Origin of the sequence: Blautia schinkii, assembly GCF_013304825.1 — a bacterium.
Lineage (GTDB): Bacteria > Bacillota > Clostridia > Lachnospirales > Lachnospiraceae > Blautia_A > Blautia_A schinkii_B.
This window is the reverse complement of record NZ_JAAWUO010000014.1, coordinates 1-57,671: the sequence shown is the minus strand read 5'-3', so window position 1 is coordinate 57,671 and position 57,671 is coordinate 1. Positions and strand designations below refer to the sequence as shown.

51 protein-coding genes and 1 pseudogene (1 of these 52 running past the window's edge) are annotated in these 57,671 nt (G+C 44.6%); 45 read left to right on the top strand and 7 right to left on the bottom strand.

From position 1 onward, the window contains the following. From HFM85_RS11600 to HFM85_RS11580, 5 genes are all read left to right on the top strand, one after another. Positions 1-570 carry the end of a sugar ABC transporter ATP-binding protein gene (locus HFM85_RS11600; RefSeq protein ID WP_173738275.1) on the top strand. It extends 936 nt beyond the left edge of the window, so the window shows 570 of its 1,506 coding nt (coding positions 937-1,506); its start codon lies beyond the left edge, outside the window; the stop codon is at positions 568-570. Continuing rightward, positions 570-1,562, top strand: a complete 993-nt coding sequence (locus HFM85_RS11595) for an ABC transporter permease (protein WP_173738274.1) — start codon at positions 570-572, stop codon at positions 1,560-1,562. Before HFM85_RS11600 ends, HFM85_RS11595 begins: the two co-directional genes overlap by 1 nt. Positions 1,563-1,565: 3 nt before the next feature. Next, a complete protein-coding gene (locus HFM85_RS11590; RefSeq protein WP_173738273.1) occupies positions 1,566-2,573 on the top strand; it encodes an ABC transporter permease in 1,008 nt (335 codons plus the stop codon). A gap of 100 nt (positions 2,574-2,673) precedes the next feature. Continuing rightward, complete coding sequence (locus HFM85_RS11585) at positions 2,674-3,738, top strand: substrate-binding domain-containing protein (protein WP_119238746.1); 1,065 nt, start codon at positions 2,674-2,676, stop codon at positions 3,736-3,738. Between the two features lie 213 nt (positions 3,739-3,951). Next, positions 3,952-4,935, top strand: a complete 984-nt coding sequence (locus tag HFM85_RS11580) for an AraC family transcriptional regulator (RefSeq protein ID WP_173738272.1) — start codon at positions 3,952-3,954, stop codon at positions 4,933-4,935. A 14-nt stretch (positions 4,936-4,949) separates the two neighbouring features. On the opposite strand, the gene HFM85_RS11575 is transcribed toward HFM85_RS11580, so the two are convergent. Further along, complete coding sequence (locus tag HFM85_RS11575; RefSeq protein WP_119238747.1) at positions 4,950-5,627, bottom strand: GTP pyrophosphokinase; 678 nt, start codon at positions 5,625-5,627, stop codon at positions 4,950-4,952. 511 nt (positions 5,628-6,138) lie between these two features. Between HFM85_RS11575 and trpE the strand changes: the two genes are divergently transcribed. From trpE to HFM85_RS11515, 12 genes are all read left to right on the top strand, one after another. Further along, on the top strand, positions 6,139-7,626 hold the full coding sequence (gene trpE, locus HFM85_RS11570) for an anthranilate synthase component I (RefSeq protein ID WP_173738271.1): 1,488 nt from the start codon (positions 6,139-6,141) through the stop codon (positions 7,624-7,626). Further along, on the top strand, positions 7,623-8,201 hold the full coding sequence (locus tag HFM85_RS11565) for an anthranilate synthase component II (RefSeq protein ID WP_173738270.1): 579 nt from the start codon (positions 7,623-7,625) through the stop codon (positions 8,199-8,201). Before trpE ends, HFM85_RS11565 begins: the two co-directional genes overlap by 4 nt. 57 nt (positions 8,202-8,258) lie before the next feature. Beyond that, entirely contained in the window at positions 8,259-9,272 is a 1,014-nt protein-coding gene (gene trpD / locus HFM85_RS11560; RefSeq protein ID WP_173738269.1) for an anthranilate phosphoribosyltransferase, read from the top strand. Positions 9,273-9,301: 29 nt separating this feature from the next. Beyond that, complete coding sequence (gene trpC, locus HFM85_RS11555) at positions 9,302-10,096, top strand: indole-3-glycerol phosphate synthase TrpC (RefSeq protein WP_173738268.1); 795 nt, start codon at positions 9,302-9,304, stop codon at positions 10,094-10,096. Between the two features lie 107 nt (positions 10,097-10,203). Next, entirely contained in the window at positions 10,204-10,851 is a 648-nt protein-coding gene (locus HFM85_RS11550; RefSeq protein ID WP_173738267.1) for a phosphoribosylanthranilate isomerase, read from the top strand. Position 10,852: 1 nt separating this feature from the next. Next, positions 10,853-12,037 carry a tryptophan synthase subunit beta gene (trpB, locus tag HFM85_RS11545; RefSeq protein WP_173738266.1) on the top strand — a complete coding sequence of 395 codons (1,185 nt, stop codon included), beginning with the start codon at positions 10,853-10,855 and terminating at the stop codon, positions 12,035-12,037. Continuing rightward, the gene (gene trpA, locus HFM85_RS11540; protein ID WP_173738265.1) at positions 12,030-12,812 is read left to right on the top strand and encodes a tryptophan synthase subunit alpha; all 783 of its coding nucleotides are present in this window, start codon (positions 12,030-12,032) and stop codon (positions 12,810-12,812) included. Before trpB ends, trpA begins: the two co-directional genes overlap by 8 nt. A 281-nt stretch (positions 12,813-13,093) precedes the next feature. Then, complete coding sequence (locus tag HFM85_RS11535; protein WP_173738264.1) at positions 13,094-14,530, top strand: ethanolamine ammonia-lyase reactivating factor EutA; 1,437 nt, start codon at positions 13,094-13,096, stop codon at positions 14,528-14,530. 9 nt (positions 14,531-14,539) lie between these two features. Beyond that, entirely contained in the window at positions 14,540-15,913 is a 1,374-nt protein-coding gene (locus HFM85_RS11530; RefSeq protein ID WP_173738263.1) for an ethanolamine ammonia-lyase subunit EutB, read from the top strand. A 21-nt stretch (positions 15,914-15,934) separates the two neighbouring features. After that, positions 15,935-16,717 carry an ethanolamine ammonia-lyase subunit EutC gene (eutC, locus tag HFM85_RS11525; protein WP_173738262.1) on the top strand — a complete coding sequence of 261 codons (783 nt, stop codon included), beginning with the start codon at positions 15,935-15,937 and terminating at the stop codon, positions 16,715-16,717. Between the two features lie 101 nt (positions 16,718-16,818). Further along, positions 16,819-18,297, top strand: coding sequence for an APC family permease (locus HFM85_RS11520; protein WP_173738261.1), 1,479 nt, complete (start codon positions 16,819-16,821; stop codon positions 18,295-18,297). A 418-nt stretch (positions 18,298-18,715) separates the two neighbouring features. Further along, on the top strand, positions 18,716-18,895 hold the full coding sequence (locus tag HFM85_RS11515; RefSeq protein ID WP_173738260.1) for a hypothetical protein: 180 nt from the start codon (positions 18,716-18,718) through the stop codon (positions 18,893-18,895). Positions 18,896-18,960: 65 nt separating this feature from the next. On the opposite strand, the gene HFM85_RS11510 is transcribed toward HFM85_RS11515, so the two are convergent. Continuing rightward, complete coding sequence (locus tag HFM85_RS11510; RefSeq protein WP_173738259.1) at positions 18,961-20,340, bottom strand: aldehyde dehydrogenase; 1,380 nt, start codon at positions 20,338-20,340, stop codon at positions 18,961-18,963. Positions 20,341-20,381: 41 nt separating this feature from the next. Beyond that, positions 20,382-21,596, bottom strand: coding sequence for an iron-containing alcohol dehydrogenase (locus tag HFM85_RS11505; protein ID WP_173738258.1), 1,215 nt, complete (start codon positions 21,594-21,596; stop codon positions 20,382-20,384). Positions 21,597-21,871: 275 nt separating this feature from the next. On the opposite strand from HFM85_RS11505, the gene HFM85_RS11500 reads away from it, so the two are divergent. Then, positions 21,872-22,789 carry an AraC family transcriptional regulator gene (locus tag HFM85_RS11500; protein ID WP_119238753.1) on the top strand — a complete coding sequence of 306 codons (918 nt, stop codon included), beginning with the start codon at positions 21,872-21,874 and terminating at the stop codon, positions 22,787-22,789. A 217-nt stretch (positions 22,790-23,006) separates the two neighbouring features. Next, positions 23,007-25,274 (top strand): glycogen/starch/alpha-glucan family phosphorylase, encoded by a 2,268-nt coding sequence (glgP, locus tag HFM85_RS11495; RefSeq protein ID WP_173738257.1) that lies wholly within the window; start codon positions 23,007-23,009, stop codon positions 25,272-25,274. 114 nt (positions 25,275-25,388) lie between these two features. Here glgP and nudC read toward each other — a convergent pair whose 3' ends face one another. Continuing rightward, complete coding sequence (nudC, locus tag HFM85_RS11490; protein WP_173738256.1) at positions 25,389-26,225, bottom strand: NAD(+) diphosphatase; 837 nt, start codon at positions 26,223-26,225, stop codon at positions 25,389-25,391. A gap of 239 nt (positions 26,226-26,464) precedes the next feature. Between nudC and HFM85_RS11485 the strand changes: the two genes are divergently transcribed. From HFM85_RS11485 to HFM85_RS11470, 4 genes are all read left to right on the top strand, one after another. Further along, positions 26,465-27,190 (top strand): TraX family protein, encoded by a 726-nt coding sequence (locus HFM85_RS11485; RefSeq protein ID WP_243251499.1) that lies wholly within the window; start codon positions 26,465-26,467, stop codon positions 27,188-27,190. A 219-nt stretch (positions 27,191-27,409) separates the two neighbouring features. Continuing rightward, the gene (locus HFM85_RS11480; RefSeq protein WP_173738255.1) at positions 27,410-28,648 is read left to right on the top strand and encodes an ammonium transporter; all 1,239 of its coding nucleotides are present in this window, start codon (positions 27,410-27,412) and stop codon (positions 28,646-28,648) included. Positions 28,649-28,702: 54 nt separating this feature from the next. Further along, a complete protein-coding gene (locus HFM85_RS11475) occupies positions 28,703-29,062 on the top strand; it encodes a P-II family nitrogen regulator (RefSeq protein ID WP_119238757.1) in 360 nt (119 codons plus the stop codon). A 185-nt stretch (positions 29,063-29,247) separates the two neighbouring features. Beyond that, on the top strand, positions 29,248-29,412 hold the full coding sequence (locus HFM85_RS11470; protein WP_173738254.1) for a hypothetical protein: 165 nt from the start codon (positions 29,248-29,250) through the stop codon (positions 29,410-29,412). A gap of 264 nt (positions 29,413-29,676) precedes the next feature. Here HFM85_RS11470 and sdaAA read toward each other — a convergent pair whose 3' ends face one another. Genes sdaAA through HFM85_RS11455 form a run of 3 tightly spaced genes read right to left on the bottom strand, consistent with a single transcriptional unit; the run spans position 29,677 to position 32,461 of the window. Further along, complete coding sequence (sdaAA, locus tag HFM85_RS11465; RefSeq protein ID WP_173738253.1) at positions 29,677-30,546, bottom strand: L-serine ammonia-lyase, iron-sulfur-dependent, subunit alpha; 870 nt, start codon at positions 30,544-30,546, stop codon at positions 29,677-29,679. A 20-nt stretch (positions 30,547-30,566) separates the two neighbouring features. After that, a complete protein-coding gene (gene sdaAB / locus HFM85_RS11460; protein ID WP_173738252.1) occupies positions 30,567-31,235 on the bottom strand; it encodes an L-serine ammonia-lyase, iron-sulfur-dependent subunit beta in 669 nt (222 codons plus the stop codon). A gap of 5 nt (positions 31,236-31,240) precedes the next feature. Beyond that, positions 31,241-32,461, bottom strand: coding sequence for a dicarboxylate/amino acid:cation symporter (locus tag HFM85_RS11455; RefSeq protein ID WP_173738251.1), 1,221 nt, complete (start codon positions 32,459-32,461; stop codon positions 31,241-31,243). Between the two features lie 234 nt (positions 32,462-32,695). Here HFM85_RS11455 and HFM85_RS11450 point away from each other — a divergent pair, with 234 nt between their 5' ends. The 22 genes and pseudogenes from HFM85_RS11450 to HFM85_RS11350 all read left to right on the top strand — a co-directional run. Beyond that, a complete protein-coding gene (locus tag HFM85_RS11450; RefSeq protein WP_119238761.1) occupies positions 32,696-33,568 on the top strand; it encodes a LysR family transcriptional regulator in 873 nt (290 codons plus the stop codon). Positions 33,569-33,763: 195 nt separating this feature from the next. After that, a complete protein-coding gene (locus HFM85_RS11445) occupies positions 33,764-34,231 on the top strand; it encodes a DUF2284 domain-containing protein (protein ID WP_173738250.1) in 468 nt (155 codons plus the stop codon). 172 nt (positions 34,232-34,403) lie between these two features. Further along, entirely contained in the window at positions 34,404-35,519 is a 1,116-nt protein-coding gene (locus tag HFM85_RS11440) for a GGDEF domain-containing protein (RefSeq protein WP_173738249.1), read from the top strand. Between the two features lie 30 nt (positions 35,520-35,549). Then, positions 35,550-37,544, top strand: a complete 1,995-nt coding sequence (locus HFM85_RS11435) for a hybrid sensor histidine kinase/response regulator (RefSeq protein WP_173738248.1) — start codon at positions 35,550-35,552, stop codon at positions 37,542-37,544. A gap of 247 nt (positions 37,545-37,791) precedes the next feature. Continuing rightward, complete coding sequence (locus HFM85_RS11430) at positions 37,792-39,054, top strand: MFS transporter (protein ID WP_173738247.1); 1,263 nt, start codon at positions 37,792-37,794, stop codon at positions 39,052-39,054. A 162-nt stretch (positions 39,055-39,216) separates the two neighbouring features. Then, positions 39,217-40,413, top strand: coding sequence for a PucR family transcriptional regulator (locus tag HFM85_RS11425; protein ID WP_173738246.1), 1,197 nt, complete (start codon positions 39,217-39,219; stop codon positions 40,411-40,413). Positions 40,414-40,641: 228 nt separating this feature from the next. Further along, on the top strand, positions 40,642-41,514 hold the full coding sequence (locus HFM85_RS11420) for a transporter substrate-binding domain-containing protein (protein WP_173738245.1): 873 nt from the start codon (positions 40,642-40,644) through the stop codon (positions 41,512-41,514). Positions 41,515-41,532: 18 nt separating this feature from the next. Beyond that, the gene (locus tag HFM85_RS11415; RefSeq protein ID WP_243121578.1) at positions 41,533-42,297 is read left to right on the top strand and encodes an amino acid ABC transporter permease; all 765 of its coding nucleotides are present in this window, start codon (positions 41,533-41,535) and stop codon (positions 42,295-42,297) included. 10 nt (positions 42,298-42,307) lie between these two features. Beyond that, entirely contained in the window at positions 42,308-43,051 is a 744-nt protein-coding gene (locus HFM85_RS11410) for an amino acid ABC transporter ATP-binding protein (RefSeq protein ID WP_276530704.1), read from the top strand. Between the two features lie 12 nt (positions 43,052-43,063). Further along, a complete protein-coding gene (locus tag HFM85_RS11405) occupies positions 43,064-43,744 on the top strand; it encodes a cytidylate kinase-like family protein (protein WP_173738244.1) in 681 nt (226 codons plus the stop codon). Next, the gene (locus tag HFM85_RS11400; protein WP_173738243.1) at positions 43,741-44,958 is read left to right on the top strand and encodes an aspartate aminotransferase family protein; all 1,218 of its coding nucleotides are present in this window, start codon (positions 43,741-43,743) and stop codon (positions 44,956-44,958) included. The genes HFM85_RS11405 and HFM85_RS11400 overlap by 4 nt, the downstream gene beginning before the upstream one ends. Positions 44,959-44,976: 18 nt before the next feature. Then, positions 44,977-46,125 (top strand): iron-containing alcohol dehydrogenase, encoded by a 1,149-nt coding sequence (locus HFM85_RS11395; protein ID WP_173738242.1) that lies wholly within the window; start codon positions 44,977-44,979, stop codon positions 46,123-46,125. 206 nt (positions 46,126-46,331) lie between these two features. Next, positions 46,332-48,707: an alpha-L-rhamnosidase-related protein gene (locus HFM85_RS11390; protein ID WP_173738241.1), complete on the top strand. Its 2,376-nt coding sequence runs from the start codon at positions 46,332-46,334 to the stop codon at positions 48,705-48,707. Positions 48,708-48,737: 30 nt separating this feature from the next. Next, entirely contained in the window at positions 48,738-50,459 is a 1,722-nt protein-coding gene (locus HFM85_RS11385) for a cache domain-containing sensor histidine kinase (protein WP_173738240.1), read from the top strand. Continuing rightward, the gene (locus HFM85_RS11380; RefSeq protein ID WP_173738239.1) at positions 50,434-51,975 is read left to right on the top strand and encodes a response regulator transcription factor; all 1,542 of its coding nucleotides are present in this window, start codon (positions 50,434-50,436) and stop codon (positions 51,973-51,975) included. The genes HFM85_RS11385 and HFM85_RS11380 overlap by 26 nt, the downstream gene beginning before the upstream one ends. A 123-nt stretch (positions 51,976-52,098) precedes the next feature. Beyond that, positions 52,099-53,400 carry an ABC transporter substrate-binding protein gene (locus tag HFM85_RS11375; protein WP_118512811.1) on the top strand — a complete coding sequence of 434 codons (1,302 nt, stop codon included), beginning with the start codon at positions 52,099-52,101 and terminating at the stop codon, positions 53,398-53,400. A gap of 78 nt (positions 53,401-53,478) precedes the next feature. Next, positions 53,479-54,366, top strand: coding sequence for a carbohydrate ABC transporter permease (locus HFM85_RS11370; RefSeq protein ID WP_118512810.1), 888 nt, complete (start codon positions 53,479-53,481; stop codon positions 54,364-54,366). Between the two features lie 11 nt (positions 54,367-54,377). Beyond that, complete coding sequence (locus HFM85_RS11365) at positions 54,378-55,217, top strand: carbohydrate ABC transporter permease (protein ID WP_243097118.1); 840 nt, start codon at positions 54,378-54,380, stop codon at positions 55,215-55,217. A gap of 179 nt (positions 55,218-55,396) precedes the next feature. Further along, positions 55,397-56,283 (top strand): annotated as a pseudogene (locus HFM85_RS11360) (LysR family transcriptional regulator). Further along, complete coding sequence (locus HFM85_RS16435) at positions 56,267-56,401, top strand: hypothetical protein (RefSeq protein ID WP_274602647.1); 135 nt, start codon at positions 56,267-56,269, stop codon at positions 56,399-56,401. Before HFM85_RS11360 ends, HFM85_RS16435 begins: the two are co-directional and overlap by 17 nt. Then, positions 56,386-57,516: an AAA family ATPase gene (locus HFM85_RS11355; RefSeq protein ID WP_173738237.1), complete on the top strand. Its 1,131-nt coding sequence runs from the start codon at positions 56,386-56,388 to the stop codon at positions 57,514-57,516. The genes HFM85_RS16435 and HFM85_RS11355 overlap by 16 nt, the downstream gene beginning before the upstream one ends. A gap of 68 nt (positions 57,517-57,584) precedes the next feature. Continuing rightward, on the top strand, positions 57,585-57,671 hold an 87-nt coding region (locus tag HFM85_RS11350; protein ID WP_330594888.1), incomplete at its 3' end, for a MerR family DNA-binding transcriptional regulator.

Sequence of the window (57,671 nt, the reverse complement as noted above, 5' to 3'; positions counted from 1 at the left end):
GAGGGAAAAGAGGTTTATATCAAGACTCCTTCCGAAGCAATGGAAAAAGGTATCATCCTTCTTCCTGAGGACAGACAGAAGCAGGGTCTGGTCATGAGCTGGGGACTTGGAAGAAACGTAACACTTCCGATCATCAGCAAATATGCAAAATCCGGATTCAATGATGAGAAGGCAGAAAGAGAGCTTTCCAAGAAGCTTCTTGAGGAAGTAGATACCAAGGCTGTTGATATCTTCCAGCCGGCAAGCTCACTGTCCGGTGGTAACCAGCAGAAGGTTGTTGTTGCCAAGGCGCTTGCTCAGGAAATGAAGGTCGTTATCATGGATGAGCCGACAAAGGGTGTTGATGTTGGTGCGAAAGCCGAGATTTATGCGATCATGGGAGATCTTGCGAAGAAGGGCTATGCTATCATCCTTATCTCTTCCGAGATGCCTGAGATCCTTGGAATGTCTGACCGTATTATCGTTATGTGCAACGGCCGTAAGACAGGTGAACTGAATAGAGGAGAGGCTACACAGGAAGGAATCCTTGAGCTGTCCATGGAAAAGAGCACCGGAAAGGGGACTAAATAATGGAAAAGAAATCTGTCATCAAGAAGATTACAGGCTCCCGAGAGGCTCTGCTGGCAATTATCGTGATCGTGCTGTTTGCAGTTGTCACAGTGATCAGTCCGTCATTCCTTACGCCGAAGTCCCTCATGGAGATGCTGAAAAATAATGCAGTAACAATGGTAATGTCACTTGGTATGTTATGTGTCATGCTGGTAGGCGGAATCGATATTTCCATTATGTCAACCTTGGCACTTTCCGGTATGTCAATCGGTATGCTGCTGAAATACGGACATATCACAAGCACATTACTTGCTTTCATCATTGCAATGGCAATCGGTATTGCCTGCGGACTTGTTGTAGGCCTTGTGATCTCAAGAGCAAACGTACCGCCAATCATTGCAACCATGGGCTTTATGTACATCTACAGAGCAATGGGTTATCTTGTTTCCCACGGTGGTGAGTGGGCAAGTGCCGCAGCTCTTGGTGAGTTTAAAAATTTTGCAACAACCAACTTCCTTGGAATCAACAAGGTTATCTGGGTAATTATCGTATGCTATGTGGTATTCTTCTTCTTTATGAAATGGACAAGAACAGGACGAAGAATCTATGCAGTAGGAAGTAATGCAAGTGCAGCTCAGGTTTCCGGTATCAATGCGAAGAATATCAACCTTCTTGTATATGTGATCATGGGATTCCTCGCAGGTCTTGGCGGAGCACTTCAGGTATCTGTTTATGCTTCTGCAATGCCTGATATGCAGTACGGCGGTGAGATGGATGTTATCGCAGCCTGTGTTATCGGTGGTGTAAGCATGAGTGGTGGACGTGGAACAGTAGTTGGTGCGTTCCTTGGTTCCATTATCCTTGCAACGATCGCAAAAGCTCTTCCGCTTGTAGGTATCAGTTCCCTGTGGCAGAATATGATCAAGGGTGTTATCATCCTGGTAGTAGTTGTGATCAATGTTATCCTGCAGAGAATCGCAGACAAAAACGCATTAAAGGGAAGGGAGATGTAAATCATGGCTGGAAAATCTGGAAGAAGTATTAACAATGTGCCGGAAAATCCGATGAAACACATCATATTCAGTTGGGAAGGCATCCTGGTCGTTCTCTTTATCCTGGTAAATATTTTCTGCGCATCATTTTCTGAGTTTTATAATCTGAAGAGTGTCCTTCGTCAGATGCCGGTTTACCTTGCAGAGGTATTCATGATGTTCCCGATGGCGTACATCCTGGTATTAGGCGAAATTGATATTTCAGTAGGTGCGATCGTGTGTCTCTCCGCAACATTAAGCTGCATGGTCTGCAACACAAACGCTCCGTTTATTGTAGTAGCACTTACAGCACTGGTTGTTGGCGGCCTCTGCGGTGCGGTTAACGGATTTATCCTTACCCGCTTCAAAGAGCTTCCTCCAATGATCGTAACACTGGCAACACAGATCATCTTCCGTGGTATTGCTGAGGTAACACTTGGAGCCGGCGGAAGTATCGCGATCACAAACACAGACGGTTTCCGTGCTATCGGTGGAAAAGTAGGAAATGTTCCATACATTCTTTTCCTGGTACTGATCCTTGGTGTGATCTTCGCAATTTTCCTTGGAAAGAGCACATTCGGACGTCGTACCTACGCGATCGGAACAAACCGTGTGGCAGCTTATTATGCAGGCGTTCATGTAGAGAAGATCCGTTTCATCATCTACACAGTTATGGGACTTATGTCCGGACTTTGTGCACTGTTCCTGGTATCATCTTCTTACGGTGCAAACACAACAACCGGTAACGGATTTGAGATGGATGCCATCGCAATGGCAGTATTCGGAGGTATCTCCTCTACAGGTGGTAAAGGTAATCTGGCCGGCGGTATCATTTCCGCATTCATCATCGTATGTTTACGAGTTGGTCTTGGACAGAAGAACGTAAATGCACAGGTAATCCTTCTCATTATTGGTGTACTTCTGGTAGCAGCAGTAGCTCTCCCGAATATCATCGGCGATGTGAAAAAAGCAGTAGCAATGAAGAAAAACTAAATATTACTTTTGAAACCCAATACGATTGTTAGCTGCCTCCAGTGGTGTAGCGGAGGCAGCAGCATATAAAAAAATTATATTTTTATAGGGAGGAACAACAATGAAAAAAAAGGTAATTAGCGCAATCCTTTGTGGAGCAATGGTTCTTGGTACAGTTTGCCCGGTTCTCGCAGCAGATGACAAATCCGAAGATACTAAGACAGAAGCAGCTGGAAATTCCGCAGAAGGCAAAAAGATCGCTCTGGTTGGTAAAGCAGCCGGCAACGCATTCTTCGAGATCGCAGCTAAATCTTTCCAGGAGACAGTAGAGGCTGAAGGCGGCGAAGTTCAGGTCGTTTATCCTGAGACAGCTACAGCTGATGCACAGATCAAGGTTCTTGACAACCTGATTTCCCAGGACTTTGATGCAATCTGTATTTCCGCTAACGATGTTAACGCTCTTCAGGCTAAGCTTGAGGAAGCTATGGATGAGGGAATCAAAGTATCTTCCTTCGACTCCGCTCCGAACAAAGACAGCCGTGAGATTTTCGTAAACCAGGCTGGTACAAAAGAAGTTGCTCAGGCACTTATGGATGCAGTTCTTGATATTTCCGGTGGTGAGGGACAGTTTGCTATCCTTTCCGCTACATCTCAGTCCGCTAACCAGAATGCATGGATTGATGCAATGAAGACCATCATGGAAGGCGATGACAAATACAGCAAGCTTGAGCTTGTAGATGTTGTATACGGTGATGATGAGCCGCAGAAATCCACAGACCAGACAGCAGCTCTTCTTCAGAACTACAAAGATCTGAAAGTTATCTGCGCACCTACAACAGTTGGTATCGCAGCAGCAGCTAAATATCTTCAGGATAACGGATCTTCCTGCAAGCTGACAGGACTTGGACTTCCATCTGAGATGCAGGAGTACACAGGTGATGATGATTCTCATTCCTGCCCATACTTCTATCTGTGGGATATGCAGGGCCTTGGAAAACTCAGTGCTTACACAACAATCTCTCTGATCAACGGTGACATCACAGGTGCTAAAGATGACAAGTTCACAGCTGGTGACCTTGGGGACTACACAGTAACAGATGCTGATGACGGCGGTACAGAAGTTGTTCTTGGCGCACCTCTGAAATTCGATACAAGCAACATCGAGGAGATGGCTAAACTGTACTAATCAATCCTCAGATTGACTGTATAATCATATGATAAATCCTTTCAGAACAGGCGGAGTCTTCGGACTCCGCCTTGTTTCGTATATTTGGATTTCGTGTATAGAAGGTTTCCGAAAAAATCTCAGCCTTCTGATTCTGGTTGTACTCTTATGGCTGCAGTGTTAAAATGAGGACAGCAGAACAGAAAACCATGAACAGATGAAGGAGCAAAATACATGCAGCAGGCATTACTGGATCAGCTGAGAAAAATTACAGATGAAGAGAGGAGAATCCTGGACGGAGAGGCAGAGGTGGACAAAGATCTCTATACATCCGGCCGGGATTTTACTGTGGACAGTCGCAAGATGCTCAAGGAAGGCAGACTGATTGCAGTGCGTACTCACACCCGGTTCGTATATTTTCCGGCGCACAGGCATAATTTTGTGGAGGTGCTGTATGTGTGCGAGGGCTCCCTCACTAATATCATCGATGGAAAAAGGGTCGTAGTGAATAAAGGTGAGCTGCTTTTTCTCAATCAGTTTACGAAGCATGAGATCCTGAAAGCGGGTCAGAATGATATTGCAATCAATTTTATGGTGCTTCCGGAGTTTTTTGACGTAGCCTATTCCATGACAGGCAATGACAATATGCTGGCAGATTTTCTGGTGAATGTTCTCCGCCAGGATGAGGAGAGAGGAGAGTATCTGCACTTTAAAGTTGCAGAGGTGCTGCAGATTCAGAATCTTCTGGAAAACATCATCTATTCCCTTGTAAATGGTGAGGAGAACCGGGAACGGATCAATCAGACCACAATGGGCCTGATCTTTATGTATCTGGTGGAATCTGTGCAGTATGTAGAGATGAGACTTCCCAATCAGTATGAAAATATGATCTCCATGACAACGCTGGATTACATTGAGCAGAAATACCGGACAGCTACCTTGACTGAGCTGTGCAGCCGTCTTCACCTGCCTATGCATGTTTTAAGCAAAATGATCAAGAAAACGACAGGATTTAATTTCAAGGAGCTGCTTCAGAGAAAGAGACTGAATAAAGCTGTAGAGCTGATGTGTGAAACAGATCTGCCTGTCAGCGATATCATTGCAGCCGTAGGCTATGAAAATAACAGTTATTTTCATCGGGTGTTTAAGGAACATTATCACATGACACCGCGGGCATTCAGGGTAAAAAACAGTGAGAAAGAACAGGTGAGGCTGTAATAGCCTCACCTGTTTTAAATATCATGGAACTGTCCGATCTTGTTTTTGATCCGCTGCATTTCGTTATCCATATCGATCACAGCGCGGGCGCAGTTCAGCAGCTCATTGCTGACCTCTTCATAACCGTCCATTTCTTCAATATTCTGTTTGTAACGCAGCTGATGTTCCAGAGTAGCCCAGAAATCCATTCCATTGGTACGGATCTGAATCTCCGCACGCATGGGAGTTTTTCCCTTGGAGAAGAACACAGGAATCTCCACGATCATGTGATAGCTGCGGTAGCCGTTTGGTTTTGGATTTTTGATATAGTCCTTTACCTGAATGACGGTAATGTCATCCTGTTTGGTGATCAGGTCTGCAATGGTGTAGATATCATCGATAAAGGCACAGACAACACGGATGCCGGCCACATCATTCAGCTGATTTTGAATATTCTCCGCAGTAAACTCATAGCCGAGTTTTTTGAGCTTTTTGTAAATACTTTCCGGCTTTTTGATCCTTGTCTTGATGAAGGAGATCGGGTTACGTTTATATTCCAGTGAGAATTCGTCGTTGAGGACTTCCAGCTTGGTGCGTACCTCACGGACAGTACAGCGGTACATCATCATCAAATCATTGAATCTTGCGGAATTTTTGATAAAAACCTGTGGATCAGGTGTGTCCAGCCAGGTGTTTTTGTTATTTTCAGCCATGGTATTTTTACGATAGGCTCCTTTCTTTTGTGATTTTTATGACAAATTTACTAACATAATTATAGGACAAAATGACATTTTTTTCAACTTTTGTATTGACATATCAGAAAAGCTATGCTATTTTATATAAAAAATTTAATCGAGTAAACCATTAAACCGTTGAAGCGGAGATAAAGATATTCATGCGCGCACAGAGAGTCCGGGAGGGTGAGAGCCGGATCGAGAGGCAGTTTATCAAATGGACCGCTGAGGGCACAGGGAAAGGTGTTGTAGATACCGAGTATTCTGTGACGTGAAGGCATACGTCAGTTGCCGGGAATATGAAGGTATTCCGCCAAGTGCACGGATCGAACCGTGAATCAGGGTGGCACCGCGGGTGATTTTGAATTTGACGCTCGTCCCTGGCAGAACTGGATTCTGCCGGAGACGGGCGATTTTTGTATGTAAATTTTCCGTTATGTTCTGTTTCCTTCCGGCAGGTGAGATGATAAGAACTCAGGAGGGCCTGTATATGTATCCAACATTAGAACAACTTAAAACTATTGCACAGTCAGGCGAATACCGGCGCATCCCCGTATGCAGAGAACTGTATTCCGACCGCTACACACCGGTAGAAGTGATGAGGACCTTACGCACAGCCAGCAGACATTGTTATCTTCTGGAAAGTGCCAGCCAGACAGAGGTATGGGGGCGGTATTCTTTCCTGGGATATGAGCCATCCATGGAGATCACCTGTACAGACGGAAAGCTTCAGATCCGCAGGATCCATGAGAACGGAACTGAAGAGAAAACCGTACAGCAGGTGAAGCATCCGGGAGATGCCATCCGAAAGATCCTGAAAGAATATAAAAGCCCGGTGCTGGAGGATATGCCTACTTTCACCGGCGGTCTGGTAGGATATTTTTCATACGACTACATCAAGTACAGCGAGCCGAAGCTGAATCTTACAGATGAGACAGAACAGGATTTCCGTGATATGGACCTGATGCTTTTTGACCAGGTAATTGCATTTGACCATTACAGACAAAAGGTGCTTCTCATTACAGGAGTGATGACAGATGATCTGGAAAACTCCTACCAGAAAGCGGAAGCGAAATTAAAAGAGATGGCAGATCTGATCCGCAATGGAAAGCAGGATGAATTTCCGTCACTGAAGCTGAAATCTTCCATTGAACCCCAGTTTCCGAAAGCAAAATACTGTGAGATGGTTGAGAAAGCGAAACATTACATCCACGAAGGAGATATTTTCCAGGTGGTGCTCTCCAATCCGATGAGAGCGAAAGCGGAGGGAAGTCTTTTTGATACATACCGTGTTCTCAGGGCTACCAATCCTTCACCGTATATGTTTTATTTTTCCAGTGATGATATTGAGATTGCAGGAGCTTCCCCGGAAACACTTGCCAGGCTTGCAGGAACAGAATTAAGTACCTTCCCGCTGGCAGGAACAAGACCAAGAGGCAAGACAAAAGAAGAAGACCTGGCACTGGAAAAAGGACTCCTGGCTGATGAGAAGGAACGTGCGGAGCACAACATGCTGGTGGATCTTGGTCGAAATGATATCGGAAAGATCAGTAAGATCGGTACCGTGAACGTAGAAAAATATATGTGCATTGAGCGTTTTTCCCATGTTATGCATATCGGTTCCACAGTCACTGGCCAGATCCGGGACGATAAAGACGCTGTAGATGGAGTAGATGCCATTCTTCCGGCAGGAACACTTTCCGGAGCACCGAAATTCCGTGCCTGCCAGATCATCCAGGAACTGGAACAGAGCAAGCGAGGCATTTACGGCGGAGCTATCGGATATCTGGATTTTGCCGGAAACCTGGATACATGTATTGCCATCCGTCTGGTTTATAAAAAGAACGGCGAGATCTGCATCCGGTCAGGAGCCGGAATCGTGGCAGACAGTGTTCCGGAAAGTGAATTTCAGGAATGCTGCAATAAGGCAAGAGCCGTTGTACAGGCAATTGAAACTGCACAGGAGGGACTGGAATGATAGTACTGATCGATAATTATGATAGCTTTTCCTATAATGTTTACCAGCTGATCGGTTCTGTGGAGCTGGATATCAGGGTAGTAAGAAACGATGAAGTGACCATCAAAGAGCTGGAGGCCATGAAGCCGGAAGCACTGATCCTTTCCCCTGGTCCGGGAAGACCGGAGGATGCAGGAATCTGTATTGAATCCATAAAATATTTCAAAGACAAGCTGCCGGTCCTGGGTATCTGCCTTGGACATCAGTCCATCTGTGAAGCCTTTGGAGGGACAGTATCCTATGCAAAAGAGCTGATGCATGGAAAGCAGAAAGAAATACATAAAGTTGGAAAGAGCCGGATGTTTGAAGGACTTCCGGAAACTTTTCCGGCAGCCAGATATCACTCACTGGCAGCAATCCGGGATACCTTACCAGAAGAGCTCATTGTCACGGCAGAGTCTGAGGATGGCGAGGTCATGGCACTGGAACATAAAGAATATCCGATCTTCGGATTACAGTTCCATCCGGAATCAGTTATGACACCAGATGGAAAAACAATGATCGAGAACTTTATAAAAGTTGTCAGAGAAAGATAAGACAGAGAACGGCAATCCATAAAAGACAGAATCGTTACAGAACAGGAGGAAACAAAAATGATCAAAGAAGCAATCATCAAGCTTTCAAAAAAAGAAGATCTTACATATGACGAAGCAGAAGCCGTAATGAATGAGATCATGGACGGTGCGGCAACACCGGTACAGATGGCATCCTACCTTACTGCACTTTCTCTGAAAGGAGAGACTATTGATGAGATCACTGCATCTGCAGCAGGTATGAGAGCACACTGTATCAAGCTTCTCCACGATATGGATGTTCTGGAGATCGTAGGAACCGGTGGTGACGGAGCAAACTCCTTTAACATTTCCACAACCTCTTCTCTTGTGATCGCAGCAGGCGGCGTTCCGGTAGCAAAACACGGAAACCGTGCAGCATCCTCCAAGAGCGGCGCAGCAGATGTTCTGGAAGCACTTGGCGTAAAGATCACCATTCCGCCGGAAAAGAGTGCAGAGCTCCTGAAAAAGATCAATATCTGCTTCCTTTTCGCACAGAATTATCACATTGCAATGAAATATGTGGCACCGATCCGTAAAGAGCTTGGAATCCGTACTGTATTTAACATTCTCGGACCATTAAGCAACCCGGCTGGCGCAAATATGGAGCTGATGGGAGTCTTTGACCAGTCTTTGGTAGAGCCGCTTGCACAGGTTATGATGAAACTTGGCGTTAATCGCGGAATGGTAGTTTTCGGACAGGATAAGCTGGATGAGATTTCCATGAGTGCACCGACTTCTGTGTGTGAGATCAAGGACGGATGGTTCCAGTCCTATGAGATCACACCGGAGCAGTTCGGCTACACACGCTGCAGCAAAGAAGAACTGGCAGGTGGCACACCGGCAGAGAACGCAGAGATCACAAAAGCTATTGTAAACGGAACCGAAAAAGGAGCGAAGCGTCAGGCTGTGTGCATGAACGCAGGCGCAGCACTTTATATCGCAGGAAAAGCGAAGACTATAGAAGATGGCGTGAAGATGGCTGAAAACCTGATCGACAGTGGTGCTGCTGTAGCTAAACTTGAGGAATTCATCAAATTAAGTAACGAGATTTAAAGATAATAGCGTCAGGAGAGAAACAAAGAATGAGCGAAAAAAACATTCTGGAAGAAATCGCAGAAAAAACAAGAGAACGTATCCGGAAGGAAAAACTTCAGTTCCCTCTGGATCAGCTGAAAGCCCTGGCTGAAAAAGCACCGCAGCAGCCATCCTTTCTGGAAGCACTGAAAAAAACGGGTATGTCTTACATCTGCGAAGTAAAAAAAGCTTCCCCGTCCAAAGGACTGATCGCACCGGATTTTCCATATCTGGAAATCGCGAAAGAATACGAGGCAGCAGGTGCATCTGCAATTTCCTGTCTCACGGAGCCATTTTACTTTATGGGAAGTGACGCTTATCTCCGTGAGATCACAGAAACGGTGGATATCCCGGTACTCCGAAAGGATTTTACGGTGGATAAGTATATGATCTATCAGGCAAAAGCATTCGGCGCATCGGCAGTGCTTCTGATTTGCGCCATCTTAAATGATCAGGAACTCCTGGAATACAGGGAGCTGGCAGAAGCTCTGGGAATGGATGCACTGGTGGAAACCCACGACGAGGAAGAAGTAGCAAGAGCATTAAAAGCAGGTGCAAAGATCGTCGGAGTCAATAACCGTGATCTGAAAACCTTTAATGTTGATATGAATAACAGCATCCGTCTGAGAAATCTGGCACCGGATAATGTAGTGTTCGTTTCAGAAAGCGGAATCAAAAACGCAGGAGATATCGCTATTCTGGAAAGAAACCGGGTAGGGGCAGTCCTGATCGGTGAGACCCTGATGCGAAGCGCGGATAAGAAAGCGGCACTGGAAAAGCTGAATGGCGGAGCACTTGTATAAAGGTCAAACGAAAGAATAGAGCAAATAAGTAACAGAGCTGATCAACAGCAAACAGTAACGAAACAGGAAGGTGCAGGGTCAGACAGAAAGGGCAGGATTGGCTGAATATGAGAGAACAACAGTTGAAACATGGGAGCAGAACCAGAATCAAGATCTGCGGTCTCACCCGCCCGGAAGACATCCAGGCAGTGAACCAGGCCAAACCGGACTTCTGTGGATTCATTGTAGAATTCCCGAAAAGCAGGAGAAACGTCACAGTGGACCGGCTGAAGACTCTTCGGAAAGAACTGGATGAGAGTATTTTGCCGGTAGGCGTATTCGTCAATGCACCGGTGGAGCTTCCCGCACAGCTTTTAAACGAAGGAACCATTGCACTGGCACAGCTTCACGGACAGGAAGACGAGAATTATATAAGACAGCTTAAGACCATGACAGACCAGCTTCTGATAAAGGCTTTTTCCATAAAAACAGAAGCAGATATAAAGAAAGCGATCTGTTCGGAAGCAGACTATATTCTTCTGGATCAGGGCGCAGGAGGAACAGGAGAAACTTTCGACTGGAGTCTGGTACCGGCGATCAAACGTCCCTGGTTTCTGGCCGGAGGCCTGGGCTGTGACAATCTGGAAACAGCCATACATCTGTTTCATCCCTGGGCAGTAGATTTAAGCAGTAGCGTGGAAACCGACGGTCACAAAGACCCGAATAAAATATTAAAAGCGGTACAGACCGTGAGGAACATAAAGGAGGAAATATAACATGTCAAAAGGAAGATTCGGCATCCATGGCGGACAGTACATCCCGGAAACACTGATGAACGCCGTTCTGGAGCTTGAGGAAGCATACAACCATTACAAAAACGACCCGGAATTCAACCGTGAGCTCACAGAGCTTCTAAATGAATATGCAGGAAGACCATCCCGTCTTTACTATGCGGCACATATGACCGAGGACCTTGGCGGAGCAAAGATCTATCTGAAAAGAGAAGACTTAAACCACACAGGAGCCCACAAGATCAATAACGTTCTGGGACAGGTACTTCTTGCAAAAAAAATGGGCAAGACGCGTGTCATCGCAGAGACAGGAGCCGGCCAGCATGGTGTTGCAACCGCAACAGCAGCAGCTTTAATGGGTATGGAGTGCGAGGTTTTCATGGGAAAAGAAGACACGGAACGTCAGGCTCTGAACGTATATAAAATGCGTCTCCTCGGAGCAAAAGTCCATGCAGTTACAAGTGGAACAGCAACCTTAAAAGATGCTGTTTCCGAGACAATGCGTGAGTGGACAAACCGTATCTCAGATACCCACTATGTACTGGGATCTGTTATGGGACCACATCCGTTCCCGACCATCGTCCGTGATTTCCAGGCAGTGATCTCCAAGGAGATTAAAGAGCAGATGCTGGAAAAAGAGGGCAGACTTCCGGATGTTGTTCTGGCCTGCGTAGGCGGCGGCTCCAATGCCATCGGAACCTTCTATAATTTCATTGAGGATAAAGATGTTCGTCTTATCGGCTGTGAGGCAGCAGGACGTGGCGTGAATACAGCCGAGACAGCAGCAACCATTGCAACAGGCCACCTTGGAATCTTCCACGGCATGAAATCCTATTTCTGCCAGGATGAATACGGTCAGATCGCACCGGTATACTCTATTTCCGCAGGTCTGGATTACCCGGGAGTAGGACCGGAGCATGCACACCTTTATGATATCGGAAGAGCAGAATACGTGCCTGTAACAGACGACGAGGCAGTAGATGCTTTTGAGTATCTTTCCAGAACAGAAGGAATCATCCCTGCGATCGAAAGTGCTCACGCAGTGGCCTATGCGAAAAAGATCGCACCGACACTTGGAAAAGACAAGATCATGGTAGTTACCATTTCAGGACGTGGAGATAAGGACTGTGCGGCGATCGCCCGCTACAGAGGGGAGGATATTCATGAATAAGAGAATTACAGAAGCATTTGCAAACGGAAAAGCATTTATTCCTTTTTTAACCTGTGGAGATCCGTCTCTGGAGATAACAGAACAGCTGGTTTATGCAATGGAGGAAGCCGGAGCAGATCTGATCGAGCTTGGAATCCCGTTCTCTGATCCCACAGCAGAAGGGCCTGTGATCCAGGAGGCCAATGTCCGCGCACTTGCAGGCGGCGTGACTACAGATAAAGTTTTTGCAATGGTAGAAAAAATCCGTAAAAACACAAAAATCCCAATGGTATTCATGACCTACGCAAACGTAGTATTTTCCTACGGAACAGAGCGTTTCATCAAGCGTGCAGCAGAAGCTGGAATGGACGGACTGATCCTTCCGGATGTTCCTTTTGAGGAAAAAGAAGAGTTCGACGTTGTGTGCAAACAGTACGGTCTTGACCTGATCTCCCTGATCGCACCGACCTCCCATGAGAGAATCGCCATGATCGCCAAAGAAGCAGAAGGCTTTGTTTACTGCGTATCTTCCCTTGGAGTAACAGGAATGCGTACCAACATTACCACAGATATCGGAGCCATGGTGAAGCTGGTAAAAGCCCAGAAAGACATCCCATGTGCAGTAGGATTCGGAATCTCCACCCCGGAGCAGGCAAAAAAGATGGCTGACCAGTCCGACGGAGCCATTGTAGGATCTGCCATTGTAAAGCTTTGCGGAGCTTACGGCAAGGATTGTGTGCCGAAAGTTAAGGATTATGTGAAAGAGATGAAGGATGCAATTCGTGGTCTAGAGTGAGAAAATTCGGAAAATATTTCTGGAATAGTATAATTTAATAAAAAAGTACAATTTGTCATGATATTACAAAAAAATATGAAAAATGTTCTCTGATTTTGTGAAAAAATCAAATTGCAGGTTAGGAAATGCTATGCTATAATGCAGTTACTTTCTTGAAAGACATAAAAATGAATGAACAGTAATCAGAGAATATGCAACGGAGCATCAGCCTAAGGCTGGTGCTCTTTTTACGTATAAGATCAGCGTTAAGGTTTTCTGGGACAGATCAGGGAGGTGAAACTGTGAAAGAAGAGGAAATCCTGAGTGCAGGAATTGATATCGGAACATCCACCACGCAGTTGGTTTTCAGCCGCATGCTCTTGCAGAATACAGGCGGATTCGGCAGAATCCCGCAGATCAAAGTGATATCGAAGGATGTGTTCTACAGAAGCAAGGTATATTTCACACCGCTTCTGTCCAGAGATGAGATCGACGGAGAAAAGGTTCATGATATTATCGACGGAGAATATAAAAAAGCAGGGATCAAGGCTTCAGATCTCAGTACAGGAGCAGTGATTATTACAGGTGAATCCTCCAGAAAGAAAAATGCGGAAGATGTGGTAAAAGCTATCTCAGGAATTGCAGGAGATTTCGTAGTTGCTACGGCTGGTGCAGATCTGGAATCTGTTCTTGCGGGAAAAGGCTCAGGTGCAGCACAGCTTTCAAAGGATACCGGAAGTATTGTGGCGAATCTGGACATCGGAGGCGGAACCAGTAACATCTGTTTTTTTGAAAACGGACATATGCTTGACACCGCATGTCTGGATATCGGCGGAAGGCTGGTACAGATACAGGATGGGTTTCTTACATATGTGGCACCGAAGATCCGGTGGCTGGCAGATAAAATGAAACTTGACATCAGAGAAGGAAAGCGAGCTGAAGAAAGAGGCTTACGAACTCTGACAGATGCCATGGCAGAGATCCTGGCACAGTCAGTAGGCATAAATGGAATATCCGAAACACAGCAGGATCTTCTGGAACATATGAAAGCCAATCATCTGATCAGCTGCCGGAAGAAACCGGAGATCCTTACTTTTTCAGGAGGCGTAGCAGCATGTTTCGGGGAAGAGGAAGATGTTTTCCGATATGGAGATATCGGTATACTCCTGGCTCAGGCCATCAGGAAAAATCCTTCATTTCAGAGTGCGGACGTGAGAAATGCCAGAGAGACCATGCGGGCTACAGTGATCGGAGCCGGAAATTACAGCATGGATATTTCAGGCAGTACCATTGAATATACGGCAGATCTTTTTCCAATGAAAAATATCCCGGTAGTCCGGCCGTTGCTGGAAAGACCGGAGGATATCCCGGATCTGGACAAAAACATTTACAGAGAGATGCAGCTTTACATGGAAAAACAGTCAGAAGACCGCCAGACAGCCATATCCATGAAAGGTCTGAAATGCCCGTCTTTTAAACAGGTACAGGAGATCGCGGAGAAGATCGTTTCCCAGTATGAAAAAGAATGCAGGGAAAAGCAGCCGCTGATCGTAGTGTTTGAAGAAGACATCGGAAAAGCAGTAGGTCAGGCTCTGGGGCACAGGCTGAAGGGAAAGCGGGATATTATCTGTATTGACGGGATCCACTGTGAAAGTGGAGACTTCATTGATCTGGGAGAGCCGGTAGCATCAGGAACTGTAATTCCGGCAGTTGTAAAAACTTTAATATTTAACGGGTAGGTGTTGAGAATGATATTAAAAACAGTAATGCTGGGTCAGACATATGAATTTAAAGATGTAAAAGAACTTCTTGCGAAAGCAAGCGAGAAAAAATCGGGTGATGAACTTGCCGGTGTATGTGCCGGAAGTACGTTGGAGCGAATTGCAGCAAAAGAAGTTCTTGGACAGTTGACAGTGGCAGATATCCGGAATCATCCTTCTGTCCCGTATGAAGAAGATGCAGTAACAAGGATCATCCAGGACGATATTGATGAGCAAGTATATGCGGAAATCAAGGGAAAAACCATCCAGGAAATGAGGGAGTGGATCTTAAGTGACAGCACAACAAGTGAAATGATCCTGCGGGCGTCCAGAGGAATGACAAGTGAAGTGATCGCCGGAATTTCCAAGATCATGGGAAATATGGATATGATCCTTGCAGGAAGCAAGCTTCATATCACAGCTACCTGCAACACAACCATTGGAGGTGAAAATGTTCTGGCAGCAAGACTTCAGCCAAACCACCCGGTAGATGATGCAGAGGGCGTTGCGGCAAGTACTCTGGAAGGTTTAAGCTACGGTTCCGGTGATGCAGTGATCGGTCTGAATCCGGCAATTGATACCGTGGACAGCACACTGGCCATCTGGAAAGTACTTGGAGATATACGTGATAAATATGAGATTCCGACTCAGACATGTGTTCTTTCCCATGTGACAACCCAGATGGAGGCATTACGATCCGGACAGGGAAGTGCAGATCTCTGTTTCCAGTCCATTGCAGGATCAGAAGCAGCATTGTCCGCATTTGGAGTGACGACTTTCATGCTGGAAGAAGCAGACGCACTTTTTAAAGACAGAGGCCATGCAAAAGGACCGAATGTAATGTATTTTGAGACAGGACAGGGTTCAGAGCTTTCCTCTTCCGCAGCTTTCGGAGCAGATCAGCAGACAATGGAATGCAGGTGCTACGGTCTGGCAAGACATTACCATCCATTTCTGATCAATACAGTAGTAGGTTTCATGGGACCGGAATACATCTATGACACCAAGCAGCTGACAAGGGCAGCATTGGAAGATGTGTTCTGCGGACATCTCCACGGGCTTCCCATGGGATGTGATGTCTGCTATACAAACCACATGCCAACAGACCAGAACGATTCGGAGACGATCCTTACGCTTCTTGGAACAGCAGGTGTCCATTATGTAATGGGACTTCCGCAGGCAGATGATATTATGCTGATGTATCAGTCTACCAGTTATCACGACGTGGCAAGTGTACGCCAGCTTCTGAAAAAACAGCCCATTCCGGAATTCAGGGAATGGTTGGAAAAAAGAGGATTCTGGGAAAACGGTCATCTGGGAAAAAATGCCGGAGACCCGTCCATGTTTTTTGATATGAGATAGAATAAACAGGAGGTGCAGGATATGAGCAGTGCAGCAGGATGTTTAAGAGATATTACAGCAACAGATATTATGGATTACATGCAGGTAGATCATCCCCATAATCTCAAGGAAATGTGGAAAATGAAACATGCCACTCCTGCAAGAATTGGAATCGGCCATTGCGGTCCAAGATATACAACAGAAGCACAGCTTCGTTTTCTGGCTTCTCATGCAGCTGCCAATGATGCAGTATTCAATGAAGTACCCGAGGAAGTTGTAAAAGAACTGGGAGTTTTTGAAGTACGTACAAAATGTTCTGACAAGCACGAGATGCTGCTGCGGCCTGACTGGGGAAGGATTTTTCTTCCGGATGCCCGGAAAAAGATCTCCGAAAACTGTGTACATAATCCAAAAGTCCAGATTTATTTTGGTGACGGACTCTGTTCACCATCTATCGCAGCCAATATCCCGGATCTTTTTCCTACCATAAAAATGGGTCTGGAAGACAGAGGTATCACAGTGGGAACACCATTTTTTGTACGGTACTGCAGAGTTAATACCGCAAGGACGATAGGGCCTCTTCTGGGAGCAGAAGTTACCTGTGTTTTAATTGGAGAACGGCCCGGACTTCTCACTTCAGAAAGCATGTCAGCTTACATTGCCTATCATGCAAGGCCGGATATGCTGGAATCGGAATACACAGTTGTTTCCAACATCAGCAGGCACGGAGTGCCGCCGGTAGAGGCGGCAGCACATATCGTTGATCTGATCACACAGATCCTTGAAAAAAAGAAAAGCGGCGTTGAATTTTCAAACGCAGAGTAACGGTTGCAAAGGAGCACGGAATGAAAAAAATCCGGGCTCCTTTTCTTCATATAAAAAGACTTTATTATTGAAGCACGAGGGAACAAAGGAGGAGCAACATTATGGAAAAAAACGAAACACAGTTAGTCCGGGCCCTGGGCCTGAAAGAATCTATCAGCATGACCATCGGAACGGTTGTCGGTGTAGGACTTTTTACATGCGGATCAGCTCAGATCGGACACGTAGGATCATGGATCATCGTGATCACATTTCTGGCACTTCTGATCTCAGTCTGGCCATGCCTGATTTACGGTGAGATGTCAGCTGCACTGCCTTGTGCAGGAGGAACTTACAACTATGCAAAACGTGGCCTGAACCGTGTATGGGCTAACCTTGCAGGTTGGCATTACATCATTTCCGTTGTTGGTATCGGAGCTGGTGAGACACTTGCATTTTCCAACTATTTCAAGATACTGTTCGGACAGTTTGGAATCAACCTGGAAGGCGTGGATTCTCGTATCATTGCCATTATCCTGGTACTGTTTTTTCTGGTACTGAACTTTAAGGGAATTGAGATGTCAGGCAAAGCTCAGACAGGATTTATCTTCTTTTTCTGGGGCTGTGCCATTGCATGGTTCCTGTACATGATTCCGAAGATCCATCTGGAATATTTCGGAGGCATTGCAATGGATTCCCTGCCGCCATTCAAAGAAATGATGTACATTTTCGGTCTTGTATGGTGGTGCTACACAGGTTTTGAAACCTGCGTATCCATGGGAGCCGAGACAAAATATCCGCAGTATACACTGCCGCGAGCATTAAAAATTTCCGTATTTCTTGTATTTGTGTGCAACGCACTGTTCCAGTGGTTTCTTGTAGGTCTTGTACCGCATAACTATTATCATCTGCTTGCAGTTGCTGATGCACCTTATGCAGAAGGCTTGAAAGCAGCCGGACTTGTCGGTTTTCCGATCATTCTTCTTTGCATCGGTATTGCATTTGGCGGCGACCTTTCCACCATTAACCCTGGAATTGCAGCACCGGCCAGATACATTTACACAATGGCTGAAGATAAATCATTGCCGTCATTCCTCTGCAAAGTACATCCAAAATACAAAACACCGTACATGGCAGTTCTTGTTGTAGGTATCATCAACATTATCCTGATTGCAACAGGATCCATCAACTATATTGCATCCGTATCACTGATCTCACTGGCGCTTTGCTACATCATCGGCTGTCTGGCTTATCTGGGACTTAAGAAACACTGCCCGGATATGAAACGTCCATATGTAGCTCCAGGCGGAAAATTTGGCTGTATTTTTACCATTGTGATCTACGCATTTATGCTGATCTTTGCAGACAAAGTAGCTCTTATCACATCAGGAGTCGTAACAGTCGCAGCAATCATTTACTGGGCGATCTTTACAAGAAAACATGAAAATAAGATACCAAGCATTGAAGAAGAAATCGGAACCATCGAAGAGCCATCACCAGAAGAAAAAGCCAAAATGGACAAAGAATATAATATCTGGAAAATTGCTACTGTAATTGCAACTGTTATAGCACTTGGAATCTATATAATACCGATCATTTTCTGATAAGGTTGGGAAATATTATCCTTTTCAGAAAGGGAAAACTATGTTACGCTGTATGTGAATCAGATAGAAAATAGCATCTGATTACATAACAAGATCAAAGGTGACGAAACCTGTGGGTACCGAGGATACAATCACCAAAGATCACACAGAGAAGCCGATCAACGGGCCCCTACTTCCGGAGAATATCTTACCGGATTTTACAGTAATGATCGGCTGATACCAGTCATAACGGTAGTCGTATATTTCGGAACGGACTCTTGGACAGCTCCAAGAAGTCTTCAGGAACAGGCTTTGCTTACCGCACAGTCAATGTTGGAAAATCCAAGATTTTCTACAGAAGATATTTCCAAGTTCTCGGGATTACCGATTGAGGAAGTATTGAAATTACAGAAAAAATAATTTAAAGGACACAAAAAGAATGCTGCCCCGTTATCAAGCAGATGACGGAGCCTGGGATGGATATACCAGACATAGTTATCATTACGATCCGGAAGGCCAGGCGAAGGGCTGGCATACGGGCGTTTATGGAACTTATGGTTATGGGATGGCTCATCAGATACAGAAGAAAGTAAACTTCCGCACAGGAAGCGGTAATTAAAAAAAAGCCAGGGGACAGTATTTTCAGGTACTGTACTCTGGCAGTTTTTATATGAAAGAACATAGTTACCGCATAAACATTCTAACCATTGTTTCATAGATCTTCCGATATTTCTGATACCGCATAGGCAGATCAATCCATGTTTTCTTATCTACAATACTCTTGTAATGGGAGAAAGTCCGGAAACCGTCGATTCCGTGGTAGGAACCCATGCCACTTTCTCCGAAGCCACCGAAGCCCATATTGCTGGTTGCGAGATGAATGAGAACATCATTGATGCAGCCGCCGCCGAAACCGCACCGGGAAGTTACTTCCCGGGCGTTTTTTTCGTCGCTGGTGAAGATGTAGAGAGCCAGGGGATGGGGCATGGAGTTGATCCTGGTGACAGCACTTCCTAGAGAGTCGTAGGTGAGGACAGGGAGTACCGGGCCGAAGATCTCCTGCTGCATGACCGGATCATCGAAGGTTACATTATCCAGGATCGTTGGTTCGATCTGGAGGGTTTTACGGTCGGAGCTGCCGCCGCACACTGTTTTGGACGGGTCAATGAGGCTGTTGATACGGTCGAAATGCTTTTCATTGATGATCTTTCCATAGTCCCGGTTTTTGAGCGGTTCTTTTCCATATTGACGAGTAATCTGTCTGCGGAGTTCTGCAACCAGGGCATCTTTGATCTCCGGATCACAGTAGATATAGTCCGGTGCTACGCAGGTCTGTCCGCAGTTCAGGAACTTGCCGAATACGATACGTTTTGCTGCAAGGCGGAGATTAGCGGTTTTATCCACGATGCAGGGGCTTTTTCCGCCGAGCTCCAGAGTAACTGGGGTAAGGTATTCAGAAGCCTTTCGCATAACATCTTTTCCTACAGCCTGGCTTCCTGTAAAGAAGATGTAATCAAAATGCAGGCTGAGAAGATGGGTGTTTTCCGCGCGTCCGCCTGTGACAGTAGCAACATATTTTTCATCAAAGCATTCGTGGATCAGAAGGCGGATCACTTCGCTTGTAGCCGGTGAGTAAGCACTTGGTTTCAGAATGGCAGTGTTTCCGGCTGCAATGGCATCGACCAGAGGCTCGATTGTGAGAAGGAACGGATAGTTCCATGGACTCATGATAAGGACCACGCCATATGGGGATGGTTTGCGGAAACTGCGGGAGTGGAACTGTGCCAGAGGAGTGGGAACGGTCTGTTCTTTTGCATAGGAGCGGATGTTTTTCAGCATATGTGTGATCTCAGAAAGCACGAGACCGGTTTCGCACATGTAGCTCTCGAAATTGCTTTTTCCAAGATCTTTTTTCAGAGCAGCGTGAATCTGATGCTCGTGTTTTCGGATGGAGGCACGAAGACGTTTCAGGGCGCTGATACGAAAATCAAGATTTAAAGTTGCGCCGGAGTAGAAGTACTGGCGTTGTTTATCTAAAAGCCGGGTGATCTGTTCTTTTTCCATGGATTGAAGCTCCTTTCTGAAAATGTTGTGTGAGTTGATACTCAGGAATTACTGACTGGCGGCATCAGGCGATAATATAATGTCTCAAGTTCACCGGCATCCATCAGCACAGGAACCGGGTACAGCGGATTGGCTTCTTTGTCTGCATAATGAGCAAGTTCCGGGATATCTGTTTCCTGGATCTCAGGGATGTGATCACCGATACCGAAGCGTTTTTTCATATCTTTTACAGCATCAATAAACATCTGTGCAGCAGTTTTATCATCCTCATGTTTGTCGCAGAGACCTGCAGTTACAGCCAGGTTGCGGAGCTTGTGAGTGATGGAATCTCCGTATGTTTCCAGCACCATAGGCAGGATCACTGCATTGGCAAGTCCGTGTGGAACATTATATTTTCCACCAAGGGAATGTGCAATTGCGTGGACATATCCAACGTAAGATTTGGTGAAGGCGCAGCCTGCGAAATAGGAAGCGCGGAGCATATTTCGTCTTGCTTCAATATTATTGCCGTCTGTGTAGGCGGTATCTAGGTTTTCGAAGATCAGTCTGACAGCATCCAGGGCATTTTTTCTTGTGCCTGGCGTGGTGGAGTTGCCGATGTACGCTTCCACTGCATGGGTCAGGGCATCCATTCCGGTTGTAGCTGTGATAAACGGTGGAAGGCTTAAGGTAACCTTTGGATCAAGGACTGCGTAGCGTGGGATCAGCGGAAAATCGTTGATGGCATATTTGTGCCGGGTCTGTGCATCTGTGATCACGGCTGCAAGTGTTGTTTCACTTCCGGTTCCGGCAGTTGTAGGAATAGCGATGAGAAGAGGAAGCTTTTTGTGGATTTTCAGGATTCCCTTCATCTGAGCAAGAGACTGATGCGGTTTGGCAATGCGGGCTGCTGTGGCTTTGGCACAGTCCATACTGGAACCGCCGCCAAAACCAATGATCGCCTGGCAGTCATTATCCAGATACATGTGAAGAGCGTCGTCTACATTGACGGTTGTTGGATTGGCAACGGTTTTGTCGTAGATATGATAAGAGATGCAACTTCGCTTCAGCGTCTGTTCCAGACGCTCCGTAAGGCCAAGGCTTCGGATCCCTGCATCTGTGATGATAAGTACATTATTATAATCTCTTTTTTCCAGAACTTCCGGGATTCCTTTGACACTTCCGATGATCTTCGGATTGCGGTAAGGAAGCAGTGGAAGGGCGAATTTAAAGATGTTCTGAAAAATCCGGCAGTAAGCTTTTTTCAATGGATTCATAGCAGTTTTCATTCCTTTTAAAGTCAAATTATTTTATACTAAATATTATATATAGCAGTTGGAAGGGGAAAAGTCAAGATTGCTGTTTGTGGAAGTGCATTGCGAGGCGTGTTGCTGAGAACGGAGTAACAGTAACGTCATAAAAAAGAAAACGGAAAAATATAATATTGTCATGGCTGCAAATATCCTTTACACTAAGAGAAATAAACGGATTATTATGCCAGTACAGTGGAATGAGAATATCCGCTGGACAGATATTGATCACGGAGGAAATCATGCCAGAAACAGACACATCCGAAAAAAATCCTCTTCACGTATCTGAAGTGGATGATAACCTAAAAGAATTAAGTCCTCACGGTTCCTTTGAACTGCCGGTGGAAACCTATACGGGAAACTGCGAGATCTTTCATGCACTGTATGACCACTGGCACAGTGAGATGGAGATCATGTATATTGAAAAAGGCAGCGGTTTTGCCAGACTGAACAGGGAAAGTATCCGTCTGAAAAAAGGGGACATCCTGATCGTGAACTGTGGAGTTCTCCACAGTATGAGAACCGATCTTAAGAAGCCTCTTTATTATAAGAGCGTAGTTTTCAGCTTGGGATTCCTTGCAGGTCAGCCGGGAGATATCTGCCAGGAATGTGTGGTATCACCATTAATAGAAAACAAGGCAGAATTCTGTCATCATATAGAAGAAGGAGATTCCGGCTATGAGAAGCTTCGGGAAATTTTTCAGGAGATCCATGACTGTCATACGGAGAAAGAGCCATATTTTTATGTGAAGCTGAAAATGTTGTTCTTTGATTTCTTTTATGAGATGCTGACAAAGCATTATATTATCCCGGTAAGTACAGAACAGAATAAAAGTCTTGCAGCAGTAAAGGAAGTGCTGGATCATATCAGCCTTCACTATCAGGAGAATCTTACCGTTTCAGAGCTTTCCGGACTTTCCAATTACAGTGAGTATTATTTTATGAAGCTTTTCCGCCAGTATACGGGAAAAACCCTGGTGGAATACATCAATGACTTCCGTATGGAGAAGGCGAAGTACCTTCTGACACATTCCGATGCACCTGTGACGGAGATAGCCATGCAGGTGGGATTTAATAGTACAAGCTATTTTATCAAGAAATTTCAGCAGTCCAATAAAGTTTCGCCGCATAAGTACAGGAAGAGTATGAGACAGATATGAGAAAGCTCACGCAGCAGTCGCACATGTCCCGGTTACATTTCTATGCAGAGCTGCAGTAAAAAGGGAAAAACAGTCTGACAAATATCTTGCATATCATGACAGGATTGTTATATTTTTGAAAGGAAATGCGTGATATCCTAATATCATCAAAAACAAAGCAAACAACCTTGTAAAAACATATTTCATCCCATCAAGATCCATGAAAGGAGATCAAAAAATGGAAACATTAAGCAAAGTATTTGAAGACAAATATAACAAAAATGTAAAAGATTGTACAAACGAGGAAATCTATCACGGACTTCTCTCCTGGACAAAAGAGCAGCTGAAGGGTCGCGGTTATCAGGACGGAAAAAAGAAAATTTATTATATTTCCGCAGAGTTTCTCATCGGTAAACTGCTCTCCAACAACCTGATCAATCTGGGTGTTTATGATGAAGTTTCAAAATATCTTAAAGAGAACGGTAAAGAGCTTTCCATGATCGAGGAGATCGAGCCGGAGCCATCTCTTGGAAACGGTGGACTTGGCCGACTGGCAGCCTGCTTCCTGGATTCCATCGCAACCTTAGGTCTTCCGGGTGAAGGAATCGGCCTTAATTATCACCTTGGACTTTTTAAACAGGAGTTTAAAGATCATCTTCAGTTTGAGACACCGAACCCGTGGATCGAGCCGGAGAGCTGGCTTACAGATGCAGGAATTTCCTACTATGTACCGTTTAAGGGATTTATGCTGAAATCCACACTGTATGATATTGATGTAGCAGGATATGAGAACAAAGCGATCAAGCTTCGTCTTTTTGATATTGATATTGCAGATGAGAGCATTGTAGGCGAGGGAATCTCCTTTGATAAGAAGGATCTGCTCCACAACCTGACACTGTTCCTGTATCCGGATGACAGTGATGACGCAGGAAGAAAGCTTCGTATTTATCAGCAGTATTTCATGGTAAGCAATGCAGCACAGCTGATCTTGGATGAGGCAACAGCAAAAGGCTGCAATCTTCATGACCTTGCTGATTACGCAGTGATTCAGATCAATGATACACATCCGAGTATGGTAATTCCGGAGCTGATCCGTCTTCTTACAGAGCGCGGAATCGAATTTGAGGAGGCTTGTGAGATTGTATCTCATGTGTGCGCTTATACCAACCATACCATCCTTGCAGAGGCACTTGAGAAATGGCCGATCTCCTATCTTGAGGAGGTTGTTCCGCATCTGATGCCGATCATCCGCAAACTGGACGAGCGTATCAAAGCAAAATATCCGCAGGAGAATCTTGCAATCATTGATAAGAACGACCTGGTTCACATGGCACATATGGACATTCATTACGGATTTTCCATCAACGGTGTTGCATCCCTTCATACAGATATACTGAAGGAAACAGAGCTTCATCAGTTCTATGAGATCTATCCGGATAAATTTAATAATAAGACAAATGGAATCACCTTCCGCAGATGGCTTCTTCACTGCAACCATCCGCTGACAGAGTACATCACATCCATGCTCGGTGACGGCTTCCGCAAAGATTCTTTTGAGCTTGACAAGATGCTTGACTTCAAAGGAAACCAGGATGTTCTTGCAAATATCCTGAAGATCAAACAGGATGCAAAGAAGAGATGTGCAGAGTTTATTAAAGCCAACACAGGCGAGGAAATCAATACTCACAGTGTTTATGATATCCAGATCAAACGTCTTCATGAGTACAAACGTCAGCAGCTGAATGCACTTTACATTATTGACCGTTATCTGAAGATCAAAGCAGGCGAGAAGCCGCAGCGCCCGGTAACTTTCATTTTCGGCGCAAAAGCAGCTCCTGCATACGTTATCGCAAAGGACATTATCCACCTGATCCTCTGCTTACAGGAACTTATCAACAATGATCCGGAAGTTTCTCCATATATGAAGGTTGTTATGGTGGAAAACTACAATGTAAGTGCAGCAGAGAAGCTGATTCCGGCCTGCGATATCTCCGAGCAGATTTCTCTTGCATCCAAAGAAGCCAGCGGAACCGGAAACATGAAATTTATGCTTAACGGTGCTGTGACACTTGGTACTATGGATGGTGCAAATGTGGAGATCAGCCAGCTGGTAGGTAAGGATAATATCTATATCTTCGGTGAGTCCAGTGAGCAGGTTATCAATCACTATGAGAAAGCAGATTACTGTGCAAAAGATTTCTACGACAAAGACGAGCGTATCCGCCACGCAGTAGATTTCATCATTGGAAATGAACTTCTTGCTATCGGAAGTGAGGAGCATTTAAGAAGACTGCATCACGAGATCGTAAGCAAAGACTGGTTCATGACTCTTCTTGACTTCGAGGATTATGCAAAGGTGAAAGATCAGGCACTGTGCGATTATGAGGACAGAACCGCATGGGCAGAGAAGATGCTTGTAAACATCGCAAAAGCAGGATACTTTTCTTCAGACAGAACTATCGAGGAGTACAACAGAGATATCTGGCATCTGACAGCGGAGAAATAATATCATAGCAGTCAGAATAAAAGAAACACCGACGTTCAGTTGAATTTACAGCAGAACGTCGGTGCTTTTTTGTGTCCAGAAATATTACAATGGAGAAGTTTTTATGGAATTATTTCAGGCCCTTCCGTGCTTAAACGCCATCATCATTTCCTTGGTAAGGCTGATATTATCGCCCTCATCCGGGATGTCTTCCCGATTGAACCAGGAGGCCATGGAGAGTTCATTGTGGTCTACAGTGAGGGTGTCATCGCCGTCTAGGTCACAGTAGAAGCCGAACAGGAGAGTGCCGGAAAAAGACCATGGCTGGCTCTTGTAGTAGCGGAGATTTTTGACCTTTATGCCGATCTCTTCCATAACTTCACGGTGAACGGTCTCTTCGATGGTCTCGCCAATCTCGGCAAAACCTGCGATCATGGCGTAGCGGGTGTGATTTCGGCCCTCATATTTGGAGAGGATCAGCTTGTCGCCGTTGGTAACGCCTACGATTACAGCAGGGGAAAGTACCGGATATTCTCCGTTTCCGCAGGAAGGACAGATCATTTTGCGCTCTGTCTTATCGTGTACCATTGGCTGGCCGCAGCAGCCGCAGAAACGACGCTTGCTGTACCACTGAAAGAGCTGATATCCGGTGATTCCTGCGAAAGCCAGATACTGTGGCTCTGCTGTGCGGAGAACTCTTGTGATTTCAAACTGATAACCAGGAAGGAGACTGGTGTCAAGATCCGGGATCAGATAAAAATGCTCTTCGTCAACGGAGAAGAGATAGATATAATTCTCATATAGGTTTTCAACTTTTCCTTCCAGCTCTCCAAAGCTTGGAAGAGTCATAGTCTCGCCATCTTTTTTCATAAGGATCTTTCCTTCTTCATAGGCGAGGATGTGGCTTCCTTTATCCGGGGCCACAGGCTTGTATTCGTTGTGATAGGTATGTGGTGCGATATCCTGGATCATGATCGATAATTCCTTTCCGAATTTATTGTTTTACAACGTTTGCTGAGAAGTTTTGCCATATAAAATACAGCACGCTTTCTACAGTATAAGCTTACCTTAAGAAAAAGGCAACTGTCCTTTTGGTGACCAGTAATAACAAAAAAGTTGTATGAGTCAGAAAATCAGTGTAAGATAAATGTATTATATTGTGCAGAAGATGTTAAAGGTCTGAGAAGTTTTCTGTACAGAAGGAGAAGATCATGACAACAACAGAAAAGCCGGGACTGACCCGGGATGCCATTAAATATCTGGCAATTTTTACTATGCTTTTGAACCATATCGCCAATGTATTGTTACCGGAAAACACGATACTCTGGGAAGTACTGGTTGATATCGGCTACTTCACAGCCATTACCATGTGCTATTTCCTTGTGGAAGGTTTTTACTATACACATTCCCGGAGAAAATATGGCGAGAGACTTCTGATCTTTGCAGGAATCTCCCAGGTTCCCTATATGATGGCATTTGATTTTTCACAGCTGAATATGATATTTACACTGTTTATCTGCTTCATGATCCTGGTGATACAGGATAAGATGATGGCAAGTAAGTGGAGGATTCCGCTTACACTCATTCTGCTGGTTCTGTCCGTTTATTCGGACTGGGCGATCCTGGCACCAGTTTTTACAATCTGGTTTCATGCAGCATGGGGAAACAGAAAGAAAATGGTTCAGGCTTATGGAATCGGAGCAGTGCTTTTTGCTGCGTTTAATTACGCGTCTTATGCCGAAACTTTGCCGGCTGCACAGGCATTGCTTCATGCATTGCTTTCAGCAATTGGAATCATAGTATCAGGAATTATCATTATCTGCTTCTATAATGGAAAAAAATCTGAAAAAGCACCGAAGTTTTCCAAGTGGTTTTTCTATATTTTCTATCCGGCACATCTGCTGATCTTAAGTTTGATCAAAATGTGGATCTTGTAAAAGATGCTGAAAAAATGTATCAGACAGATTGCTGAAAATAAAAAAGTATATCAGTAAAACATAGTAAGTCTGTAAGAAAATAAGAAAATTAAAGAAAAACTCTTGAAATCAAAAAAATTATCTGCTATGATAACTCCCATGACAAAGGCGTCTGGAAATTAAGTTTCCAGGCGCTTTTTGCGTTGCAGAAATAAATGAGGGAATCGAGGAGGAATGATTATGAATGCAGGAGATACTGGTTTTATGCTGATCTGTACGGCCTTTGTGTTCTTTATGACACCGGGGCTGGCATTTTTCTATGGAGGACTTGTCCGGAGAAAAAATGTTGTTAATACTATGATGGCCTGTGCTGCGATCATGGGTCTGTCTGTTGTGATGTGGACATTGTTTGGTTATTCACTTGCCTTTGGTGGAAACCACGGTGGGATTATCGGTGACTTCCGGTGGTTTGCCATGAACGGTGTCGGCTGGGAGCCGGGACCTTATGCAGATACCATTCCGCATCTGGTATTTGCAGCGTTCCAGATGATGTTTGCCATGATCACACCGGCACTGATCACAGGCGCTGTTGTTGGAAGAATGCGTTTTAAAGCACTGTTTCTTTTTGTTGCAATCTGGTCTGTGATCGTGTATTATCCTATGGCACATATGGTCTGGGGAGACGGCGGATTTCTGGCAGCTATCGGTTCAGTGGATTTTGCAGGAGGAAATGTAGTACATATCAGCTCCGGCGTCAGTGCACTTGTACTGGCCATTTATCTTAAACAGAGACGTGGCTACGCAAAAGCAACCTACCGCACCCATAATATTCCATTTGTTTTCCTGGGTGCAGCCATGCTGTGGTTTGGCTGGTTCGGATTTAACGCAGGAAGTGCACTGAAGGCAGACGGACTTGCAGCACATGCCTTTATGACCAGTAGCATTTCTTCTGCCTGCGCATTGCTGACCTGGATGCTGATTGAGGTGATCCGTGAGGGAAAACCGACACTGGTTGGTGCATCCACAGGTCTTGTTATCGGACTGGTAGCCATTACACCGGGAGCTGGATTCGTGCCGGTATGGGCATCCTTTATCATTGGAATTCTGGTAAGCCCGATCTGTTATTTTACAGTGATCCTTCTGAAACAGAAGCTGAAGATCGACGATGCGCTGGATGCTTTTGGCTGTCATGGTATAGGTGGTATCTGGGGTGGAATCGCAACCGGACTTTTCGGAAAATCTTCGATCAATTCCGCTGCAAAATGGGACGGCCTTGTATTTGGAGATTACCGTCTGTTTCTGGCACAGGTTTTAAGTATTGTGATCACCATTGCTGTTGCCATTGTGGGAACACTGATCTGTATTGGAATCGTGCGTATTTTTACACCGCTTCGTGTAGATCCGAAGGAAGAACTGGTTGGTCTGGACGCATCCCAGCATGGAGAGAATGCATATCCGTCATTCAATGGATTTGACTGATAAGAGTCCATTTCCTGTTAATGTGAATGATGGTGTTAAAGAGGAGATTATAGTATGTTGATTAAAATAGAAGCAATCGTAAGAGAAGAAAAAATGGAAGATGTCAAAGCAGCGTTAAATGACATCCAGGTAAACGGATTTACAGTAACCCAGATCATGGGCTGCGGAACACAGCGCGGCTATACAGAATATGTCCGTGGTTCTAAAATCGATGTATTTCTGAAACCGAAGATCAAGTTTGAGATCGTAGTATCATCAGAAGACTGGGAGATTAAAGTTATTGATGCCATTCAGAAAGCAGCATTCACCGGTGATCCGGGCGATGGTAAGATATTCAGCTACGAGATCCGAAATGCTGTCCGAATCCGAACCGGTGAGACCGGATATGATGCACTGCAGTCGGAGTTCCTGTAAAATAATAAAGATGTAAAAAAGATCCTTCTGGAAAAACTGAGATATTCAGATTTTCAGAAGGATTTTTTGCAGATAATTAACAATAGTCTTACTTTGATTTGATGTAAACTTCTGCAGTTACATATAAGATAGAAAGGTACACAATAGATCAGTTAGAAAGTAAAATTAAAACATACGGAAAAACTATGTCAAAAAAGAAATCAAAGAAGATCAGAAAAGAGCAGGCTCAGGAATTCAGTTCAGCAGAACCGGAACATCCTGAACTGGCGGCAGAAAAAACAGCAGCCATTGACAGCTGCATCAAAGATTCGGACTATTGCGATGGATTACTGGTCTGTGTTAGAATATGAGTTGTATTATAAAAAAAGAGACAATGCGGAAATTGAAGCGGAATTAAAAAAATATGCAGAAGAAATTGCAAATCTGGATCATAGAATGCTGGAACTACGAAATAAAATTGAAAAAATCTGAATAAACAGCGAATGTGAGATCAGAATGCCTGTTATAAAAAAGAAAACGGAGAATTCCCTAAAAAAGAAGTTCAGGAATTCTCCGTTTTGTTGTTTGAGTCATTTCAGTCGGGGCCCTGTTTATTATGGGTTATACTCTGCTCATCAGCTGCAAAGATGACATTTCTCACAGGCAGATGGTGTGGCTGCACAGCCGCCAAGAGCAGTCTCACGAAGCTCTGCAGGAAGCTTTTTTCCCACGGCGTACATGGTATCGATCATCTCATCCAGAGGGATAAACTGAGTGATACCTGCCAGTGACATTTCCGCTGCGATCAGGGCATTGGAAATACCGGCTGCGTTACGGTTCTGGCACGGATATTCCACCAGGCCTCCTACGGGATCACATACAAGTCCGAGCATGTTCATAAGAACTGTGGAAGCAGCGTAAGTGCATTGTAAGGGCGTACCGCCAAGAAGCTCTACAGCAGCGGAAGCAGCCATGGCAGAAGCAATTCCAACCTCAGCCTGGCATCCGCCGACAGCACCGGCCACAGTGGCATTGCGCATAGCAAGATAGCCGATGGCACCTGCATTAAAAAGAGCCTGGCGGATTTTTTCATCGGAAAAGCCGTAGACCTCCTGAAGAGCAAGCATCAGTCCTGGAACGATCCCGGCACTGCCGGCAGTAGGAGAGGCAACGATAAGTCCCATGGAAGCGTTAGTCTCCAGAGTTGCCATAGCGTAGGTGATACCTTTTCCAAGGACATTTCCGCACAGACTTTTTCCCTGGTCATGAAATTCGCAGAGCCTTCGGGCTTCACCGCCGATCAGTCCCCCCATAGATATCACCGGATCTTTGATGGGGGAAAAAGCAGCGTCCTTCATGATCTCCAGAACACGGTTCATGCGCTGGTTCACGATTTCAGCAGTGGTTTCACCAAGCAGGATCTCACGCTGGCGCATTACTTCGGAAATCGGAAGATTTTTTTCCCGGCAGAGAGCAAGGAGTTCCTTTGCATTTTTGAAATCCATAAAACACATCCTCCTTTTTCCTACATCTGAACAACCATGACATCATGGATGTTGGCATTCCGGTGAATGCTTTCTACGATATCTTCAGGGAGATGACCATCGGATTCTACGATCGTATACGCTGTAGTTCCCTTGGATTCTCGGAAAAGACGCATGAAAGCAATGTTAATGTTACGTTCACTTAAGCATCTGGTGATGTAGGCCACAACACCGGGGGTATCCTGATGGATCACGATGATCGCGCTGTATTCGCCTGTGAAATCCACTTTTACGTGGTTGATCTCAACAATGCGGACCTTGCCGCCACCCAGCGATTCACCGCGGACAGTCATTTCCTGTCTCTGGTCATTGACCATATGGATATCCACAGTGTTAGGATGTACATCCGTTTCTGATTCATTAGGAGTAAAGGAAAAGTCGATACCTCTGTCTCTTGCAATGTCAAAAGAATTCCGGATGCGCATATCATCAGTAGAAAAGCCCATGATCCCTCCAAGAAGGGCACGGTCAGTGCCGTGTCCCTTGTACGTTCTGGCAAAAGATCCGTAGAGGGTGAACTCCACTTTTTTCAGGGGCGGCATGATCATTTTCTGAGCAAGGAAAGCGATCCGGGCAGCTCCTGCGGTATGAGAACTGGAAGGGCCGATCATGTTCGGACCCATAACGTCAAATACACTGATAAAAGACATTTTACTTAAATCTCCTGTGGTGTTTTTGCAATAAATTTCTTATAAATAGTGTCAACGATCACGCCGATAGCATTGTCACCGGATACATTGCAGGCTGTTCCAAAGGAATCCTGTGTGATATAAAGGGCAACCATGATCGCACAGATTGCACCGTCCGGATCACCGGCTTCAGCTCCGAATACCATGTAAAGGAATGGAAGAGCAGTCATGATGGAACCGCCAGGAGCACCCGGGGAAGCAACCATGGCAACACCAAGAGTCATGATAAATGGAACAACAGTACCAAGACTGATCGGCAGCTGGTTCATAAGACAAACAGCAGTTGCGCAGGCTGTGATGGTGATCATGGAACCTGCCATATGGATGTTTGCACAGAGCGGTACTACGAAGTTGCGGATCTGCTCGCACACGCCGTCATTCTTTGCACATTCTAGGTTGACCGGGATGGTAGCTGCGGAAGACTGTGTTCCCAGAGCAGTGGTGTATCCCGGAATCTGATTTTTGATCAAAGTGAAAGGATTTTTCTTGCTTACTGTACCTGCGACCAGGAACTGGATGGTAATGCAGATCAGGTGCATGATGATAACAACAAGGAATACCTTCCAGAGGATGCTTAAGATCGCGAAGGTTTTTCCGGAGATCGTCATATCTGTAAATGTTCCGCAGATATAAAGCGGAAGCAGCGGAATGATGATCGTATGAAGAACTTTGTCAATGATCTTGGAAAAGTCGCTCATTCCGTTATAAAGGCTGTTTCCCATTTCTTTTCCACGCATGGAAGAGAGACAGAGCCCCATAACAAAGGCAAGGGCAACAGCAGAAAGAGTATCCATGACAGGCTCCAGTGTAATAGAGAAAAACGGTGTCAGGGATGAGTCGGCAGTAGCTGCGATCTGATCCAGTGCACCTTCACTCATAAAGTGAGGGAACAGATTGGATGATACCAGGTAAGAAGCAGATCCTGCGATCAGAGTGGAACCATAGGCCAGAGCCACTGTGATCAGAAGGAGCTTACCAGCACCCTGTGAAAGATCTGCAATACCCATAGTTACATAGGCAAGGATCATCAGAGGGATCACGAATTTCAAAAATGTGCTGAAAAATCCGGAAAGGGTTACAACAAAGCGACAGAAGCCTTCTGGAAGAAACTGGCCGAATAGGATACCTACGATAATGGCAATGATCAGCTTCGGCACAAGCCCGATCTTAATTTTTTTCTTTTCCATTTGGATTCTTTCCTCCTGAGTATGAAAGTATGCAGTTACTATTTAATGCAGGATATTGCCAGTGAATAGTAACATTGTGTGTCGCTGTCACACGGACAGCGAGAATTAGTAAAGTTGCACAAAAATACGATTGACGTCTTCGTGATTATATTGTAACATTGATATAATAATAAGGCAAATTCATAGATTTCATTATCATGTTGAAATAATTTCATAGAAAAAAGGTGAAAAATCATGGAAATCCGTCAGCTAGAGACATTCGTACATGTAGCACAGCTTCAGAGCTTTTCCAGGGCAGCAGAAGTCCTCGGATACTCTCAGTCAGCCATCACTGTCCAGATCCGTCTTCTTGAAAATGAACTGGAAACCCGTCTTTTTGACAGAACCGGCAAGCGTGTTGTGCTTACTTCTTCAGGAAAAGAATTCCTGGATCATGCCAACCGGATCTTATATGACATAAACAGAGCGCGAAAATCAATGAACGACGATACGGAATTGAAGAACCCGCTGCATATCGGAACCATCGAGTCACTGTGTACAGCCAAGCTTCCCTCTGTTCTTACCAAATATCGAAGACTTCATCCGAAAGTTAGTCTCCAGGTAACGATTGATACGCCAGAGCAGCTGATCAGGATGATGGAGCATAATGGACTGGATCTTATTTACATACTGGACACTCCGAGATGGGATCAGAACTGGATCAAAGTAATGGAGAAGGCAGAACCCGTGGTGTTCGTGGCATCTGCAGATTCGGACTTTGCAGGAAAAACTCTGAAACTTAACGATATCCTGGAGGAGCCTTTTTTTCTCACAGAGAGGAATGCCAATTACCGGCAGGCCCTGGATCAGCAGCTGGCACTTAAGAAGCAGGCCCTGTCACCGGTGCTGGAGATCAGCGACACTGCCTTTATCATCCGTATGCTGGAAAAAAATCACGGACTTTCCTTCCTTCCCTATCTGGCTGTGGAGCGGGATATCAGGAAAGGACGTATCGCTCTTCTTCATGTGGAAGATGTGGAGATATCCATGTACCGGCAGATCTTTTACCATAAGAATAAGTTTAAGACAAGAGAGATGGAAGAATTTATCAGACTTGCGGCAGAGTGATCTGCCGCATTTTCTGTACGGTTTTACGGGTGAGGTATATGACATGGGGAGTGAACAGTAAGTTATTGTTCACTGGCAATATTCCGCGAGGTGTTTTTGGTGAGCGAAGGTCACAGAAATTCCAGTGCTGTATCTTGTAAAGCAGATAAAAATGTGGCACTATAGATGGTATAAAAAATCAGAGGAGTGATCAACATGGATTTTACAGAAGAAGCGAAGGTACTGGGCTTTTCCGATGCAGCAGTAATGGATACAGATAATCTGGTTTTTATGCCGGAGTACCGTGTTTTCTGTGAGGAGAATGCCTGCGGTAATTATGACAAGAACCCTGCATGTCCGCCGGAGAGCGGAACTGTGGAAGAGATGAAGGCACGTGCCCTTAAATATGAAAAAACACTGGTGCTTCAGACCACCCAGGACAGCCTTATGGATTATAAGAAGGCGAAGCTTTTTCACAACAAACTTACCGAAAAGCTTTCAGAAAAAATGAAAGAAGCAGGAAAAACAGACATTCTTATCATGAGTGCAGGTCCGTACAAACATAATTCCTGTATGTCTGCCTATTGCGTAAATGCCCAGAAAATGGCAGATGCGGTAAACATGCTATGTTGGACAGATGACGGAAAGATCCGATATTTTTCCCAGATCCTTTTCCATGAATAACAGATTTTCTGAGTAAAGTACTACGGTGGTTACTGTTCACTTTTTTCACTAAAGAACTGGACATAATAAACAAATTAGAGTAAAATTTGTGTTATATGTACGTGCATAACGCATAAAAATGCTGGCTGTGAAATAAACAGTAACGATAAAAGTCCGGGGGTGGATCGGAAAAATGAAGAAAAAGATCCGGATTGAAAAAGTAAGCACCTGGAGCACGGTGATTGCTTTTTTTCTCACATTTATATTTCTGGGAATTGCTGTGTGGAGCTGGGGGGAATTCAATACCATCAAGACAGCGACAGAACAGTATATTACCTGCGAGGATGCGACCAAACAGATGCAGGAGGGGTCTGATTATCTGACGGAGCAGGTACGGCTGTATACCATGACAGGTGAGAAGCAGTACATGGATAATTATTTTAAAGAGAAGGAAACCGGTAAAAAAAGAGAAGCTTCCCTGGAGTCCATAAAAAAAGAATTTGGCGAAACAGAAATGTATTATGTGATCCAGGCGGCGTATAAGAACTCTGAAGAATTAATGAACATTGAATATAAGGCTATGCGTCTGGTAGTGGAAAACACCGGACTTTCCAGGAAGGCATGGCCGCAGGAAATTCAGGATATCAAACTGTCATATCCAGAAAGCGATCTTTCTGCTACCGGTAAGATGTGTACAGCCCAGCTGCTTGTAAGTAACAACAGTTATCAGGCTGCCAAAGAACGGATTACCAACAAATGTCAGGAATGTAAATCACTTCTTGCAGACACTACCAGAAATGTTCAGGGAAAATCTATTCGTATTTCCAAAGAAATCGTGAAGAAACTGGAAGGCTGTATGGCAGTTCTGGTTGCCTTGATCGTGATCATCAGCGTAATAATACGAAAACTGATAGTAAAGCCTCTTCTCAGCTACAACCAGAGTATTAAGAATGGTGAAATTTTTCCTGTGATCGGTGCAGCGGAATTACAGAATCTGGCAGAAACCTATAACACCATGTACAGGGATATTCAGGAGACGCAGAAACTGATCCGGCATGAAGCTGAGAATGATGCTCTGACAGAACTTCTGAACAGAAGATATTTTGACAAGATCATCAGGATATATGATGAAGGCAAGAGCTCTTTTGCCCTTCTTCTGAACCCGGAGGACGATCTTCCACCGGTTTCCCTGAGTGTGGGAGCAGCATTTGCAGACAGAGAGAATCCGGGAGAAAGTATTTTCAAAGATGCGGACAAGGCTCTCTATTATGTGAAAGAGCATGGACGGAACGGCTGCAGTTTTTACTGATAACAGGCGGGGAGAAAGGTATGGGAGAGAATGAGTTTATTAGACGGATGTGACATGGAGGAGCTTCTGAGAGAGTCCAGACTGGGATTCTGGAAGATCGAATTTGAAGAGAAAGAGGGGGTAACTCCACGTTTTTATGCGGATTCTGTTACAGATGAACTGATGGGGATTTCAGCAGATATGACTCCGGAGGAGCGTTTTCTGTTCCACAGAGCACATATTCATCAGGATGATATGGAAATGTTCCTGGAATATTCTGATAAACTTTCAGAGGAGCGTACAGAGATCGTTTACCGTTATATTCATCCGATAAGTGGCGAAATGTATGTCCGCTGCAGCGGAAAAAGAGATTTTGCGGAAAAAGACAGAGTCTGTATTATAGGATTCCATCAGGATATTTCCCGGACTGTCCGGATGGAAAAAGAAAAGATGGCAGAGAAACGGCTGGCAGAACAGAATTATACGCTGCGTAAGGAACATCTTCTTCAGAGAGATTACTATAAAGATCTTCTGGACGTGCAGAACTGTGGGCTGATGGCATATACCTTTCCGGGACATAGGCTGATACATATGAATGCAGAGGCACTGAGGATTTATGGATATACAGATATTGCAGAAGTACAGTCCAAACTGGGGCCGATCATAAGGGGAGTATATTATCCGGATCCCGGCACTATTGACAAGCTGAAAGCACTTCGGAATGTAGATGATAATGTGGAATATGAATGCATTATCAATAAAGATACAGAGAAGGAATGTCATTCAATGGCAAAAACCCAGATCTTTACAACACCGGACGGTGAACGGGCTATTGTCACCACATTTCTGGATGTATCCAGAATGGTCATGCTGAAAGATGCACTGAAACAGGCAGAAGAGGGAAACCGTGCAAAAACGGCTTTTCTTTTTAATATGTCTCATGATCTCAGAACACCTATGAATGCCATTATTGGTTTTTCAGAGCTGATGAAACGTCACTGGGATAACAGAGAACTGGCGGAGAATTATCTCTATAAGCTGAAAGAGTCCAGTAACTATCTTCTTGAGATCATCAACAATGTTCTGGAGACAGCGAGAATCGAGAGCGGAAAGGAATCGCTGCAGGAATCTGACTGCAATATCAGAAGCCTTTATGAAGATCTTAAGATTATCACAGAAGGCACCCTGGAGAAAAAACATCTGAAATTCGAAAAAAATCTGAGGATCACTCATGAGAATGTAATCGGTGACCCCCTGAAACTGAAAGAGATATTTGTAAACATATTGGGGAATGCAGTGAAGTATACTCCGGAATATGGAAAAGTTGTGATGACCATTACAGAGATCGAGCCGGAAAAAGAGGGCTGTGCAACATTTCGAACAGTGATTGGAGATTCAGGCATCGGTATGAAACAGGAATATCTGGAACATATTTTTGAACCCTTTTCCAGAGAAAAAACATCTTCGGAATCCGGTGTCATCGGAACCGGGCTTGGTCTTTCCATTGTAAAATCTCTTGTGGAAATGATGAATGGAAGGATTTCTGTTGAAAGCGAAGAAGGCAAAGGAACAAGATTTACAGTTGTTCTTTCACATCCTGTAGCCCAAATTAAGGAACAGGAAGAAGAAAAAATGCAAAATACAGAAGTTACCTGTGCAGAAGAGCTGAAAGGAAAAAGAATCCTGGTGGCAGAAGACAATGCACTGAATGCAGAGATCATTCTGACCATTCTGAAAGATTACGGCATAGAGGCAGAGCTTGCCGGTGATGGAGATATTGTCATAGATATGCTGAAGAGAAATCAGGCAGATTATTATGATATGATCCTTATGGATATCCAGATGCCACATATGGATGGATATGAGGCAACGAAGGTAATCCGCAGACTTGAAGACAGGAGGGCAGAGATTCCCATTGTGGCCATGACAGCCAATGCTTTTGAGGAAGACCGTAAAGCTGCATTTGCGGCAGGAATGAACGGTCACGTTGCGAAACCGATTGAGATATCCCGGCTTCTGGAAACTATGGCAGAACTTCTGAACTGAAAAAACTTTTGAATAAAAAGCACGCGTATATACACGCGTGCTTTTTTGCACTCTAAAGGCGAAAATTGTAAATAATATACAAAGAAATATACTGCGAATTAGATAAAAATGCGAAAAAAAGGAAAAAAGAAAAATAACATTGCATAATTAAAATGCGTGTGATATTATACACAAAACAAGATAAACACGCAATAAGCACGCATGTATAACAAAATGCACGCGATTTTGCTGTTCGAAGGAGGTTATTATGACTGGAAAGTTGAAGAGACAGCGTTTGCTTACTATGATTTTCGGGGCTTTTGCAATCTTTTTCACTGGATATCCTCATGTATGGTCTATTTACCAGCCCTATGTGATGGAGCAGGCAGGCTGGAGCCAGGGACAGGCATCCATGTGCTTTTATCTGGCACTGAGCACCTTTGTATTCGGAAATATCGTAGGCGGAAGGATGCAGAACCGCTTTAAGGAAAAGACGATTGTATGGATCGGAGGCGGGATCTTTGCGGCAGGAATCCTGGCATCCGCATTTCTGATCGTTCCCACACCGCTTCCTATGTATCTGTCCTATGGCGTGATGCAGGGATTTGGACAGGGAATGATCTACACGGTGATCCTGGCAACAGTGCAGAGATGGTTCCCGGACCGTACCGGATTTGCTTCCGGTGTTGTGGTAACTGCCAACGGACTTTGCGGATTTTTCCTGGCGCCGCTGAGTCGAAAGCTGCTGGAGGCAGAGGGCGTGCAGAAAACCTTTCTGATCATTGGGGCAGCCATCGCAGTTTCCTGGATCCTGTGCGGCATCTTTTTTCAGGCACCCGATAAGAGTCTGGTGAACGCAGGTGGCTCTGCGGCAAAGTCCGGGACACAGGATGTGAAGCAGTATACATCCGGAGAGATGATGCGTACAAGAAATTTTTATCTTCTTCTTGCGACCATGTTCTTTGGACTGATTTCTTATTTTATGGTTTCACCGGTATCCCAGACCTACCAGATCGACCTTGGGATTCCGTCTGCAGTGGCAGTAAGTGCAGTTATGCTTGGCTCCATTGTTAATGCGGGAGCAAGACTGGTGCTTCCGACACTTGCAGATAAAGCAGGCAGGATTGTCTGCATCAAAGGCGTGCTGATCGTGGCAGTGATCGCTATGGGAGTTCTTGCTGTATCAAGATCCCTGGCAGTAACGGTTGCTGTTGTGCTGATGTACGGCTGCTACGGCGGCATCATGAGAAGCTTTCCGTCTCTGACAAGCTCTATTTTCGGAATGAAACACACCGGGGAAAATTACGGATTCGTCATGTTCGGCATCGTATTTGCAACCTTTGGTGCACCGGCGATTTCTGGTCTGGTGAGCAGCAATGGCTATGAGATGAACGTGGTATTTGGAATAGGAGCTGTTTTTGCAGTGATCGCATTTGTATGCCTGACTTTGCTTGGACGGAATCTTGTGCAGGAAAGAAAACAGACGGACATATCTGAGAAAGAAAAATGTGAGCCGTCTCTGGAAAACTGAATATTTTGCACAGTTGGATGGGGCTGAAAGCTTCAGCATTGTGAGTTGCCGGAATCAGATATTTCTGATAGGATAACTGAAGGATGAGAAAATCAGATATTGTTGTTGCCTGTTTATGGAAGAGAGTGTGTGAAATACTGCAAAAATAAGGAGTTGATGCATATGATCACCTGTCAGGATATACTGGAGCTGCAGCTGGACGGAGTGGAGCTGATCGCCGGGGAAAAAGGTCTCGCAAGACCTGTCACATGGACCTATATGGTGCAGACCCGGCCTTTTGAGGAGCATATGAACCAGGGAAATTTTGCCCTGTGTGTGGTAGACTATGTCCGGTTTGACCTGGAAGAAGCAGGGAAAGCCATGGAAGAACTATATGGGCTTGGAATCTCAGGCTTTGGGATTTCTATCACCGATGACAAAGAACCCGTTCCGAAGGAGATGATCGACAAAGCTAATGAATTGAAGCTTCCGCTGTTTTACATCCGGTGGAAGGGAGCTTCTTTTGTGGATATTGCCCAGAGTGTGGGAAAGATCATCCTGGAATATGAAATGCAGAACAGGCGGATGGGAGATTATCTTTATAATCTTCTGTTTGGCTATGATGTTAATGACCGTTATATCGAAAAAATCTCCCAGCAGTTCGGGATCAACTTTACAACACCCTGCAGAGTAGGGATCATTGTGGCTGACCGGAAATACGGCATCAATCTGGAGCAGGATGAGCATATCTACGAGTATTATGCCAATTATCTGAACCAGGAAGTCATGGCAATGGAGGGAAATCCCATGTTCCTCCGGTTTCTCAACAAATTTGTCCTTCTTTTTGAGGCAAAAAAAGACAAAAGCATTGAACATGAGCTGGAGAAGGTTCTGCAGAAGATCGATGCCAGTCCGCAGTTTCACGGAACAATCCGAAGCACCTGTATCCTGGGCGGCATCTACACCAATCCGGCAGACTTCGGCACCAGCTATCAGGAGGCAAAGCGTCTGATCCCCAAAAAAGACATACTTCCAAATCCCAAGCACAAGAAAGTTTTAAGTGCAACAGCCATGGGAATTTATCAGTATCTGTTCAACAATGACAACCATGATGAGATCCTGAATTACTGCAATGAACGGCTGGGAAAGCTGGAGGAATATGATCATGCCAACGGAACGTTTCTCCTAGATACCCTGCTTGCCTATTACATGAACGGGTTCAGCATCGGAAAAACGGCGAAGGAGCTTTTTATTCACAGAAATTCCCTGCAGTACCGGCTGAATAAGATCCAGGAGCTGATAGATTTTGAGCTGGATGACTATATGGAATATCTGGATATGATAAACTGTATCCTGATCAAGCAGCTGATGTTTTCCTGAAGAACAGGTTCATATATTTACAGGACTGTGCAAAATGAACAGTTAATTTGTGCAAAATAAAAGTTGACGAAAAGCTTCTCCTGAGTATAATGAAGTCTATCAAACAACAAAGGCGTTGAAGGAAATGAAGAATTTCTTTCAGCGCCCTTTTTGTTTACAGGCGAAAACGTTCAGGTTGACCAGCTAAATATGTTTTGTGCCAGCTATGTAGAAGAGGAGGAAACAAATATGAAAAAAAATCTTTTAGGCAAAATGGTGATCACAGGTATTATTTCCGTAGCAATGTTAGCATCTACAGCAGCTTCCACATGGGCAGCAGACAAATCAGATAAGGATGTGTTAAGGGTTGGCATGGAATGTGCATATGCACCGTTCAACTGGACCCAGGATACAGATACAACCCCGGACGGAAGCAAGGCAGAACCTATTTACGGCAGTGATTATTACGCATATGGCTACGATGTGGCAGTAGCTCAGAAGCTTGCAGATCAGCTTGGAATGAAGCTGGAGATCCACAAGGTTGAATGGTCCTCCATCGGAATCTCCATGGATGCCGGCGATTATGACTGTATCATCGCAGGCATGGGAAAAACGGCAGAAAGAGAAAAATCATATGCATTTACAGAACCATATTATTACAGAGATAACTGTATCGTGGTAAAGGCAGGAGGCAAATATGACGATGTCAAAGGTCTTTCCGATCTTGCAGGAACAGGCTGCAAGGTTACCACACAGCTTGGAACCGGATGGGTACCGCTTCTGGATCAGATCGACGGTGCAGAGCAGTCCGGAAACTATGAGACAACATCAGAGTGCTTTATGGCAATCTCCAACGGAGTTGCAGATGTCTGCGTTGTAGATGTTCCTACAGCAGAATCAGCAGCACTGACAAACAAGGATCTGAAGATCATCAACCTGGATGAGAAGGACACCTTTAAAAATGATGATGAAATGGTCAATGTCTGCATCGCAACAAGAAAAGATGATACAGAGCTGAGAGATAAGCTGCAGGGTGCCATGGATGATATTGGCTGGGATGACAAGGAAAAAATGGATGAGCTTATGGATACCGTCCTGACACAGCAGCCGGCAGCAAACTAATCAAAGCGGGGTGGAGATATGTTAGGTTTTTCAATTACAGATCCGTCCAATTCCCTGGAATGGATGATCTTTCTGGCAAAAAAATATTCCGGTATGTTTCTGGAAGGAACCTGGCTGACTCTCTATATAGCTGTAGCAGGAACCATTCTTGGTTTCCTGCTGGGCTATATCATCGGTATCATCCAGGATATCCGTATCAATGAAGGCGACAGCATTCTGAAAAAAGGAATTTTTAAAATTTTAAAGGCAATCTGCAGGATCTATGTGGAGGTTTTCAGAGACACACCTATGATCGTTCAGGCGATGGTCCTGTATTATGGTATCCGTCAGGCAAATGTGAATATTACACCATTGTTTGCAGGTGTTATGGTAACGGTACTGAACACCGGAGCCTACATGGCAGAAACTGTCAGAGCCGGCATCGGTTCCATTGATATGGGGCAGAGGGAAGGCGCCTGGGCCATGGGAATGTCACCTATGAAGACCATGATCTACGTGGTACTTCCGCAGGCTTTCAAAAATATCATCCCTGAGATGGCAAATACATTTCTTACAAATCTGAAAATGACTTCCGTTCTGAATGTTATAGCAGTTCAGGAGCTGTTTATGGCAGCAAAGACTGTAGGCGGAAATTATTATAAATATTTTGAATCCTATCTTGTTATTGCAGTGATCTATTTTGTACTCTGCTTTGTATTCAACCGTCTGTTTACATTCCTTGAAAAGAAGATGAAGAAAACAGAGAACTACGCACTGGCAGTGGAATATATGGAAAATCCGTAAGGAGGGAAAAATAATGGGTGATGCAATCATATCCGTTGAGGAATTAAGTAAAGCATTTGGACAGCATGAAGTACTGCGAAAAATTGACTTCAACGTGGAGCCGGGCGAGATCATCTGTATTGTTGGTTCCTCCGGTTCCGGAAAATCCACTCTGCTTCGCTGTATCAACAAGCTGGAAACCCAGACCAGCGGAAAGATACGCTATCATGGAAAAGAGATCGGAGCAGTACAGAAGGAGATCAATGATTATAGGTCAAAGGTCGGCATGGTATTTCAGTCCTTTAATCTCTTTAACAACATGACTGTTCTTCAGAACTGTATGCTCTGTACAAGAAAAGTCCTTCATCTGTCAAAGGAAGAAGCCTTTGACAGGGCGATCACACATCTGAAGCAGGTAGGAATGGCACCGTTTATCAATGCAAATCCAACACAGCTTTCTGGTGGACAGAAGCAGAGGGTTGCCATTGCAAGATCGCTTTGCATGAATCCTGAGGTCCTGCTTTTTGATGAACCTACATCAGCACTGGACCCGGAGATGGTAGGAGAGGTTTTAAATGTTATGAAGGAGCTGGCGACCACAGGCCTTACTATGATCATTGTGACTCATGAGATGGCATTTGCCAGAGATGTTTCCACCAGGACGATTTTTATGGATCAGGGTTACATTGTGGAGGATGCACCTCCGGCGGAGCTGTTTAAAAATCCTAAAAATGCCCGTACCAGAGAATTTTTGAGCCGTTATCTGGCAGGATAGGAGGAGTATAAAATGGAAAATTTTATTGTAACCTTTGCCAGAGGTTTTGGAACCGGCGGAAAGGAAATCGCCTCCATGCTGGCAAAAGACCTTGGGATCCACTGTTATGAAAATCGTATCCTGACACTGGCAAGCCAGATGAGCGGACTGGATGAAAAGCTTTTCCTGGATATCAATGAGCGTATCCGCAGTAACGGAGGATTTACAGGATTTCTTAAAGGGCTGCCCAGATCCAGGCAGTACATTGCGAGAAACGAGAAATTTGTTTCCGATGACCGGTTGTTTGAGTATCAGTCACAGATCATCAGAAATCTGGCAGATCAGGAATCCTGCGTGATCGTCGGTAAATGCGCGGATTATGTCTTAAAGGGCAGAAAAAATGTGGTAAGTATCTATATCGAAGCGCCGCGTGCCTTTTGTCTGGAGCGGACCATGCAGAGGATGAAGGTATCCGCAGATGTGGCAGCAGCTACCATTGAGAACACAGATAAGTACAGGGCGGATTATTATAAATATTATACAAAAGGAAATTACTGGACCAATCCCGTCAATTACGATATGACGCTGAACAGTGAAAAAGTCGGAATTGCAGGATGTGTAAAGATGATCGAAGAATATCTGGTGATGAAGGGTCTGATCACACGGGAACAGATCTTATCAGAACAGATCACAAAAGGGGAGGAAAAGAAATGAAGCTGGAAGAAACAGGACTGACATTTGAGGATATCAAGGAAAAAGTAAATAAATACATGATCGAGACCTATGAGAGAATGGATTTTCTGGCAGAAAGTGCAAAAGACCAGTATATCTACAATGAGAAGGGCGAAAAATATCTGGATTTTTATGCAGGTATCGCAGTAAACTCCGCAGGAAGCTGCAATGAGAAGGTAGTAAAAGCGGTTGTAGACCAGGCACAGACACTGATGCATACCTTCAATTATCCTTATACCATTCCACAGGCACTTCTTGCGGAAAAAGTCTGCACTACCATCGGAATGGACAAGATCTTTTTCCAGAATTCCGGTACAGAGGCAAATGAGGCCATGATCAAAATGGCCAGAAAATACGGAATCGAAAAATACGGTCCCAACCGTTACCATATTGTAACTGCAAAAATGGGCTTCCACGGAAGAACCTTTGGTGCCATGTCCGCAACCGGACAGCCGGGAAACGGATGCCAGGTAGGCTTCGGACCTATGACCTACGGATTTTCCTATGCCCCCTATAATGACCTTGAAGCTTTCAAGGATGCCTGCACAGAGAACACCATAGCCATCATGGTAGAACCGGTACAGGGCGAGGGCGGTGTCCATCCGGCAACGATGGAATTTATGAAGGGACTTCGGGAATTTTGTGATGAGAACGATATGCTCCTTCTTATTGATGAGGTTCAGACAGGCTGGTGCAGAACCGGTAAGGTGATGAGCTATATGCATTACGGGATCAAACCGGATATCGTGTCCATGGCAAAGGCTCTTGGAGGAGGTATGCCGATCGGCGCGATCTGCGCTACAGAGGAAGTGGCAAAAGCTTTCACACCTGGTTCCCACGGAACAACCTTCGGCGGACATCCGGTTTCCTGTGCTGCGGCACTTGCAGAGGTTGGGGAACTTCTTGACAGAGACCTGGCTGGCAATGCGGTAAAGATGGGTACTTATTTTATGGAAAAACTTGCAAAGATCCCTCATGTAAAAGAGGTTCGTGGTCAGGGCCTTCTGGTAGGCGTGGAATTTGATGATGCTATTTACGGTGTGGATGTAAAGCATGGCTGTCTGGACAGCCATCTTCTGATCACTGCAATCGGAGTACATACCATCCGTATGGTACCGCCGCTGATCATTACAGAGGAGGACTGTGATCAGGCGGCTGCCATCATTGAAGAGACAGTAAAAGCACTTTCAGAATAAGCGGAGGAGATGGACAGCATGAAAAGATTTACATTTTCCGTACCGCAGAATATTCTTTTTGGTGAGGGTGTATTAAAGGAGCTTCCCGGGGCAGCCGGGAAGCTTGGAGGAAAACATGGCTTTATCATTTCCGGTCCCACACTGAACAGACTTGGCGTAGTGGGGCAGTGTGAAGAAATCCTTACACAGGCCGGCATTGCAGTCAGCACCTTCTGTGATACAGAAGGAAATCCATCTGTGGAGACTGTGGAACGTGCAGCAGAAGCGTTCCGGGCAAGTGGAGCGGACTTTATTGTTGCACTTGGCGGCGGTTCCCCTATGGATGTGGCAAAAGCTGTCGGTGTTGTGGCAAAATATGGCGGCAGCATCACGGAATATGAAGGGGCAGACAAGGTGCCGGGGGCGATCATCCCGCTGATCGCCATTCCTACAACAGCAGGAACCGGATCTGAGGTGACTGCCTTTTCCGTCATCACGGATCATAAGAGAAATTATAAGCTGACCGTATTTTCTTATGAGCTGATCCCGGCATACGCGCTGCTGGATCCGACACTTCTTACATCTGTTCCGGCATCTGTGGCAGCTGCCTGTGGGGTGGATGCGCTGATCCATGCAGAGGAAGCATACGTTTCTCTGGATGCCTCTCCTTTTTCCGAGGCCATGAGCGAAAAGGCAATGGAACTCATTGGGCGGAGCATCCGGACTTACGTGGCAGACCGCAGTAATAGGGAAGCAGCTTCCGACATGCTGGCAGGCTCTCTTTTTGCAGGGATGGCTTTTTCCTGGGCAAGGCTTGGAAACATCCATGCCATGAGCCATCCGGTCAGTGCCTTTTATAATGTGCCTCACGGCGTGGCAAACGGGATCCTGTTCCCTTACGTTGTGAAATATAATGAAGAAGCAGCCTTTGAAAAATACCGGAAGATCTACAACGATATTTCCACGGAAAAGAAAAGCGCAGAGGAATTTTCCAAAGGAATGCTGGAGCAGGCGGTACGGGAGCTGAATAAACAGCTGGAAATTCCCGCAAAATTATCGGACGTGGGAGTAACCAGAGAGCATTTTTCCCAGATGACAGAGGATGCCATGAAAAGCGGAAACATTGCAGTAAATCCCCGGAAAACAGGCAGCGAGGATATTCTGGCGATTTATGAAGAAGCGTTATAAATGAGCTCCGGAAAGGCAAAGATAGCTGAAATATAAAAACAGAGACCAGAAGTTTCCAAAATTCTGGTCTCTGTTTTTTGTGTGCCCAAAAGAAGCAAAACATAAAAATCTCCCCGGAAAAAAGAAAAATATCCGTATTATCCGGACCAGGATCTTCTGGTATGATGGTATCAGGAAAAGTTTAGGCTGATGGGAGGAGAAACTTTATGGAATATATATTTAAGCAGGCAAAGCCTGTGTGGGGAACGGATCTGAAGACCAGATATAATCAGTTTCTGGGATTTTATGCGGAACTCAAAGAGCACAGAAAGATCAGGATCGCCATTGCGGCAAGAAGTAGCTATCGTTTATTTGTGAATGGGAAATTATATGCCTGTGGGCCGGCACGATGTGCAGATCATTATTGCAGAGTGGATGTACTTAATATCGAGGGCAGTCAGACAGAGGGAGGAGCGGAAAAAAGTTCTGTTGCTGTGGAAATAGCGGCGTTTGATAAAATGGGTAAATACTGCAATGATAATACACTGGAAAAAGGAATTTTTATTGCAGAGATAGAAGATGAGAATGGGAATGTTCTTGCAGCCACAGGAAAAAACGGAGAATTTTTATATCAGGAGCTTGCTTACAGAAGATCAAATGTGGAAACCATGAGCCATTCCAGAGGAATCCTTGAGTGGTATGATCTGAAGCCGGACAGCTATGCCTGGATCCGGGGAAAAGGGAACTGGCAGACACCACAGGAGGTTTCGGAAAAGATCACTTTTCTGGAAAGAAGAGCGCCCTATGCTACGCTGAATTCAATCAGGATCAGTCATTTTATGGGAATCTATGATATGATAGATACAAAAAATGCAGGAGAAGGCTTTGTGCTTCAATTAGCAAGAACCTTTAACCGGGAATGGTATGAACAGCTGCCGGAAGAAAATCAGTTTCTGCAAAAATTGCGGGGACTTGAGGAAAGAGCTTTCAGCGGAAGCTTCAGGCTGAAACAGGATCTTCAGATAAAGCCGGAGACAGGCATAGTCAGCGCGGTGTTTGAACATCCGGTTTCGGAACTGGGATTTGTGGAATTTGATGTCAAAGTTGAAAAAGAGACGATCCTGGATCTGATCAATACGGATCATTTAAGTTACGAAGGCGAACTGAAGGCCAATACCTATGTGACAAGATATAATCTGAAACCGGGCAGTTATCATCTGATCACCTTTGAACCGAAGCTGGTAAGATATCTCCGTTTTCTTTTCCATACAGAAGGAGAGATCCGGCTTGGATGGCCATCTGTTCTGGATGACAGTTATCCGGATCCGGGCATCTGCAGTTTCTTTACAAATGACGGTGATCTGAACCGGATCTATGAAGGCGCAAAACGTACTTTGCGGCTCAGTACACTGGATATTTTTATGGACTGTCCTCAGAGAGAACGAGGCGGCTGGCTTTGTGATTCTACGTTTTCAGCAGAGGCTGCATGGCAGCTGTTTGGAAGCCTCGGAACGGAAAAAGATTTCCTGGAGAATTTTCTGCTGACAGAAAATATGTGGAAGGGATTTTTTCCGGAAGTTTATCCCGGAAGTAAAAAAGATAAAACAGATCCCGGAATCATAAACTGGTCTTACTGGCTTGCCATAGAACTTTGTGACTACTATCAACGTTCCGGAGACCGGGCATTTCTGGAAAAGTTCCGGTGCAGAATAGAAGAATTCGTTAATGGAATGTTATCTCTCAGGGGAAAAACAGGTCTTATAGAAACAGAAAAGGGAGAATTTGTGGACTGGTCTCTGGCAAACCGGGATTTTGCCCTGAAACCCATCAGTATTGCAAATAATTGCCTGGCAGTAAAAGTTCTGGAAAGACTGGGAGAGATCTACGGGCAGCCTTCATGGAAAAAAGCTGCGCAGGATATGCGGGCGATCATAGAAAGGCTGGATGATACGGCAGGTATCTTTGGCGGAGGCGGAGACGGAGCAATCGTGGAAGACGGGAAACTGAAGCGAAACGATTGTCCTTCGGAAGGTGGACGCAGTCTGGAGATCTACAGTGGTTTTCACAGAAACGACAGGATCTATCTCCGGCAGTTTATAAAGACTATGGGCCCCTGTCCGGAATTTCCGGCAAATCCCAATATTGCAGGTTCCAATCTTTTTATTGGATTAATGATACGATTTGCCGTACTGTCGGAACTGGGAGAAACAGAAGAACTGATCCGGGAGCTGAAGCAGGTATATCTGGAGGAACTTAAAGTCGGCTCAGGAACATTTTTTGAAAATATCAATGCAATATCAGGATGCCACGGATTTAACGGAATGGCCGGAGCATTACTGAAAAAAAACATATTGGGATTAGACCAGCCGTCTGAACTGGAAAAGAAGATTCTTTTTGCGCCTCATCCCTGCGGTCTGAGATGGGCAGAGGGAACTTCTCTGTGCAGCGACGGAATGATATTCTGCAAATGGCAGGCAGATTATGAGGAACATGAGCTGAGGATCATCCTGCAGCTGCCACAGGAATGGAAAGCAGAGTTTGTAAGACCTTTTGAGCTTTCCGGGTGGAAAGTCCTGTTAAATGGACATATGGCAGAAATATAAAAAAACATGTGGGCAAGGGAAGGAGCTGTTATGAATAAATTTCATTTTCGAACGATCCGGGGAAGGATGACAGTAAGCTTTGTAGCAGTTTTTCTTATCATTATAGCGTTTATGGGATGCAGTATATATATTTTTACAGGAAGACTCCTGGAAAAAAAGAATGAGCAGTCCTATATAAAGATCCTGGATGCAACCGATGAAGTATTGAATGATAAGGTAACTTCTTATGCTGGCGTATCACGTATGATCCTTGGAGATGAAAAAGTTCAGAAAATCCTGCAGACAAAAGATTCCGGTGTTGGAAGGATCATGGAGCCCTCTCGCTGGTATGGCCTGGAAGCGATAGGAAGTACGTATATTTATAATCTGCAGGATCTGGTCGGAATTTATATTTTTGACAATGATGGAAAATTTTATTATCAGGAGCCGGGAAAAACAAGTTCAGAGGCAGAGCTGGATGCAGATTATGAAAAAATCTCTTCCGCAGACTGGTATCATCAGGCAGAAGAAGCAGCGGGAAAAGAGATCATGTACGGTTATGATGTTTTGGGAAATTCGGAGAATATTATTTCCTGTGTAAAAATACTGAATAAACTGAATACATCTGACAAGATCGGACTTCTGATACTTCAGATCAACAAAAACACCATGCGGAATGTGATCGGCCAGTTTCCCACAGATGGTGATATCTATGTTCTGAAGAATCAGGAACGGATCGTTTATCAGAATGGATATCAGGAGAAGCTGTTTCAGGAAAAACTGGAAGAGATCCTGAAAAATTCGGAAAACAAATATCTGATCACAACGCTGGAATCCGCTCAGGATGACTGGACTCTGATCCATGCAGTTCCCAGGAACTCCGTTTTCCGGGAGGCAGGACAGATGCGGACGATCATTCTCATCGTTGCGGTAGCTGCTGTTATCTTTACGGTAATTCTTTGCGTGACAGAAGCAAGAATGATCACAAAGCCATTGCTGAAGCTAAAAGAGGATATTGCCAGAGTGGGAAGGGGAAAAAGATCTTTTTACCATTCTTACGGGAATGATGAGGTAGGAGTGATCGGTACGGAATTTCAGAATATGGTTATGAAGGAACTGAAACTAAAAGAACAGATATCGAAAGAGGAGCTGTTAAGAAAGGATTCTCAGCTTCAGCTTTTGCAGTCACAGATAAATCCCCATTTTCTGTATAATACATTGGATACGCTGTATTGGATGGCACTGGAAGAAGGAGCAGAGCAGGTGGCAGATCTGACCCAGGCCTTGTCCGAAATCTTCAAGATCAGCTTAAGTGAGGGTGTGGAATTTATTTCCGTGGGAGATGAGATCCGATTTATAGAAGATTACCTGCATATTCAGAATGTCAGATTTGAGAACAAATTTCTGGTAAAGATCCTGGTTGATGAGGAAATCATGGATATGCATATTATCAAACAGATCCTGCAGCCTTTTGTAGAAAACGCAATATATCACGGTCTGGAGCCGAAGATAGGAAAAGGCTGTATCACCATAACAGGAAAAACACAGGAAGATCATCTGATATTTACCGTGGAGGATGACGGCGTGGGCCTTCCGGACGGAGTTGATGTAATGCAGGGATACGCAGTGTCCAATGTATATCAGAGAATACGGCTTCACTATGGAGAAAAGGCGGATATTCAATTTGAAAGCTGTCCTGGTGAAGGAACGACTGTGAAACTTATTTTGCCTGTGGAGGAGGTAAAGAATGTTAAAGATCGCGTTGATCGATGATGAAAAGATCGTGCTCAGGGGGATTGCGGCTCTGACGAAAAAAGAGCCTGGTTTTGAACTGGTGGGAACTGCAGAAAATGGAATTGATGGACTGCAGATGATCCTGGAAACAAAACCGGACATTGTTATGACAGATATCCGAATGCCGGGAATGAGCGGACTTGAGATGATAAAAAAAGCGAAAAAAGAAGTTCCGGAAAGTATCTATATTGTCTTCAGCGGATTTAACGAATTTAAATACGTTAAGGAAGCCATTGGTCTGGGAGTGATCGATTACCTGGAAAAACCGGTTACCGTTCCGAAACTGCGGGAGGTTTTGAAAAAAGCAGGGGATCTTTATAACTACCAGAAAAACTATCAGGAAATGACCAGAAATCTGGAAAAGGCGGACAGGGTCTATGTGGAAAAATTTTTGCGGGATCTGTATGAGAATCCGCAAAAAGAAGAAGAGATCCTGCAGATGATCATGGAGAAAGACGGAAAATTCCGGAATATCCATTCCGTTTGTGTTGCTAAGGTATGTGAGACACAGCGACAGGAAATTGATGATTACAGAGAGATCATTCATAAGATGACCTTTGAAATGATAGAAGGGAATCCGGTAGAGGTATATTCTTTTTATGAAAAAGAATGTCTGATGATCGTATATTTTAATTTTGGTGCCATGGAATTTCCTTTCCGGGAAAAGCTGAAAAAAAAGAAAAAAGAGATAGAGGACAGGGAGGATCTGTTTACGGTGGGATTCAGCCGCACGCATAGAGAAATCTATGAAATCAGTAAAGCTTTCGAGGAGGCAGGCAGTGCCTTGCAATATGCCAGATATCTGGAGATGGAAGAAGCGGTCTGTATTGATGAAGTGGAATATTCAGAACCTCTTCCGGGAGAGCTGAATCAGGACCAAGAATCCCTGGAATTTAATTTCCGCATGGGGCAGTATGAGGAATGTAGAAGGCAGATACAAACCTATATCGGATATTTGAAGAGCATGGATCTGATTCCGGAACTTTTTGTTCGGAAATGTCGGGAATTATTATATCTGCTTCAGAGAATGTTTAATGAAGCAGGAACAGAAAAAGAACAGTATCTGGATATTGATTATCAGGAACTACAGCAGCAGATATCAGAAAGTAAGATCGCGGAATGGACACTGGAACAGACAGAGCTTATTTTTTCCAAAGCAGAAAAATCCAGAGAGGATGATTCCTGCTGGGCTGTGAGAGAGGTTAAGAATTACGTGGAGCATCATTATGCCCAGGGAATCTCCCTGGATGAAGCGGCAGAAAATGTTCATATGAGTAAGACCTATCTCAGTATGCTGTTTAAAAAAGAAGAAGGAATCACATACATCAAATATCTGACAAAGATCCGAATGGAAAAGGCCATGGAATTCCTGCAGAAGGGATATAAAGCAAAAGAAGTCTGTGAAATGGTAGGATATCATGATTATAAGTATTTCAGTACACAGTTTAAAAAGAGTACGGGAATGACGCTGGATAATTATAAAAAATCCCTATAAGCATAAAAAATCCCCCAGGAATCATAAAATCCTCCGGATTTTGGGGAAAGAGTTTTTTCGGTACAATATAATCAGCTTAAGAAATAGCGGAGTGATAAAAAGGAAAAATCAGGAGGATGAACTATGAAGCTGAAAAAAGTTACAGGAAGTCTGATCGCTGCAGCGGCAGCAGTTGCACTTATGGCAGGAGGAACCGTACCGGTATCCGCAGCAAAAAAAGACGCCGGAAAAGAAAAAACCGTGCATTTTCTTACCGCATGGAATGAAGATAAGGATACCACGGCAGTAGTTAAACAGCTGACAGAGGAATATAATGCCACGAATCCGGAAACACCGATCAATCTGGAGATTGAGGTAGTAGCACAGTCAGATATGAACCAGAAGCTTTCCGTACTGGCTGCAAGCAATGATCTGCCGGATCTCTTTGTTACAGGAACACAGGAGTACATCGAAAAATATGTAGATCAGGGAATCCTGAAAAATATTGATGATGTGATCGCTGAGCAGGGGGTTACGTCTATTTCTGATGAAGACAGACAGGCAATCCTGAACCTGACCAAGCTGGATGCTATGTACGTAATGCCTACGAACAAAAACATTGAAGGTATCTGGTATAACAAACAGATCTTTAAAGATAACGGACTAGATGTGCCGAAAACCATGGACGAATTTATGGATGTATGCGCAAAACTCAGTGACGCAGGAATCCAGCCAATGGCAGTGGCTGGAAAAGAACAGTGGCCGCTTACAAGACTGATCGGAGCCTATGCAACGCAGGCAGGTGGAAATGATCTACTTGTAAAAGCAAATGCCGGAGAGGTTTCCTGGAAGGATGATGCATTCCTTGAAGCTTACAAATGGATCGCTGAAATGGGCGAAAAAGGATATATGGGCGAAGGTATGACAACCGTTGATTCCGATACACAGAATTCTCTGTTTACTTCCGGTATGGCAGCAATGTGCTATAATGGCTCCTGGTTTACAGAAAGCCTTAGCAGTGACCAGAATACTCTTGGAGAAAATGTGGGATTTTTTGCCTTTCCTACTGTTAAAGATGGAAAAGGAACTGCAAACACCTATACAACTTCCTACGGAATGTACATGTGTGTAAAAAATGATTCCTATGATGATGCTATGGGTGCATGGCTTGGATACATAATGAAAAACTTTGGAAACAAAGGAATGGAACTTCACAACTGGATCACACCATATGCAACAACAGAAGATTTTGATATGGGTTACTTTACAAAGCTTCTCTCCGATGCAACAGAGTCTGAAGGTGCAGCTTCCGTATGGCCGGAATATGCAATGCCTACCAGTGTGCAGGATGTAGAATATCAGGGCGCACAGATGGTAGCTCTTGGCCAGATGAGTCCGGAAGATTACGGAACATCAATTGATGATGCATGGGCCATGGTACAGTAACAATTATAAAAAAAGAAGGCTGGCGAAAACAGCCAGCTTTCTTTTTTGGGCCTTTTTTCAGGAAAAAGGGAGGAAAGAATGAATAAAGTACTGGGAAATAAAAAAGCGATCGCGTTATTTATATTACCGGCAGTGATCTTGTTTACCTGTCTGGTATTCATTCCGTTGATCTGGTCATTTGTGTATACATTTTTCAGCGGCCAGCCGGGACTGGATTTTAAATTTGCCGGAATGAAAAACTATGCCAGGATCTTTGCAGACAAGACTCTGTGGGTCACAGTGAAAAATAATCTTCTCTATGTGGTAGTTGTCGGTGGAGCACAGATCATTCTTGGATTTCTGATCGCAATGCTGATCAATTTCGGAGTAAAGAAGCATCAGAATCTGGTGAGAACTCTTTTATTTGTTCCGGTTGTACTTCCAGGTGTTGCAGTGGCACAGATGTTTATTAAAATCTATGCGATTACGCCACAGTATGGTCTGCTGAACAGCTTTTTTTCAGCAGTGGGATTGGACAGTCTGGTAAAAGGCTGGATCGGTGATCCGAAGACAGCCATGCTTGCATTGATCATCATGGATATCTGGAAAGCGGTAGGTATGTACATTCTGGTTTTCTATTCGGGAATCATCGAGCTTCCGGAGGATTCTGTGGAAGCGGCGCGAATTGACGGAGCAACAACATGGCAGATTATTACAAAGATTCAGATTCCGCAGCTGAAGCCGGTTTTCAGAATGGCGATTGTTATCTGTATCACGGCATGCTTTAAGGTTTACGATTCTCCGGTTGCTTTAACAGGCGGTGGTCCGGGAACGACAACCATGATGCCATCTATGTATATGTACAATACGGCATTTAATTATGCACAGTTTGGCTATGGAAGTGTTCTGGCAGTGATCATTCTGATCGAATGTGCGATCTTTACCTTTGTGGTGGGACGCATTTTTAAGACAAAAGACGGAGAGTGAGGAGGAAAGTGATGAAAGATAGCAGACATATTGTATCAAGGAGTATCAGCATGATACTGATCGCTGTTTTGCTCATTGCTGCGATCTATCCGGTTTTGTGGCTGATCTTGTGTACTTTTAAAACCCAGACAGAGTTTACGATGAATTCCGCATTTTCGCTGCCCAAGTCCTTTAATTTTGAAAATTATATAAAAGCATGGAATACCGGAAATATGGGAACATCCTTTGTAAACAGTATCATCTGTACAGCAGGTTCCATGCTGCTGATTGTGATCACGGCAGTGCCGTTATCCTTTGCTCTGGCAAAAATGAAATGGAAACACAGATCAAACATCAATGGTTACATCCTTATTGGAATGATGGTTCCGATACAGGTAGCGCTGATCCCTTTATTTACGATCTATAATAAGATTGGATTTACTAACAGCAGAATTGGTCTGATCCTGATCTACACGGCATATTCCCTGCCGCTTTCGGTTACACTTCTGACAGGATTCTTTGAATCTGTGCCAAATGAAATGATAGAAGCGGCGGTTATTGACGGATGCAGTATTTATCAGGTTGTAGGAAAAATCGTATTTCCGCTTATGACAAATTCCATTATGACAGTTCTTACCTTACAGTTTATGTCTTCCTGGAATGACCTGATCTTTTCCCAGACCATGATCTCGAAAACAGAAATGCAGACCATTCCCACAGCGCTGATCATGTTCAACGGTTCTTACGGACAGGTTGACTGGGGGCCTTTGTTTGCGGCAATGGCTATTGCAGTGGTTCCGACACTGGTACTGTATATGTTCCTGAGCAAATTTATGATCCGAGGTCTCACTGCGGGTGCGATCAAAGGATAAATCATACTTTTAGAACGTACAGGAGTAAAAAGCTATGAAAAGCTTTTTGCTCCTGTTTTGGTATAAAAAGAAAATAGGGCAGCAGTGGGGTCTGTTATCTGGGAGAGGTGTAGTGTATAATAGGGAAAGATGCGTTTGAGAAGATTTGTTTTATGAAAAAATAAAGGATGGGATACAGAATGGACTTTCGAATACTGAGATATTTTCTGGCTGTTGCCAGGGAGCAGAGTTTTACAAAAGCAGCAGAGCAGCTGCATATCACACAGCCTACCCTTTCCAGACAGCTGGCAGCTCTGGAGGAGGAACTGGGAGTGAAGCTTCTGGTGCGGTCCGGAAGAAATATCACATTAACAGATCAGGGAATCTTTTTTAAGAGGCGGGCCCAGGAGCTTCTTGATCTGGAAGAACGTAAAGAGAAGAGCTGAAAGGTGAAGATGAGCTTATGGAAGGTACGGTCACAGTAGGCTGCGGAGAGTTTACGGCAGTGGAGGTACTGGCAGAATTCTGCAGGCAGTACAGGGAAAAATATCCGCTGGTTCAGATCGCCATCCATACAGCAACTGCGGATATCACCTATGAAATGATGAACAAAGGTCTTGTGGATGTTGGACTGTTTATGGAACCGGTAAATACGGAAGGACTGGAATATATCCGGATCACAGACAGTGATCACTGGGTAGTAGGACTGCGGCCGGATGATCCTCTTGTGAAAAAGGATTTCATAGAAAAAGAGGATCTTATTGACAAGCCGCTGATCCTGCCGGAGCGTACAGGGGCCAGGAGTCTCCTTGCCAACTGGTTCGGAAAGGATTTCCACAGGCTTCATGTGGCATACACCAGTAATTTGGGAACCAATGCGGGGATCCTGGCATCCAAGGGTGCCGGTTATCCGGTTTCCCTGGAAGGGGCAGGACGTTACTGGCGGGAGGATCTTCTTATCCAGAAAAGACTGTATCCGGAGAGCACTTCCAATACGGTGGTAGCCTGGAGAAGAAACATCCCCAACTCCCCTGTGGTGAATAAATTTATTGAAGAGATCAAGGCGTTTGATGGATGGAAGAACTGAGAGGGAATCCGTTGGATTTACAGAAAAATGGTTTCATGGTATCATAGTTTCAGAAAGAAAAGGATACTGTGAAGCCATTTTTTTAAGAGGGAGAGAAGCTGAATGGGAAGTTATCTGAATCCGGGCGGTGGAATGTTTAAAGCCTGTCTGCGGTCAAAAATCTATGTGGATAAAAGCGGGCTGATCGCAAAAACAAATGAAGTACTGGGAACAGAGCAGCGTTTTGTCTGCGTGAGCAGACCGAGACGATTTGGAAAATCCATGGCTGCCAATATGCTGGCTGCATATTATGGCAGAGGGGAAGATAGTGCAGAACTGTTTTCTGCTCTCAGAATCCATACAGACAAAAGCTTCCGGGAACATCTGAATCAATATGATGTGATCCGGATCAATATGCAGGAATTTTTAAGCGCTGCACCGGATATGGATGAGATGCTGAAGCTTCTTCAGAAGCGTATTCTCAGAGAGCTGAAGATGCAGTATCCGGATTATATCGACAGTGATTATCTGGTCTTTGCCATGCAGGATGTTTTTGCATATACCAGACATCCTTTTGTCATTCTGATCGATGAATGGGATTGTATATTCCGTGAATTTAAACAGAATATGGAAGCACAGAAAAAATATCTGGATTTTCTGCGTGTATGGCTGAAAGATCAGGAATATGTGGCATTAGCTTATATGACCGGAATCCTTCCGGTAAAAAAATATGGTTCCCATTCTGCATTAAATATGTTTACGGAATATTCCATGATCAATCCAAGAGAAATGGCAGAGTTTTTTGGATTTACAGAAGAGGAAGTAAAGGAACTTTGCAGCCGGTATAAACGGAATTTTCAGGAGGCACAGGCATGGTATGATGGATATGAGCTGGTTGCTATAGAAGAGGGAAGAAAGAAGACATATTCCATGTACAGCCCGAAATCTGTGGTGGATGCCATGTTAAGTGGAATTTTTGACAATTACTGGAATCAGACAGAAACCTATGAAGCACTGAAAATTTATATCCGTATGAATTATGATGGCCTGAAAGATGCAGTGATAAGAATGCTGGCAGGCGATAAGGTGCAGATCAATACAGGGACTTTTTCCAACGATATGACAACGTTTCAGGGAAAGGATGATGTACTGACACTTCTGGTACATCTGGGCTACTTAAGCTATCACTGGCCGGACAAAACTGTGGCGATTCCAAATAAAGAAGTGTCGCAGGAGTATGATATAAGCAACTAAATATATTGTAAAAAGGTATTAAATGTGTTTAAATATACTTATGGAGGTATATTGTGAACACATCAAATATCACAAATTATAAACCAAAAGATTTTGCTGGATTATTAGGTGTTTCTGTAAAAACGCTTCAGAGATGGGACAGAGAGGGAATCTTA

What these genes read in the sequence shown, in the direction of transcription:
- HFM85_RS11480 (WP_173738255.1), top strand. Translation starts at nt 27,410, where the DNA reads ATGAATGCAGGAGATACTGGTTTTATGCTGATCTGTACGGCCTTTGTG.
- HFM85_RS11585 (WP_119238746.1), top strand. Translation starts at nt 2,674, where the DNA reads ATGAAAAAAAAGGTAATTAGCGCAATCCTTTGTGGAGCAATGGTTCTT.
- sdaAA (WP_173738253.1), bottom strand. Translation starts at nt 30,546, where the DNA reads ATGGATTTCAAAAATGCAAAGGAACTCCTTGCTCTCTGCCGGGAAAAA.
- trpD (WP_173738269.1), top strand. Translation starts at nt 8,259, where the DNA reads ATGATCAAAGAAGCAATCATCAAGCTTTCAAAAAAAGAAGATCTTACA.
- HFM85_RS11375 (WP_118512811.1), top strand. Translation starts at nt 52,099, where the DNA reads ATGAAGCTGAAAAAAGTTACAGGAAGTCTGATCGCTGCAGCGGCAGCA.
- HFM85_RS11475 (WP_119238757.1), top strand. Translation starts at nt 28,703, where the DNA reads ATGTTGATTAAAATAGAAGCAATCGTAAGAGAAGAAAAAATGGAAGAT.
- HFM85_RS11485 (WP_243251499.1), top strand. Translation starts at nt 26,465, where the DNA reads ATGACAACAACAGAAAAGCCGGGACTGACCCGGGATGCCATTAAATAT.
- HFM85_RS11530 (WP_173738263.1), top strand. Translation starts at nt 14,540, where the DNA reads ATGATATTAAAAACAGTAATGCTGGGTCAGACATATGAATTTAAAGAT.
- HFM85_RS11455 (WP_173738251.1), bottom strand. Translation starts at nt 32,461, where the DNA reads ATGGAAAAGAAAAAAATTAAGATCGGGCTTGTGCCGAAGCTGATCATT.
- HFM85_RS11470 (WP_173738254.1), top strand. Translation starts at nt 29,248, where the DNA reads ATGTCAAAAAAGAAATCAAAGAAGATCAGAAAAGAGCAGGCTCAGGAA.
- HFM85_RS11390 (WP_173738241.1), top strand. Translation starts at nt 46,332, where the DNA reads ATGGAATATATATTTAAGCAGGCAAAGCCTGTGTGGGGAACGGATCTG.
- HFM85_RS11450 (WP_119238761.1), top strand. Translation starts at nt 32,696, where the DNA reads ATGGAAATCCGTCAGCTAGAGACATTCGTACATGTAGCACAGCTTCAG.
- HFM85_RS16435 (WP_274602647.1), top strand. Translation starts at nt 56,267, where the DNA reads ATGGATGGAAGAACTGAGAGGGAATCCGTTGGATTTACAGAAAAATGG.
- HFM85_RS11520 (WP_173738261.1), top strand. Translation starts at nt 16,819, where the DNA reads ATGGAAAAAAACGAAACACAGTTAGTCCGGGCCCTGGGCCTGAAAGAA.
- HFM85_RS11565 (WP_173738270.1), top strand. Translation starts at nt 7,623, where the DNA reads ATGATAGTACTGATCGATAATTATGATAGCTTTTCCTATAATGTTTAC.
- eutC (WP_173738262.1), top strand. Translation starts at nt 15,935, where the DNA reads ATGAGCAGTGCAGCAGGATGTTTAAGAGATATTACAGCAACAGATATT.
- HFM85_RS11435 (WP_173738248.1), top strand. Translation starts at nt 35,550, where the DNA reads ATGAGTTTATTAGACGGATGTGACATGGAGGAGCTTCTGAGAGAGTCC.
- HFM85_RS11365 (WP_243097118.1), top strand. Translation starts at nt 54,378, where the DNA reads ATGAAAGATAGCAGACATATTGTATCAAGGAGTATCAGCATGATACTG.
- trpB (WP_173738266.1), top strand. Translation starts at nt 10,853, where the DNA reads ATGTCAAAAGGAAGATTCGGCATCCATGGCGGACAGTACATCCCGGAA.
- HFM85_RS11405 (WP_173738244.1), top strand. Translation starts at nt 43,064, where the DNA reads ATGGAAAATTTTATTGTAACCTTTGCCAGAGGTTTTGGAACCGGCGGA.
- HFM85_RS11400 (WP_173738243.1), top strand. Translation starts at nt 43,741, where the DNA reads ATGAAGCTGGAAGAAACAGGACTGACATTTGAGGATATCAAGGAAAAA.
- HFM85_RS11580 (WP_173738272.1), top strand. Translation starts at nt 3,952, where the DNA reads ATGCAGCAGGCATTACTGGATCAGCTGAGAAAAATTACAGATGAAGAG.
- HFM85_RS11440 (WP_173738249.1), top strand. Translation starts at nt 34,404, where the DNA reads ATGAAGAAAAAGATCCGGATTGAAAAAGTAAGCACCTGGAGCACGGTG.
- HFM85_RS11590 (WP_173738273.1), top strand. Translation starts at nt 1,566, where the DNA reads ATGGCTGGAAAATCTGGAAGAAGTATTAACAATGTGCCGGAAAATCCG.
- HFM85_RS11595 (WP_173738274.1), top strand. Translation starts at nt 570, where the DNA reads ATGGAAAAGAAATCTGTCATCAAGAAGATTACAGGCTCCCGAGAGGCT.
- trpC (WP_173738268.1), top strand. Translation starts at nt 9,302, where the DNA reads ATGAGCGAAAAAAACATTCTGGAAGAAATCGCAGAAAAAACAAGAGAA.
- glgP (WP_173738257.1), top strand. Translation starts at nt 23,007, where the DNA reads ATGGAAACATTAAGCAAAGTATTTGAAGACAAATATAACAAAAATGTA.
- sdaAB (WP_173738252.1), bottom strand. Translation starts at nt 31,235, where the DNA reads ATGTCTTTTATCAGTGTATTTGACGTTATGGGTCCGAACATGATCGGC.
- HFM85_RS11420 (WP_173738245.1), top strand. Translation starts at nt 40,642, where the DNA reads ATGAAAAAAAATCTTTTAGGCAAAATGGTGATCACAGGTATTATTTCC.
- HFM85_RS11510 (WP_173738259.1), bottom strand. Translation starts at nt 20,340, where the DNA reads ATGGAAAAAGAACAGATCACCCGGCTTTTAGATAAACAACGCCAGTAC.
- HFM85_RS11515 (WP_173738260.1), top strand. Translation starts at nt 18,716, where the DNA reads ATGCTGCCCCGTTATCAAGCAGATGACGGAGCCTGGGATGGATATACC.
- nudC (WP_173738256.1), bottom strand. Translation starts at nt 26,225, where the DNA reads ATGATCCAGGATATCGCACCACATACCTATCACAACGAATACAAGCCT.
- HFM85_RS11550 (WP_173738267.1), top strand. Translation starts at nt 10,204, where the DNA reads ATGAGAGAACAACAGTTGAAACATGGGAGCAGAACCAGAATCAAGATC.
- HFM85_RS11380 (WP_173738239.1), top strand. Translation starts at nt 50,434, where the DNA reads ATGTTAAAGATCGCGTTGATCGATGATGAAAAGATCGTGCTCAGGGGG.
- HFM85_RS11415 (WP_243121578.1), top strand. Translation starts at nt 41,533, where the DNA reads ATGTTAGGTTTTTCAATTACAGATCCGTCCAATTCCCTGGAATGGATG.
- HFM85_RS11500 (WP_119238753.1), top strand. Translation starts at nt 21,872, where the DNA reads ATGCCAGAAACAGACACATCCGAAAAAAATCCTCTTCACGTATCTGAA.
- HFM85_RS11425 (WP_173738246.1), top strand. Translation starts at nt 39,217, where the DNA reads ATGATCACCTGTCAGGATATACTGGAGCTGCAGCTGGACGGAGTGGAG.
- HFM85_RS11505 (WP_173738258.1), bottom strand. Translation starts at nt 21,596, where the DNA reads ATGAATCCATTGAAAAAAGCTTACTGCCGGATTTTTCAGAACATCTTT.
- trpA (WP_173738265.1), top strand. Translation starts at nt 12,030, where the DNA reads ATGAATAAGAGAATTACAGAAGCATTTGCAAACGGAAAAGCATTTATT.
- HFM85_RS11575 (WP_119238747.1), bottom strand. Translation starts at nt 5,627, where the DNA reads ATGGCTGAAAATAACAAAAACACCTGGCTGGACACACCTGATCCACAG.
- HFM85_RS11385 (WP_173738240.1), top strand. Translation starts at nt 48,738, where the DNA reads ATGAATAAATTTCATTTTCGAACGATCCGGGGAAGGATGACAGTAAGC.
- HFM85_RS11395 (WP_173738242.1), top strand. Translation starts at nt 44,977, where the DNA reads ATGAAAAGATTTACATTTTCCGTACCGCAGAATATTCTTTTTGGTGAG.
- HFM85_RS11355 (WP_173738237.1), top strand. Translation starts at nt 56,386, where the DNA reads ATGGGAAGTTATCTGAATCCGGGCGGTGGAATGTTTAAAGCCTGTCTG.
- trpE (WP_173738271.1), top strand. Translation starts at nt 6,139, where the DNA reads ATGTATCCAACATTAGAACAACTTAAAACTATTGCACAGTCAGGCGAA.
- HFM85_RS11370 (WP_118512810.1), top strand. Translation starts at nt 53,479, where the DNA reads ATGAATAAAGTACTGGGAAATAAAAAAGCGATCGCGTTATTTATATTA.
- HFM85_RS11430 (WP_173738247.1), top strand. Translation starts at nt 37,792, where the DNA reads ATGACTGGAAAGTTGAAGAGACAGCGTTTGCTTACTATGATTTTCGGG.
- HFM85_RS11445 (WP_173738250.1), top strand. Translation starts at nt 33,764, where the DNA reads ATGGATTTTACAGAAGAAGCGAAGGTACTGGGCTTTTCCGATGCAGCA.